This window comes from Rhizobium brockwellii, assembly GCF_000769405.2.
Lineage (GTDB): Bacteria > Pseudomonadota > Alphaproteobacteria > Rhizobiales > Rhizobiaceae > Rhizobium > Rhizobium brockwellii.
Map to the genome: position 1 here is coordinate 999125 of NZ_CP053439.1, position 54563 is coordinate 1053687.

At 61.9% G+C, this 54563-nt stretch carries 64 protein-coding genes (2 of these 64 running past the window's edge); 38 read left to right on the forward strand and 26 right to left on the reverse strand.

Annotated features, from left to right (window positions below; all coding sequences use genetic code 11):
- The 5 genes from RLCC275e_RS05095 to RLCC275e_RS05115 form a co-directional block, all read left to right on the forward strand.
- Nucleotides 1-868: the 3' portion of a sensor histidine kinase gene (locus RLCC275e_RS05095; RefSeq protein WP_245483457.1), read on the forward strand. It extends 713 nt beyond the left edge of the window; the window shows 868 of its 1581 coding nt (coding positions 714-1581); its start codon lies off the left edge, out of view; its stop codon occupies nt 866-868.
- Nucleotides 840-1793 (forward strand): peptidoglycan-binding domain-containing protein, encoded by a 954-nt coding sequence (locus RLCC275e_RS05100; RefSeq protein ID WP_033180559.1) that lies wholly within the window; start codon nt 840-842, stop codon nt 1791-1793. The genes RLCC275e_RS05095 and RLCC275e_RS05100 overlap by 29 nt, the downstream gene beginning before the upstream one ends.
- A 411-nt stretch (nt 1794-2204) precedes the next feature.
- Complete coding sequence (locus RLCC275e_RS05105) at nt 2205-2552, forward strand: hypothetical protein (protein ID WP_033180558.1); 348 nt, start codon at nt 2205-2207, stop codon at nt 2550-2552.
- Between the two features lie 171 nt (nt 2553-2723).
- A complete protein-coding gene (locus tag RLCC275e_RS05110; RefSeq protein ID WP_033180557.1) occupies nt 2724-3491 on the forward strand; it encodes a Crp/Fnr family transcriptional regulator in 768 nt (255 codons plus the stop codon).
- Between the two features lie 91 nt (nt 3492-3582).
- On the forward strand, nt 3583-3744 hold the full coding sequence (locus RLCC275e_RS05115) for a hypothetical protein (protein ID WP_165404954.1): 162 nt from the start codon (nt 3583-3585) through the stop codon (nt 3742-3744).
- 37 nt (nt 3745-3781) lie between these two features.
- Here the strand turns inward: RLCC275e_RS05115 and RLCC275e_RS05120 are convergent, their stop codons facing one another.
- Nucleotides 3782-3961, reverse strand: coding sequence for a hypothetical protein (locus RLCC275e_RS05120; RefSeq protein ID WP_033180556.1), 180 nt, complete (start codon nt 3959-3961; stop codon nt 3782-3784).
- 153 nt (nt 3962-4114) lie between these two features.
- Nucleotides 4115-5152, reverse strand: a complete 1038-nt coding sequence (locus RLCC275e_RS05125; RefSeq protein ID WP_033180555.1) for an AraC family transcriptional regulator — start codon at nt 5150-5152, stop codon at nt 4115-4117.
- A 58-nt stretch (nt 5153-5210) separates the two neighbouring features.
- Between RLCC275e_RS05125 and RLCC275e_RS05130 the strand changes: the two genes are divergently transcribed.
- The 3 genes from RLCC275e_RS05130 (at nt 5211) to RLCC275e_RS05140 (ending at nt 8302) form a co-directional block, all read left to right on the forward strand.
- Complete coding sequence (locus RLCC275e_RS05130; RefSeq protein WP_130707410.1) at nt 5211-6185, forward strand: oxidoreductase; 975 nt, start codon at nt 5211-5213, stop codon at nt 6183-6185.
- Between the two features lie 135 nt (nt 6186-6320).
- Complete coding sequence (locus RLCC275e_RS05135; protein WP_033180554.1) at nt 6321-7772, forward strand: methyl-accepting chemotaxis protein; 1452 nt, start codon at nt 6321-6323, stop codon at nt 7770-7772.
- A gap of 185 nt (nt 7773-7957) precedes the next feature.
- Nucleotides 7958-8302 carry a DUF1491 family protein gene (locus RLCC275e_RS05140; protein ID WP_033180703.1) on the forward strand — a complete coding sequence of 115 codons (345 nt, stop codon included), beginning with the start codon at nt 7958-7960 and terminating at the stop codon, nt 8300-8302.
- A gap of 20 nt (nt 8303-8322) precedes the next feature.
- On the opposite strand, the gene RLCC275e_RS05145 is transcribed toward RLCC275e_RS05140, so the two are convergent.
- Nucleotides 8323-9372, reverse strand: a complete 1050-nt coding sequence (locus RLCC275e_RS05145; RefSeq protein WP_033180553.1) for a DUF2336 domain-containing protein — start codon at nt 9370-9372, stop codon at nt 8323-8325.
- 247 nt (nt 9373-9619) lie between these two features.
- Nucleotides 9620-9826: a hypothetical protein gene (locus RLCC275e_RS05150; protein WP_033180552.1), complete on the reverse strand. Its 207-nt coding sequence runs from the start codon at nt 9824-9826 to the stop codon at nt 9620-9622.
- A 541-nt stretch (nt 9827-10367) separates the two neighbouring features.
- Here RLCC275e_RS05150 and RLCC275e_RS05155 point away from each other — a divergent pair.
- Nucleotides 10368-10535 (forward strand): hypothetical protein, encoded by a 168-nt coding sequence (locus RLCC275e_RS05155; RefSeq protein ID WP_165405045.1) that lies wholly within the window; start codon nt 10368-10370, stop codon nt 10533-10535.
- Between the two features lie 14 nt (nt 10536-10549).
- Here RLCC275e_RS05155 and RLCC275e_RS05160 read toward each other — a convergent pair whose 3' ends face one another.
- The 3 genes from RLCC275e_RS05160 to RLCC275e_RS05170 form a co-directional block, all read right to left on the reverse strand.
- Complete coding sequence (locus tag RLCC275e_RS05160) at nt 10550-11098, reverse strand: DUF1254 domain-containing protein (RefSeq protein WP_033180551.1); 549 nt, start codon at nt 11096-11098, stop codon at nt 10550-10552.
- Entirely contained in the window at nt 11091-11678 is a 588-nt protein-coding gene (locus RLCC275e_RS05165) for a DUF1214 domain-containing protein (RefSeq protein WP_003557846.1), read from the reverse strand. Before RLCC275e_RS05165 ends, RLCC275e_RS05160 begins: the two co-directional genes overlap by 8 nt.
- 190 nt (nt 11679-11868) lie before the next feature.
- Complete coding sequence (locus RLCC275e_RS05170) at nt 11869-14079, reverse strand: transglycosylase domain-containing protein (protein ID WP_033180550.1); 2211 nt, start codon at nt 14077-14079, stop codon at nt 11869-11871.
- A 204-nt stretch (nt 14080-14283) separates the two neighbouring features.
- On the opposite strand from RLCC275e_RS05170, the gene RLCC275e_RS05175 reads away from it, so the two are divergent.
- The 4 genes from RLCC275e_RS05175 to RLCC275e_RS05190 all read left to right on the forward strand — a co-directional run bounded on the left by RLCC275e_RS05175 (nt 14284) and on the right by RLCC275e_RS05190 (nt 16973).
- Complete coding sequence (locus tag RLCC275e_RS05175; RefSeq protein ID WP_033180549.1) at nt 14284-14760, forward strand: YcgN family cysteine cluster protein; 477 nt, start codon at nt 14284-14286, stop codon at nt 14758-14760.
- Nucleotides 14761-14987: 227 nt separating this feature from the next.
- Nucleotides 14988-15971: a TerC family protein gene (locus tag RLCC275e_RS05180; protein ID WP_033180548.1), complete on the forward strand. Its 984-nt coding sequence runs from the start codon at nt 14988-14990 to the stop codon at nt 15969-15971.
- 44 nt (nt 15972-16015) lie between these two features.
- Nucleotides 16016-16318 (forward strand): hypothetical protein, encoded by a 303-nt coding sequence (locus RLCC275e_RS05185; protein WP_033180547.1) that lies wholly within the window; start codon nt 16016-16018, stop codon nt 16316-16318.
- Nucleotides 16319-16346: 28 nt separating this feature from the next.
- Complete coding sequence (locus RLCC275e_RS05190; protein ID WP_033180702.1) at nt 16347-16973, forward strand: exopolysaccharide biosynthesis protein; 627 nt, start codon at nt 16347-16349, stop codon at nt 16971-16973.
- On the opposite strand, the gene RLCC275e_RS05195 is transcribed toward RLCC275e_RS05190, so the two are convergent.
- Complete coding sequence (locus RLCC275e_RS05195; RefSeq protein ID WP_033180701.1) at nt 16970-17539, reverse strand: TetR family transcriptional regulator; 570 nt, start codon at nt 17537-17539, stop codon at nt 16970-16972. The two genes, RLCC275e_RS05190 and RLCC275e_RS05195, sit on opposite strands and share 4 nt — an antisense overlap.
- A gap of 204 nt (nt 17540-17743) precedes the next feature.
- Here RLCC275e_RS05195 and RLCC275e_RS05200 point away from each other — a divergent pair, with 204 nt between their 5' ends.
- Nucleotides 17744-18658, forward strand: coding sequence for an SDR family oxidoreductase (locus RLCC275e_RS05200; protein ID WP_033180546.1), 915 nt, complete (start codon nt 17744-17746; stop codon nt 18656-18658).
- A 104-nt stretch (nt 18659-18762) separates the two neighbouring features.
- Here the strand turns inward: RLCC275e_RS05200 and RLCC275e_RS05205 are convergent, their stop codons facing one another.
- From RLCC275e_RS05205 to RLCC275e_RS05225, 5 genes are all read right to left on the reverse strand, one after another.
- Entirely contained in the window at nt 18763-19812 is a 1050-nt protein-coding gene (locus tag RLCC275e_RS05205) for a fatty acid desaturase (protein WP_033180545.1), read from the reverse strand.
- Nucleotides 19813-20109: 297 nt separating this feature from the next.
- On the reverse strand, nt 20110-20253 hold the full coding sequence (locus tag RLCC275e_RS05210) for a hypothetical protein (RefSeq protein WP_165418911.1): 144 nt from the start codon (nt 20251-20253) through the stop codon (nt 20110-20112).
- A gap of 469 nt (nt 20254-20722) precedes the next feature.
- Nucleotides 20723-21058, reverse strand: a complete 336-nt coding sequence (locus RLCC275e_RS34645) for a hypothetical protein (protein WP_033180544.1) — start codon at nt 21056-21058, stop codon at nt 20723-20725.
- 199 nt (nt 21059-21257) lie between these two features.
- Nucleotides 21258-21635, reverse strand: coding sequence for a hypothetical protein (locus RLCC275e_RS05220; RefSeq protein ID WP_171816906.1), 378 nt, complete (start codon nt 21633-21635; stop codon nt 21258-21260).
- 94 nt (nt 21636-21729) lie between these two features.
- Nucleotides 21730-23130 (reverse strand): MFS transporter, encoded by a 1401-nt coding sequence (locus RLCC275e_RS05225; RefSeq protein ID WP_033180543.1) that lies wholly within the window; start codon nt 23128-23130, stop codon nt 21730-21732.
- A 123-nt stretch (nt 23131-23253) separates the two neighbouring features.
- Here RLCC275e_RS05225 and RLCC275e_RS05230 point away from each other — a divergent pair, with 123 nt between their 5' ends.
- On the forward strand, nt 23254-24216 hold the full coding sequence (locus RLCC275e_RS05230; RefSeq protein ID WP_003557875.1) for a LysR family transcriptional regulator: 963 nt from the start codon (nt 23254-23256) through the stop codon (nt 24214-24216).
- Nucleotides 24217-24223: 7 nt separating this feature from the next.
- Here RLCC275e_RS05230 and RLCC275e_RS05235 read toward each other — a convergent pair whose 3' ends face one another.
- From RLCC275e_RS05235 to RLCC275e_RS05260, 6 genes are all read right to left on the reverse strand, one after another.
- Nucleotides 24224-24604, reverse strand: coding sequence for a VOC family protein (locus RLCC275e_RS05235; protein WP_033180542.1), 381 nt, complete (start codon nt 24602-24604; stop codon nt 24224-24226).
- A gap of 173 nt (nt 24605-24777) precedes the next feature.
- Entirely contained in the window at nt 24778-25620 is an 843-nt protein-coding gene (locus tag RLCC275e_RS05240; protein ID WP_003557879.1) for a transglutaminase-like domain-containing protein, read from the reverse strand.
- A gap of 27 nt (nt 25621-25647) precedes the next feature.
- Nucleotides 25648-25923 carry a DUF1488 family protein gene (locus tag RLCC275e_RS05245; protein WP_003557881.1) on the reverse strand — a complete coding sequence of 92 codons (276 nt, stop codon included), beginning with the start codon at nt 25921-25923 and terminating at the stop codon, nt 25648-25650.
- Nucleotides 25914-26210 carry a hypothetical protein gene (locus RLCC275e_RS05250; protein ID WP_033180541.1) on the reverse strand — a complete coding sequence of 99 codons (297 nt, stop codon included), beginning with the start codon at nt 26208-26210 and terminating at the stop codon, nt 25914-25916. Before RLCC275e_RS05250 ends, RLCC275e_RS05245 begins: the two co-directional genes overlap by 10 nt.
- On the reverse strand, nt 26207-26542 hold the full coding sequence (locus RLCC275e_RS05255) for a hypothetical protein (RefSeq protein WP_003557884.1): 336 nt from the start codon (nt 26540-26542) through the stop codon (nt 26207-26209). Before RLCC275e_RS05255 ends, RLCC275e_RS05250 begins: the two co-directional genes overlap by 4 nt.
- Nucleotides 26539-26802, reverse strand: coding sequence for a hypothetical protein (locus RLCC275e_RS05260; RefSeq protein WP_012756688.1), 264 nt, complete (start codon nt 26800-26802; stop codon nt 26539-26541). The genes RLCC275e_RS05255 and RLCC275e_RS05260 overlap by 4 nt, the downstream gene beginning before the upstream one ends.
- A 512-nt stretch (nt 26803-27314) precedes the next feature.
- Here RLCC275e_RS05260 and RLCC275e_RS05265 point away from each other — a divergent pair.
- The 4 genes from RLCC275e_RS05265 to RLCC275e_RS05280 all read left to right on the forward strand — a co-directional run bounded on the left by RLCC275e_RS05265 (nt 27315) and on the right by RLCC275e_RS05280 (nt 30000).
- On the forward strand, nt 27315-27632 hold the full coding sequence (locus RLCC275e_RS05265; protein WP_003557889.1) for a co-chaperone GroES: 318 nt from the start codon (nt 27315-27317) through the stop codon (nt 27630-27632).
- Nucleotides 27633-27681: 49 nt separating this feature from the next.
- On the forward strand, nt 27682-29316 hold the full coding sequence (gene groL, locus RLCC275e_RS05270; protein WP_033180540.1) for a chaperonin GroEL: 1635 nt from the start codon (nt 27682-27684) through the stop codon (nt 29314-29316).
- Nucleotides 29317-29382: 66 nt separating this feature from the next.
- Nucleotides 29383-29775, forward strand: a complete 393-nt coding sequence (locus tag RLCC275e_RS05275; protein ID WP_033180539.1) for a hypothetical protein — start codon at nt 29383-29385, stop codon at nt 29773-29775.
- Nucleotides 29776-29838: 63 nt separating this feature from the next.
- Nucleotides 29839-30000 (forward strand): hypothetical protein, encoded by a 162-nt coding sequence (locus RLCC275e_RS05280; RefSeq protein WP_012756692.1) that lies wholly within the window; start codon nt 29839-29841, stop codon nt 29998-30000.
- A 102-nt stretch (nt 30001-30102) separates the two neighbouring features.
- Here RLCC275e_RS05280 and RLCC275e_RS05285 read toward each other — a convergent pair whose 3' ends face one another.
- Genes RLCC275e_RS05285 through RLCC275e_RS05295 form a run of 3 tightly spaced genes read right to left on the reverse strand, consistent with a single transcriptional unit; the run spans nt 30103 to nt 33157 of the window.
- On the reverse strand, nt 30103-31269 hold the full coding sequence (locus RLCC275e_RS05285) for a Gfo/Idh/MocA family protein (RefSeq protein ID WP_033180538.1): 1167 nt from the start codon (nt 31267-31269) through the stop codon (nt 30103-30105).
- A gap of 7 nt (nt 31270-31276) precedes the next feature.
- The gene (locus RLCC275e_RS05290; RefSeq protein WP_033180537.1) at nt 31277-32200 is read right to left on the reverse strand and encodes a TIM barrel protein; all 924 of its coding nucleotides are present in this window, start codon (nt 32198-32200) and stop codon (nt 31277-31279) included.
- 42 nt (nt 32201-32242) lie between these two features.
- Nucleotides 32243-33157 carry a sugar phosphate isomerase/epimerase family protein gene (locus RLCC275e_RS05295; RefSeq protein ID WP_033180536.1) on the reverse strand — a complete coding sequence of 305 codons (915 nt, stop codon included), beginning with the start codon at nt 33155-33157 and terminating at the stop codon, nt 32243-32245.
- Nucleotides 33158-33364: 207 nt separating this feature from the next.
- Between RLCC275e_RS05295 and RLCC275e_RS05300 the strand changes: the two genes are divergently transcribed.
- A complete protein-coding gene (locus RLCC275e_RS05300; protein ID WP_033180535.1) occupies nt 33365-34366 on the forward strand; it encodes a LacI family DNA-binding transcriptional regulator in 1002 nt (333 codons plus the stop codon).
- A 69-nt stretch (nt 34367-34435) separates the two neighbouring features.
- Here RLCC275e_RS05300 and RLCC275e_RS05305 read toward each other — a convergent pair whose 3' ends face one another.
- Nucleotides 34436-35341, reverse strand: a complete 906-nt coding sequence (locus RLCC275e_RS05305; RefSeq protein WP_033180534.1) for a S1C family serine protease — start codon at nt 35339-35341, stop codon at nt 34436-34438.
- Between the two features lie 447 nt (nt 35342-35788).
- Here RLCC275e_RS05305 and RLCC275e_RS05310 point away from each other — a divergent pair, with 447 nt between their 5' ends.
- The gene (locus RLCC275e_RS05310) at nt 35789-37192 is read left to right on the forward strand and encodes an aminotransferase-like domain-containing protein (protein ID WP_033180700.1); all 1404 of its coding nucleotides are present in this window, start codon (nt 35789-35791) and stop codon (nt 37190-37192) included.
- A gap of 319 nt (nt 37193-37511) precedes the next feature.
- Nucleotides 37512-37880 carry a DUF983 domain-containing protein gene (locus RLCC275e_RS05315; protein ID WP_033180699.1) on the forward strand — a complete coding sequence of 123 codons (369 nt, stop codon included), beginning with the start codon at nt 37512-37514 and terminating at the stop codon, nt 37878-37880.
- 18 nt (nt 37881-37898) lie between these two features.
- On the opposite strand, the gene RLCC275e_RS05320 is transcribed toward RLCC275e_RS05315, so the two are convergent.
- Complete coding sequence (locus RLCC275e_RS05320) at nt 37899-38792, reverse strand: LysR family transcriptional regulator (RefSeq protein WP_033180533.1); 894 nt, start codon at nt 38790-38792, stop codon at nt 37899-37901.
- A gap of 142 nt (nt 38793-38934) precedes the next feature.
- On the opposite strand from RLCC275e_RS05320, the gene RLCC275e_RS05325 reads away from it, so the two are divergent.
- From RLCC275e_RS05325 to RLCC275e_RS05340, 4 genes are all read left to right on the forward strand, one after another.
- A complete protein-coding gene (locus RLCC275e_RS05325; RefSeq protein WP_003557912.1) occupies nt 38935-39546 on the forward strand; it encodes a glutathione S-transferase family protein in 612 nt (203 codons plus the stop codon).
- Between the two features lie 59 nt (nt 39547-39605).
- Nucleotides 39606-40538 (forward strand): pyridoxamine 5'-phosphate oxidase family protein, encoded by a 933-nt coding sequence (locus RLCC275e_RS05330; protein ID WP_003557914.1) that lies wholly within the window; start codon nt 39606-39608, stop codon nt 40536-40538.
- A gap of 84 nt (nt 40539-40622) precedes the next feature.
- On the forward strand, nt 40623-41084 hold the full coding sequence (locus RLCC275e_RS05335) for a nuclear transport factor 2 family protein (protein ID WP_003557917.1): 462 nt from the start codon (nt 40623-40625) through the stop codon (nt 41082-41084).
- Between the two features lie 20 nt (nt 41085-41104).
- Nucleotides 41105-41665 carry a TetR/AcrR family transcriptional regulator gene (locus tag RLCC275e_RS05340; RefSeq protein WP_003557919.1) on the forward strand — a complete coding sequence of 187 codons (561 nt, stop codon included), beginning with the start codon at nt 41105-41107 and terminating at the stop codon, nt 41663-41665.
- A 142-nt stretch (nt 41666-41807) separates the two neighbouring features.
- On the opposite strand, the gene RLCC275e_RS34590 is transcribed toward RLCC275e_RS05340, so the two are convergent.
- Nucleotides 41808-41939 carry a hypothetical protein gene (locus RLCC275e_RS34590; protein WP_003557921.1) on the reverse strand — a complete coding sequence of 44 codons (132 nt, stop codon included), beginning with the start codon at nt 41937-41939 and terminating at the stop codon, nt 41808-41810.
- Nucleotides 41940-42095: 156 nt separating this feature from the next.
- Between RLCC275e_RS34590 and RLCC275e_RS05345 the strand changes: the two genes are divergently transcribed.
- Together RLCC275e_RS05345 and RLCC275e_RS05350 are read left to right on the forward strand one after the other, a co-directional pair.
- Nucleotides 42096-42800, forward strand: coding sequence for a chitinase (locus tag RLCC275e_RS05345; protein ID WP_003557924.1), 705 nt, complete (start codon nt 42096-42098; stop codon nt 42798-42800).
- 50 nt (nt 42801-42850) lie between these two features.
- Nucleotides 42851-43156, forward strand: a complete 306-nt coding sequence (locus tag RLCC275e_RS05350; protein WP_012756708.1) for a Dabb family protein — start codon at nt 42851-42853, stop codon at nt 43154-43156.
- 239 nt (nt 43157-43395) lie between these two features.
- On the opposite strand, the gene RLCC275e_RS05355 is transcribed toward RLCC275e_RS05350, so the two are convergent.
- Complete coding sequence (locus RLCC275e_RS05355; protein ID WP_033180531.1) at nt 43396-44622, reverse strand: MFS transporter; 1227 nt, start codon at nt 44620-44622, stop codon at nt 43396-43398.
- 373 nt (nt 44623-44995) lie between these two features.
- On the opposite strand from RLCC275e_RS05355, the gene RLCC275e_RS05360 reads away from it, so the two are divergent.
- From RLCC275e_RS05360 to RLCC275e_RS05405, 10 genes are all read left to right on the forward strand, one after another.
- Nucleotides 44996-45244, forward strand: coding sequence for a hypothetical protein (locus RLCC275e_RS05360; protein ID WP_003557930.1), 249 nt, complete (start codon nt 44996-44998; stop codon nt 45242-45244).
- A 55-nt stretch (nt 45245-45299) separates the two neighbouring features.
- Nucleotides 45300-45971, forward strand: coding sequence for a response regulator transcription factor (locus tag RLCC275e_RS05365; protein ID WP_003557932.1), 672 nt, complete (start codon nt 45300-45302; stop codon nt 45969-45971).
- Nucleotides 45961-47364 (forward strand): ATP-binding protein, encoded by a 1404-nt coding sequence (locus RLCC275e_RS05370; protein WP_003546769.1) that lies wholly within the window; start codon nt 45961-45963, stop codon nt 47362-47364. Before RLCC275e_RS05365 ends, RLCC275e_RS05370 begins: the two co-directional genes overlap by 11 nt.
- A 118-nt stretch (nt 47365-47482) precedes the next feature.
- A complete protein-coding gene (locus RLCC275e_RS05375) occupies nt 47483-47905 on the forward strand; it encodes an RT0821/Lpp0805 family surface protein (protein WP_003557935.1) in 423 nt (140 codons plus the stop codon).
- A gap of 154 nt (nt 47906-48059) precedes the next feature.
- Entirely contained in the window at nt 48060-49259 is a 1200-nt protein-coding gene (gene ccmI, locus RLCC275e_RS05380; protein ID WP_432444030.1) for a c-type cytochrome biogenesis protein CcmI, read from the forward strand.
- Nucleotides 49256-49768, forward strand: coding sequence for a cytochrome c maturation protein CcmE (gene ccmE, locus RLCC275e_RS05385; protein WP_003557939.1), 513 nt, complete (start codon nt 49256-49258; stop codon nt 49766-49768). Before ccmI ends, ccmE begins: the two co-directional genes overlap by 4 nt.
- A complete protein-coding gene (locus RLCC275e_RS05390; RefSeq protein WP_171891354.1) occupies nt 49765-51762 on the forward strand; it encodes a heme lyase CcmF/NrfE family subunit in 1998 nt (665 codons plus the stop codon). The genes ccmE and RLCC275e_RS05390 overlap by 4 nt, the downstream gene beginning before the upstream one ends.
- Nucleotides 51759-52214, forward strand: coding sequence for a cytochrome c-type biogenesis protein (locus tag RLCC275e_RS05395; RefSeq protein ID WP_130707419.1), 456 nt, complete (start codon nt 51759-51761; stop codon nt 52212-52214). The genes RLCC275e_RS05390 and RLCC275e_RS05395 overlap by 4 nt, the downstream gene beginning before the upstream one ends.
- A gap of 202 nt (nt 52215-52416) precedes the next feature.
- Complete coding sequence (locus RLCC275e_RS05400; protein ID WP_003557945.1) at nt 52417-54012, forward strand: Do family serine endopeptidase; 1596 nt, start codon at nt 52417-52419, stop codon at nt 54010-54012.
- 66 nt (nt 54013-54078) lie between these two features.
- On the forward strand, nt 54079-54563 hold the 5' portion of the coding sequence (locus tag RLCC275e_RS05405; protein ID WP_017993454.1) for a response regulator transcription factor. Its footprint extends 271 nt past the window's final position; the window shows 485 of its 756 coding nt (coding positions 1-485); the start codon lies at nt 54079-54081; the stop codon falls past the right edge of the window.

The window sequence follows — 54563 nt, forward strand, 5'->3', positions numbered from 1 at the left end:
TGACGAAGCCCAGAACCGCGCGGCCGATGCCGAATCGGCAAACGACGCCAAGTCGCGCTTCCTCGCCGCCGTCAGCCATGAGTTGCGCACGCCGCTGAACGCCATTCTCGGTTTTTCCGATATCCTGATCGGCGAATATTTCGGCAAGTTCGAAAACGACCGTCAGCGCGAATATGTCGGTCTGGTCCGCGAATCCGGCGCGCATCTGCTCTCCGTCGTCAACACCATGCTCGATATGAGCAAGATCGAAGCCGGCCGCTACGAGCTGATCCTTGAAGCCTTCGACATATCAAGCTCCGTCAAATCCTGCGAATCGATGCTGGGATTGCAGGCCAAGACCAAGGGCCTCACCCTGACGAGCCGTATTCAGCGCGGCCTCGGCGAGGTCGTCGCCGATCAGCGCGCCATCCAGCAGATCCTCATCAACCTCGTCGGCAATGCCATAAAGTTCACCGAGGCCGGCGGCGTCGTCTCGGTTGATGCGGCAGCCCGCGACGGCATCCTCAAGCTGACGGTCAGCGACACCGGTATCGGCATCCCGGCCGACAAGCTGGCATTGCTCGGCCAGCCCTTCGTCCAGATCCAAAACGACTATACCCGCCGCTTCGAAGGCTCCGGCCTCGGTCTCTCCCTGGTCAAAGGGTTGGTGGCGCTGCATGGCGGGTATTTCGCCATCGCCAGCCAGCCGGGCGAAGGCACGATTATCACCATCGAGATTGCGACGGACGGCTCGGGTGCACAGCACGCCGAAGACGCCGGTCATGGCGCGACTGTCGAGTTTCCGCCGCGGCTGAAGGGCGCGGTCAATAGTGGTGCAGGATTGGAAGAGGGGCGTTTCGATGGCCGCGCGCAAGCGAAAATCGCCTAAGGGAAAAAGAGGACGGCAGCAGCCGGGCCTTCTGATGTCAGGTGCTGCCGCTCTCGGCGGCCTCGGCCTGCAGGGCGCATCCGTGCTCGGCGGGGTCGGCCTGCAGGGCGCCTCCGTGCTCGGCGGCGTCATCGGCCGCAATCCGTCGGTCGCCGGCGGCATGATCACTTTCGCCGTCATCTTCTCCTTCGTCGCCGCCAATGCGCTCTGGTATCAGCCGGGCCTGCATCCACATCCGATCTTCCGCACCCGCGATCCGCAGTCTCCGACCGTGCTCGGCGCCCGCCGCCCAGCCGAGGAGCAACAGGGCGACGTCACGACCTTCCGGATCGAACGGCCGCAGGATACAGCCACCACCAACGCGACACCGGCGCCCGCCGCACCCGGCCAGCAGCCGAGCCAGCTCGTCATGGACATCCAGCAGCAGCTGGTGCGCCGCGGCCTCTATAACGGCATACCCGACGGCATCATTGGCCCGCGCACCAGTGCGGCCATTCTCTTCTTCGAGGAGACCGTCGGCATGGCCCAGACCGGCGATCCGACGCCGGAGGTGTTAGTGGCGCTGAAGACCGATGCCGCCGGCCCTTCGACCGTGCCCGCCGAAAAGCCGCCCGAGGATGTTAGCTCGAAGGCGGCGGCGGAAGACCCGGTGGCAGCGGCGATCCGCAGCGCTGAAAAGACCGTCAAAACGGCTCCATCAGCGGCAAAGCAGGTTCCATCAAGCGAAATCACCAATGTCGACTTGGTGCTGAAGATCCAGAAGGGTCTTTCCAACATGGCCTATGCCAATGTCGGCGTCGATGGCGTCGCCGGCGAGCAGACTCGCGCTGCCATCCGCCATTTTCAGAAGCACTACAACCTGCCCGAAGACGGCGAGCCGAACCAGGCGGTGCTGAAGAAACTCAAGGAAATCGGCGCGATATAGTGCATGTCGCCCAAAAGTGCGCGGCGGTTTGGGGACAACGACATGCATAAAAACAAAGATCTAACGCGCGTCGCATGAATCCGGTCGAACGCGATGTGCTTTAGCTTCTGCGCCTCGCACAACGGTGCCAGGTCAGTCATGGCAAGGCTTTCCTGCGCCGGGATCCATCGAGACTGCCGCGCCGGCTGCCCAAGCGCGCAAAGAGTCACTACACGCGGAACTATGACTGCAATGGCCCGTTGTGCCCCTCAGAATGTGCAAGCTGTGCCAAGCTGGCACGATAGCGTGAAGAATAGAGGGATTTTCCCGCTTTCTTCCTATGGCCAGCGAAAAACCGGACGAGCTTCTTACCCATCCGGTTTGCAGCTCACCGACTTCCCGACCATATCAAAAACGCGAGAGGAAATAGCGATGAAACGTCGACCGGTTTCGTCAAGCCGAGCGCAATGTGAGGGCGAGGAATTTGACGACGGGCCGCGGCTTGGCCTCGGCAACAGACAAAACAAGGCTATCAGATTTCTCGACCAATATTATCCTGAACCGCAGCCGACTTCCGTGATCCCGGGGGTATCGGATATAACCATGGAGGGGCTGATAGCGCGAGACGTTGTCGCCGAGGTTCAAGCTCCCGGTGGGAAAGAACGTGTTTTCATTCTCGCTGCGCGCGGGGAAGATGAAGTTCGCCGACTCAAACTTCAGGAGACATCGCTCCGAAACGGCATCGGCAAACGACGACCGGTCGCAGCATCACAAGCGTAACCAGCGTGGGCCAAATCCACCTTCAAAAACAACGTCCAGATGCGGATCTGTACGATTTCGTACAAAAGTTGTTGTGCAGTGCGGCTTTTAAGCGCAATCTTATATACGACGTCAGCCACGCAAGGGCGCTGACGTTTGGAAGATCGTCGTGCTTTCGCCCCGGAGAGCACGATGACCAACCAGAATATAAGCACGTTCAAGAACCATTTGTTGTTTGCCCTTGCCCCTGAAGATCGGCGCCTGCTTGCCCGCAGTCTGGAGAGAATGCAGCTCAACCTTCGTCAATCGCTCGAAAAGGCGCATCAGCCGATCAACTTCGTCTATTTTTTCGAGGCGGGTCTTGGTTCGGTGGTGGCAAGCAAAGAGGGCGGTTCAACCGTCGAGGTCGGCCTTTTCGGCCGGGATGGCATGACTGGCACGTCGCTGGTCCAGGGCGATACAGAAAGCCCGTTCGACTGCTTCGTCCAGATGGGCGGCTCGGCGCTTCGTATTTCTGCCAACAATCTTCAAGAAGCGATGTCTCAGAGCGCCGCGTTAACAGAACTTTTGATGCATTATGCCCGGACGCTCGGTATCCAAACCACCTACACCGCTCTTGCAAACGGTCAGATCAAACTGGAAGAGCGGCTGGCGCGATGGATCCTCATGGTTCACGACCGCGTCGATGGCGACAGCTTCTATGTGACCCATGAATTTCTTGCGATGATGCTTGGCGTGCGTAGGCCGGGTGTAACAGTGGCCCTGCAAATTCTCGAAGCGAAGCACTTCATCAAATCGCAACGCGGGGAAATTCTCGTGCAGGATCGCACTGGGCTGATGCACCTCTGCCAAGGCACCTATGGTCCGGCCGAGATAGAATACGAACGGCTGACCGGCATTCCTCTTGGTAAATCAAAACCGGTTCCGAATGATGCCGCGCCGTTGATACGGCCTGCCTGATCGACAACTGAACGCATTTGACGTCGGCAACCCTTAAGGATGATGCGTGACCTCATTTTACAATCACCATGTAGACGAGACCGCTTCGACAGTGCTCCTGATCGCCTTCCAGGAGGCCTGCGCCCGGCATGACATCTCGCCTGATAGCGAAGACGGTTCGGATCTCTTAACCGTTCTTTTGTATGCCTTTCAAAAGGGGACGACGACCAAGGATGCGCTGGTCGGCCTCGCGTTAAATCTCATTGGCAAATGAAAGGAAAAATCCCGCCCGTCTCGTTCCGGTCGGTAGATCATCTTTTAAGACGATGCGCGGCGCGGTCGGAGGCATCCCGATCAGATCGGTGCAGATTGAGAATCCGGATCGCGTCCATTCTGGCGATGGCGTGTTTCTGCACAAAATAGTCAAGCTCATAGGCATCGGACACTTTTTTCCGATCTTGTGCGGGTTTGATCACCGTGACAGTCATCATTTCTTCCTCCTATACCAAATCAGTTGATTCAACTTATCAGGGTCGTGACTCGACCGGTGGAATGGTACGGAATGAGACAATGTCATGGAGGGGGAGCTACGGTTCACCTTCCGCGGTCTCGATCGGGCCTAAAATCATGCGGATCTCGCGCCGCTACGATGCCGCCTTCAACAGCCGGTAATGCGTTGTCATCGCCTGGCCCTCGACATCCACCACCTCTTCGATCGGCCCGGCCTCGCGGGCCATCGCCGCGCGGTAGCGCTTCGGCGCCATGCCCGTCATCCGCTTGAAGGCGTTGCTGAAGGCGCTTTCGGATGTGTAGCCGAGCGAAAGCGCCAGCGTCGAAACCGGCATGCTGCCCTCCCGCAGCTCGCGTTCGGCAAGGCGCATGCGCCAGCCGGTGAGGTAGGTGAGCGGCGCAACCCCCGCCACGGTCTTGAACCGCAGTGCAAAGCTCGTGCGCGACATGCCGGCCGCCTTTGCCAGTTCGCCAAGCTGCCAGGACCGGCCGGGATCGCCATGCATCAGCCGCAGCGCCGGCGCAATGCGATCGTCGCCGAAAGCGCGGAGCCACCCGACCGTCAATGGCGCCGAGCTCATGATATGCGCCCTCAGCACCTGCACGAACATCAACTGCGCAAGCTGGGTCGAGGCGAGCAGGGCGCCTGGCCGCTTTGCCGCCATCTCCCGCACCAACTGGTCGAGCAGCCAGCGCAGCACGCCGGCTTCGGCAAGGGCGGCGCGCACATGAATAATCGGCGGCAACACGTCGGACAACAGCTCCATGCCCTGCGGCCCGAGCGCGATGTGGCCACCGAGATAATGGAAATCCTCGCCAACGCCGTGGCGCGCCATGCCGTCGACCTTCTCCTTGAACGCGCCGACCGCGTCAGTGGGCGCAACGGCAAGGTCGCTCGCCAGGATGAAGGAATGCCGGCCGTTCAGAAGCGCAACGTCGCCCGCCTCGAGCAGAATGGGTTCGCTGCCATTGTCGAGGCAAAGCCAGCAGCGCCCTTTGGCAACCGCGCTGATCTTGATCCGGTTCGGCCGGGGGAAGCGCAGCGCCCAGGCACCGCCGGCGATCAGCCCGCCCGACACCAGGCAGCGCGCATCGAGCAGATTGAGCATTTCGGAGAGCGGGTCACTGATCATTTTTGAACGATGAAGCAGGAAATCGGGATTTGCAAGCATTCAGAATCCCGTTTCCCGAGCGTACATAAGGCCATCTTGCAACAACGGAGGGCACGCCATGTCCACCCCACAAGCTCCCATCGGTTCCGCCTTCGGTGCGGCATCAACCGCCGCCGACGTCATTGCCGGGCACGATCTTTCAGGCAAGGTCGCGATCGTCACCGGCGGTTATTCCGGTCTTGGCCTCGAGACGGCTCGTGTGCTCGCCGAAGCCGGCGCCAGGGTTGTCGTCCCCGCCCGCAATCTCGGAAAAGCCAAGGCGGCCGTGGAAAGTATTCCCGGCCTTGCGCTGGAAAAGCTCGACCTGATGGACCCCGACTCGATCGACGACTTCGCCGACCGCTTCCTCGAAAGCGGCGAGCCCCTGCATCTGCTCATCAACAATGCTGCCGTCATGGCGAACCCGCTGACGCGTGATGCCCGCGGTTACGAATCACAGTTCTCCACCAATCATCTCGGCCATTTCCAGCTCACGGCCCGCCTCTGGCCGGCGCTGGTGAAGGCCGAGGGTGCGCGCATCGTCGCCGTCTCGTCGCGCGGTCACGTGTTCTCCGGCGTCGATTTCGACGATCCGAATTTCGAGAACCGCGAATACGCGCCCTATCTCGCCTACGGCCAGTCGAAGACGGCAAATGCTCTCTTTGCGATCTCACTGGACGCTTTGGGTGCGAAGCACGGTGTCAGGGCTTTCTCGCTGCATCCCGGCGGTATCGTCACCACCAATCTGGTCCGCCATCAGTCGAACGACTTCCTCAAGGCGAGCGGCTATGTCGATGTGCATGGCAAGCCGGTCATCGATCCGGAAAACAACAAGAAGACGATTGAGCAGGGGGCGTCGACCACCGTCTGGTGCGCCGTCAGCGAGGAGCTCAAGGGTCTCGGGGGCGTCTATTGCGAGAACTGCGATATCGCCGCCGCCGTCCCCGGCGATTCGACCGAGATGCTCGGTGTCCGTCCTTGGGCAACCGATCCGGAATTTGCCGAACGCCTCTGGCAGCTGAGCGAGCGGCTGACGGGTTTCATCGCTAGCTGATCGGGCGCCACACGGCCAGCCCACAGTCACGGAGGCCGGTTTCCCTACAGCCTAAGTCTAAGGTGTTGCCACTGTTTGCAACTTGTTAACCATGTTGCCTGAAGCTTTTCTGATTGGGGCGGGGGAGCGTCGGTCATGCATGCGCTGAAGGCGATAGACGATCTGGCCGGAGAAGCGGTGGTCAAAGTGGGGGCGGCCCCGGACCCCGAGGCGCTGCGCCACATTTTGCTGCGCCTTGCCGAAGAAGCCTCCACCCTTGGCATCGATCTCGTCGATATCGCCGGCGCCATCCAGGACATGGCGGGAATGTCGGCCCGGCATGCCTCCGCCTTCGATCATGTCACCCGCACCGCGCTGTCGATTGCCGAGACCAACCGCTCGGTCGCCGTGTCGCTGCGCGAGACCGACCGCACGGCGGCCGAGGCCCGTCACATGCTGAAGGAATCGGCCGAACGTCTGACGGGCTCCGTTGCCGAGATCGGCCACATGGTCCAGTCCTCCAACGAGATCGGCACTGAGATCGCCGGTTTCTCCAAGTCGCTTGCCGATGTCGACAATATCGCCGAGGAGATCAGCACCATCGCCCGCCAGACCAACCTGCTGGCGCTGAACGCCGCGATCGAGGCGGCGCGCGCCGGCGACGCGGGCAAGGGTTTCGCCGTCGTCGCCACCGAGGTCCGGGCGCTTTCGCTGCAGACCTCGAAGGCGACCGGCTCCATCCAGCAGACGCTGGACGAACTGCGCGTGAAGATCGACCGGCTGTCGGCCGTCGGCAGCGATGCGCGCGACAGTGCGGCCGGCGTGCGCGACAAGTCGGAGGCGATGCGCGGCGCATTTGAAAGCATGGAACATGTTATCACCCGCATCCTCGACAGTTCGACTGTCATGGCCAACACCACCGAGGCGGTCGACCAGCAATGCGCCGGCTTCGTCGAGAAACTCGGCGAGATGTCGGCCGAGGTCGCCGGCTCGAATATCAGGCTGCAGCAGGCGGCAAAACGCGTCGACAGCGTCGTCGGTCTCTCGGAAACCCTGATCCAGCTGACGGCGAGCGCCGGCGTCAAGACCGCCGACAGCCGTTGGATCGAGGAAGCGCAGTCGGTGGCAAGACAGATTTCCGGCGCCTTCGAACGCGCTGTCGCTGAAGGCCAGATCGGGCTCGATGCTCTCTTCGATCGACGCTATCGGCCGATAGCGGGCTCCGATCCGGCACAGGTGATGGCAGCCTTCACCGAACTCACCGATCGCCTGCTGCCGCCGATCCAGGAACCCGTCACAGCTCTGGACGAGCGCATCGCCTTCTGCGCGGCGATCGACGAGAACGGCTATCTGCCGACCCACAACCGAAAATTCTCGCAAGCCCAGCGGCCTGGCGACACCGTGTGGAACACCGCCAATTGCCGCAATCGCCGCATCTTTGCCGATCGCGTCGGCCTTGCCGCAGGCCGCAGCACCGCGCCTTTCCTCGTCCAGACCTACAGGCGCGACATGGGCGGCGGCAATTTCGTGATGATGAAGGATATCTCCGCTCCGATCACCGTGCGCGGACGGCATTGGGGAGGATTGCGGCTGGCAATCAAGGTCTGACCCCTGGGGATCAAGGTTTGACCCCGGGGTCAAACTCTGACCCTGCATTGCCGCCACCTGCGCGCCGGGGCTAGCGCATCGCAATCTTTCAGATTCGCTCCTTGCGCTCTAAGTCTTTATTTTTCCGCATGCCGTTATCGCAAAACCGCTACACACTTTTGCGCGACATGCTTTATACCGCACCGATGAGATTACGCGCCGACATCTTCATTTCAGCCCTCCTGCGCCGCGTCTTCGCCAGCGGCGATTTCGCCGCCGTCGAGAAGAAGGGCGCGGAGGAGGCGGGGGCGATCTTCATCCGCCAGCACTTCCGCGACGGCCTGGAAACGCTCTACGCGCCGGCGCCGCAGACCGCCTTTGACGAAGGTCAGGCCGGCGACCGCCTGTTCGAGGTCCGCCTGTCGCGCAGCGAACCGGAAGCGGTGCGTGCGATGCTGGAGCGCGAACGTAAATTCGACCCCGATCTCTGGATCGTCGAGCTGGAGGCGGAGGAACTGGGGGACATGATCCCGCTTGCGAAGGGCGGCTGACAGCCGAGGCGCCCGTCAGCTCAGCGAGACCGCCGTCCCATGACGCGCATGTCGCGCTGCGGCGGCGCCTGGCGGATGAAGCGATAGTCGGGCGTTGCCACCGGCGCGGGCATGGCTGGCGCTTCCGGCTTATAGGTATAGCGATCGGCACGCCGCCAGGCTTCGACGCGTTCGTGGCATTCTTCCGGGTCGAGCGCATCGAGCACCATCCAGCCGCGAGTGACGTTGTGCTGCTGTTCGGCAAGGTGCGGATAGAGCCTTTCGAGCACGAAGACGGCATCGAGAAAGCCCATGCCGAGGCTGGTCAGCGTCGTGGCGAGTTGCTGGCCGGAAAGATCGAGCATGATGCGCTCGGCAAGCCAGCGGCTGGCGGAAAGCGCATCGGCAAGCGCGGTTGCGAAATGCGTCGCCTCACGCGAACGGGCGAAGCGCACCAGCAGCGCCTCTTGAATGTCGGTGAGCGTGCGCAGACCGAGCCTGTCTTCGTCGGCCCGGCCGAGATGGCCGGCAAGCCCGAGGATACGCTCGCGCAACGCCTCTTCATTGGCAATCCGCTGTTCCTCCAGCGCATCTGCCTCGTTGGTCTCGGCAGGCGCTGGTGAAAGCGGGACTGCCGGCGATGCCATGATCGGCGCCGATGCGTCCGCGGAGCGCGGCTGGCTCTGGCGCAGCGCCACCAGCGCATCGATGACCTTCGGCGAGAGTGAATCGCGGCTGACGATCGCCTTGACATGCGCTGCACCCTGCATGCGCGCGATGGTGATCAGCGTATCGTCGGCAACTGCCTTTGAGGCGGCAAGAAAAGGCGCCGCGATCTCGATCGGCTGGTTGCCGATAAACAATGCTACGGCTGCCGGCATGTTCTCGCATTGGGAGAGTGCTGCGACCGCCTGGCGCTTGGCCTCGTCGGAGGAAGCCTGGAACAGCGGCATGAAAAGTTCGGCGAATTGGCGCAGTTCGGACCGTGTCGGATGAGACAGGTTCTCGAAACTGCTGACAGTCGCCATTAACACCACGTCCTTTTTCCTGACGGCCAAGGGGCCTTCTAGGTCTCGAAACCGGTCACGCACAAAAACACCCCGAAAACGCGGAACAAGGGGACCAAGGGCCGATATACGCTGGCGGAACGCATGTCAGGCCATACGGTTATGAACAAATCCTACACCGGTACGGTTAATGCATGCTGAAGATTTTATTAAAAAGCAACAGAAATATACACGTGAGGCGTGTGCAGGCATGGTTGGCCGGCAATATGAAAAGCGAAGTTTGAAGGGGCACTACGACGGTTGCTCATCGCGGCTGTGAAGGTGGAAAAGTTCAGGCGATCCTATGATCGCGCAGCGCATGCAGCAGCTTTTCGCGGCTGTCGTAACCGGCCTGATAAAGGTCGAGGGCTGCGGATGCCGCGAATTGCGCGTCGACGCTTTTGATGTCGATGCGCCGTTCCGAGCACCAGGCATCGAGCGCACTGCGCAACACGTCGAGATCGTCAGGCGAGAAGGATGAATTCACCAGCAAAGACACCGCTTACCCTCCGCATTCCGGCAAGAGCGGGGAAAATCTCCGATCGATCGGTGCCCGGAAACGTGTGATCGACATGAGCGAACATACGCGCATCTGCGCGCCTCGCAATTAAATATTTTCATGACGCATTTTTGCAACACCGTCTCTTTCTCGGCAGGGAGATTGCCGCGCCAGCGCCAACTATGTGAATTATTTCTAATTTTATGCGCCGATGCCGAGCCGCGCCTTTGCGCGGGCGGCGTGAAACCAAATCAACTCTTCGAGCGTTAAAGGGGAAGTGAGGTGAACTGTGTTTGGCATCCGCTGCACATTAGTAAACTGTTAACTGTCATGTGGCTCAATTCGGATAGGAACGACGCGATTTGAGTAGTTGGATCGTCGAAACTCCGCATCACGGTATTTCAATCAAGTGCCGTGGGAAAGGCGCGAATGCCCTCGGTCCGGTCATCCCGGTACTGCAGGACGCGCCGGCCCGCACATTGGTGGGCAGGGTGAAATCCATCGCAAGTTCATCCGTCTCGGGCAGTGCATGGAGACGAGAATGGCAATAGTAGTCGCATTGGCGGATCGGCGGCCGCGGGCGCCGCGTCGCCCGGACAAAGAGCCCCGCGAAGCCAAGATCCTTTGGTTCACCGGCGTCCGCTACGAGCGGTTGGTCGAGAGCCCGAAACATCGTCCGGCGCCCGCGCCGCGCGTCAACAAGAAGTAACCGCTTGTTCAACCTCAGCGGGCGACGAATTGCTCGCAGCCGGCTTCCGTGAGGAAGTTCCGCGCGGCCTCATCGAAGCTCGCCTGCGGCGCCAGCGTCCGCAGCACGGCATAACCGTCCGGCCGTGCCATCTCCACCAGGATCGCCTGCTGCAGCTCCTGGGGCAAGTTTTTGCGCAGGTCTGTCAGCTGGATCGGACTGCCGGCCAGCACATCGAGCGCCCCGCCGACCGACGTCCTGTCGTTCATGCTGAAGACCTCGTTGGAGGCGCTGTCGTAGATCGCGATCGACCAGAAGGGCACATTGCCCTTGGCGGTGAAATGCACAGGCGTATCCTCGACGTCGAAGGAGCAGACCGCGGTGCGCAGGAAGGGGTCGCCATTGGCAAGGCCGGCCTCGTCATACTGGTCGCCGAGCAGGTAGAAATTATTGAGGTCGCCTTCTGCCTCCACGCGGGTCGCCGCATCCCTGCCGGTGAAATGCGGCAGCGACAGGATGATGACGAGATGCAGCAGGGCTGCGCCGAAAAGGCCGGTCAGGACCGCGAAGAATATCCTAAGCATTGCCACATCCGGTCTTGGTGAGCTTCGGCATGGCGAGGTCGATCACGCCGGAACTGCCGGCGGTCGGGGTGTCGAACAGCGTCAGCACCAGTCGGAAGGTGCCGGCCTGTGGCAAGGCCAGCCAGTTGCCCGGCTGTGCGACGGCGGAGATCTCGATCGAGAAGCTGCTATCTTGCTGGCGCAGCACCGTCCAGGAATTCAGCGCTGAGGGATGGCCGGTCGTGACCGCCGCCGGATTGCCGCCATTGTCGGCGGTAAAGAGGGTCCAGAGCCGGGCAGGCGGCGTCTGACCGCTGATGCGGTAGCGGCAGCCGGCATTCAGCCGCGCGCCCTCGTCGTCGACGCTCGCCGTAAACGTTAGGCCCTCGGCGCTGCCATAGAGCAGCTTGCCGGCGCGCGCCCGGTGCGACTTGGCATAAGGATCGGCCTCGACCGTCTGCAGCGCTGGAAAGGCCTCCCAGGCACCGAGCTTGATCGCCCCAAACCCCTGTGTCGCATCCAGCGCATAAAGCGAAATCATGATCCCGCCGCCAAAGGCGACGATCAGCGTGATCGCGATAAAGAGGGGGAATCGAAACACGTCAGGACCTTGGAAACCATATCGGGTGAAAGGGTTACCACTGATTCTGGCGGGGTGGAATGCCGCGCCGTGACATGGGCGCCGATTGATTCACGGTTATGTCCATGCGGCAAAGCCGTCATGCCAAGTGCGGCAACGGCAATCCGTGCCGATATATCGAGGCTGATTTCGGTGCGCCAGGCGGAGCCTGCTACTCCGCGCTCGCCACCTTCGCCGGCGCGAGCGGGGCGGCATCCTTCAACTTTTCGCCAAGCTTCCTGAGGATGTCGGTCGATTGAACCGAGAGCATGCGCGGCCGGATAAGCTGCGGCAATCCGTCCTGCGGCTTGGCGGCGGCGGTCTTGGCGAGATCCTTTTCCGAGGGCAGGGGGTTTTCGACGCCGGGGATGGCGCGCAGCGTGACGCCCTGATGGGCGTAGTCCATGGCGCGCTTGAAGGTCATCGCCGGTAGCGAGCCGCCGGTCATCTCGTTGGTCGAGGTGTAGTCGTCATTGCCGAACCAGACGGCGCAGGTGTAATTGCCGGTGAAGCCGACGAACCAGGCGTCGCGATAGGCCTGGGTCGTGCCGGTTTTGCCGGCCGTCAGGATGCCGTTGTCGAGGGCCGCCTTGCGCGCCGTGCCGACATAGGGAACGCGCGATAGCATCTGGTTCATATAGGCGTCGGCCTGTTCGGAGAGCACACGCTTCGGCGCCGGCTCGTCGCGGTCGAAATCGTAGAGCACGTCGCCATCGTAGTCGAGGATCTGGGTGATGCCGTGGCGGCGCGACTGGTAGCCGCCGGCCGGGAAGGTGGCATAGGCGGTCGCCTGGTCGAGCACCGTCACCTCGGAAGTGCCGATCGGGATGGTGACGTCATCGCGGATCGGCGTTTCCACACCGAGGTTTTTCGCCATCGCCCGGATCGGCTGAATACCGAGTTTTTCCTTGGCAAGCCGCACCGGCACGGTGTTGATCGACTGGGCGATCGCGGTCTCGAGCGTGATGCGGCCGGCATAGCGGTTTGCGTAATTGTGCGGGCTCCAGTTGCCCCAGTAGATCGGCGCATCGACGATCGTCGTCTGCGGCGTCATGCCGCTCTCCATCGCCACCGCATAAGTGTAGACCTTGAAGGACGAGCCTGGCTGGCGCAGAGCCCTGCTGGCGCGGTTGAACTGGCTCTCGCCGTAATCCCGGCCGCCGACCATGGCGCGGACGGCGCCGCCATTTTCGATCATCACCATCGCGCCCTGCTTGGCGTGATAGGCCTCGCCATATTCGCGCAGCGACGTCTCGACCGAATCCTCCGCCGCCTGCTGGATGCCCATGTCGATCGTCGTGCGCACGATCAGCGAATGCTGGTGGAAGCGCGACGAAAGCCGCTGCACCTCGTCGAAAGCCCAATCGAGGAAGAAATCGGGCGATTCCACCTCGTTGCGGTCGACGACGGTGGCCGGATTGCGCCTGGCGGCGATCACCTGGCCCTCGGTCATCAACCCGCTCTGCACCAGATTGGTCAGCACTTCGTTGGCGCGGGCACGCGCCGCCGGCAGGTTGACATGCGGCGCGTATTTCGCCGGCGCCTTGAACAGGCCGGCGAGCATGGCGGATTCGGCAAGGTTCACATCGGTGATGTTCTTGCCGAAATAGAACTGCGCCGCCGCCGCTGCGCCAAAAGTGCCGCCGCCCATATAGGCGCGGTCAAGATAGGTGGAGAGGATTTCCTTCTTGGAAAGGTTCGCCTCGAGCCACAGTGCCAGGAACGCCTCGGTGACCTTGCGGTCGATCGAGCGTTCATTGGACAGGAACAGGTTCTTGGCGAGCTGCTGCGTCAGTGTCGAGCCGCCTTGGACGACTTCGCCGGCGCGCGCATTCTCGCTCATGGCGCGGAAGAGGCCGATGAAGTCGATGCCGAAATGGTCGAAAAAGCGCCGGTCCTCGGTGGCGATCACCGATTTGATCAGTGAATCCGGCAATTCGTCGATCGGCACGGAATTCTGGTGGATGACGCCGCGATGGCCGATGACGTTGCCGTAGCGGTCGGTGAAGGTGACGGCGAAATCGCCGCGGTTGCGCCAGTCTTCGTTGGTCGCCTCGAAGGCGGGCTGGGCAAGCAGCAGCATCAGCACCGAGCCGGCCGCCCCGAGCGTCAGCCCTTCGCCGGCAAGTTCGAAGACCATGCGCTTCCAGCCGCGCACACGGAAGCGGCGGAAGAAAATGGTAATGTCTTCCCAGATCTCGGCGGCGCGGAAGCCGGCGTTCCAGACGGTCGAATCGATCCAGGAATCGATGCGCAGCAGAATGTGACGGCTCTTTGCCGGCCGCTTTTCCGCTGCCTCGTTCGCCGCTTTTCCGGGCCTTTTTTCTGGCCCGTTTTCTGGCCCATTTCCTGGCCCATTTCCTGGGTTGTCCGGATCCTGCACGTCCTGTATTCCCGCCTGATCTCGCTTCGGTCATATCCGACGAAAGCGCGAGGCCCGCATATGGCCGCAAAGCTCTCCGATACCGGGAGAGAATTCTCCGAGTACCAGGAGTATACTGAAGGATTGATTGATTTTGCGGCTGATAACAAGAGAGATGCATCAGGGTCACGCGAATTTGCGGGCCGCTGTTGCAAGAAACGAACGATGAACGATCTGCCCTTCTGGAAGAGCAAGACGCTTGCCGAAATGACCGTCGTCGAGTGGGAAAGCCTCTGCGACGGCTGCGGCCTCTGTTGTCTCAACAAGATCGAGGAATGGGATAGTGGCGATATCTATTTCACCTCGGTCAGTTGCAAGCTTCTCGACGGCGAAAGCTGTCGCTGCTCCAGCTATGAGAACCGCTGGGATTTCGTGCCGGACTGCGTGCAGCTGACCAAGGAGAACGTGCCTGACATCGCCTGGCTGCCGCCCACCTGCGGCTACCGGCTGGTCAATGAAGGCCGCGACCTCTACTGGTGGCACCCGCTCGTCTCCGGCGACCCGGAGACCGTCCATGCCGCCGGCATTTCCGCGCGAGGCCGCGCGATCAATGAAAATGAGATCGATCTCGACGATCTCGAGGACTACGTCGTCGACTGGCCGCTGACCGTGGGCGAGGAGAAGGACGACGAGGACGCTTGAGACCGCTGGCGAAGGCTTTCTCTTGCACGGCGAATGACGCATTCGCACAGCGCACGCCTTACCTCCGGCGCGATACGCAAAATTGGCACTGGCCGCTGCTTGATTATTGAAAAGTGAGACCCTACTTGCGGTGCAACCCGCTGGTCCGGGCCCCTCTGGCGAGAGCTTCGGCACTCTTGCGATGTCGGGCCTCTTCTCCGACAACCAGTGCCGCCAGGGGACTATCCTTGAATCTCTCTTTTTTGTTCGTCGAGTGGCTGGGAACGCCGCTCTGGATGTGGTCGAGCTTTTTCGCCCTCGTCATCGCCATTCTGTCGTTCGACCTCGGTATTCTTCATAAGCAGAACAAGGAAATCGGCGTCGGCGAAAGCGTCAGGCTTTCCGCTCTCTATATCGCGCTCGGCCTTGCCTTCGGTGGTTGGGTATGGTGGTACCTCGGCTCCGAGGCCGGCCTTGCCTATATGACGGGCTTCGTCGTCGAAAAGACGCTGGCCCTCGACAACGTCTTCGTCATCGCCCTGATCTTCTCCTTCTTTGCCGTGCCGCGTATCTACCAGCACCGGGTGCTCTTCTGGGGCATTCTCGGCGTCATCGTGCTGCGCGCCATCATGATCGGCGTCGGCGCGACGCTGGTCGCCGAATTCGCCTGGCTTCTCTATATCTTCGCTGCTTTCCTGATCGTCACCGGCATCAAGATGCTGGTCATCAAGGAGGCAGAGCCTGATGTTTCGAAGAACATCCTCGTGCGCTTCATGCGCAGCCGCTTCAACGTTACCGAGGAACATCACGGCGAACGGTTCTTCGTCAGGAAGGCAAATCCCAGGACGGGCAGGATGACCTGGTTCATCACGCCGCTCTTCATGGCGCTGGTGATGGTCGAAGTGGCCGACGTTATCTTCGCCGTGGATTCGGTCCCCGCGATCTTCGCAATCACCACCGATCCGTTCATCGTCTACACCTCGAACATCTTCGCGATCCTCGGCCTTCGCGCCCTTTACTTCGCGCTTGCGGCGATGATCCACCGCTTCCGTTACCTGAAGCCGGCGCTTGCCATCGTGCTGATCTTCATCGGCTCGAAGATCTTCCTCGCCGATCTGCTGGGCCTTGAAAAATTCCCGGCCGCGCTCTCGCTCAGCATCACCTTCGCGATCATCGCTGCCGGCGTGGTCTGGAGCCTTCTCAAGACGCGGGATCCGCAGCAGCCCGCCTGAGCGGGCTCTGCACAGGGAATACGTCAACAAAGAAGGAAACAGATATGATTTCGAATTTCATCGGCTGGATTTTTGCCCTGCTCGTCGTCGATCCGTTGCAGGCTGAGATACAGCAACAGGCTGAGCGTGCCCGGCTTCCCGTGGAGATCGTCCGCCAGTCCCAGGCCTGCCTGACATCCCAAGGGCCGAAGCTCATAGAGCGCGCCGCCGGCGACTACGGCTGGGCGGCGGCCACGGTCGTCAGCATAGCGATCGGCCATACCGCGCCGGCCGAACTTCTCGACGGCAGCGACCCGCAATGCGCAGCCCTGGTCGACGCGCTGAAGGGAGCCGGCGCGGGTGCGTGACGGCGACCTGCTGAAAATGGACTGCGTGATGCCTGATCAAGACGAAAATAGACGGCCGCCGTGCGGTGTAGCCACCGCGCGGCTCCGGGAGATGCTGGAACTCGCCCGGATGAAGGGCGGCCTCTCCATCGGCGAGGCTCTGGAGGCGATGGGCTCGACCAGCATCGCCTTCACCATCCTGTTCCTGGCAATCCCGGCGCTGACTCCGATTCCCGGGCCGTTCGGAATGGTTTTCGGCACCGCGCTGGCGCTGGTTTCCCTCCAGATCGTTGCGGGCGGCCGGAAGGTCTGGCTGCCCGCCATCGTCAGGGATCGCCGGGTTTCGTCGACGACGCTCGATCTCGTCGTGGGTCACGCGGTTCCGGTGATCGCCCGGGTGGAGAAGGTCGTGCGCGCCGGCCGGCTGCAGGCCTTCACCGGCCCGACGGTGCAGGCGCTTCTCGGCATTCCTGTCTTCCTGCTCGCCGTGGTGATCGCGCTGCCGATTCCCTTCGGCAATATTCTGCCGGTGTTCTCGCTGGTGGTGCTCGCCGTCGCCCTGATGGAGCGGGATGGTCTCGTCACCCTGATCGGACTGCTGCTTACATTGGCGACCATCGTCGCGACCGCCGCCTTGCTTTATTTTATCAAGGCGATGATCTTCACAGCCTCTTAAGCTGAATGGACAGGTACCGCGGCGAGGAAATGCCGCAACTCCGTCTCGACATAGGCGGCCACCGGCCCTTCGGCGCCAAAACCCCACCAGATGAGCGAACCCTGCCATTGCGACAGCATCAGCCGGGCGATCATCTCCGGCGCCTTCGCCGATCCGAAACATCGAGCGATTGCCGCCGTAAGTGCCGCTCCCCAGGCGGCACCCCGGGCACGCAGCATCGGATCGCGAAAATCCTCGCGAAGCACCAGCAGTCCCTCGCCATAGGCGGCGGCATTATCGCCGTAATCCAGCGACAGGCCGACGAGCAGCGCGACGGCGCCTTCCGGCGTTTTCGGCACGGTCTCGGCAAGCCGCGCCGTTTCCGCATCAAGCCTGTCCCAGGCATAAAGCAGCGCGGCGCGCAGCATCGCCGCTTTCGTGGCAAAACGCTGCACCAGCGTCGAGCCGGAAAGGCCGCTGGCTTTCGCCACCGCCGCAAAGGTCGCCGCCTCCGGCCCCTCGGCTTGGATCACCGCCAGCACCATGGCGAGAAGCTGTTCATCTGACACTGTGCGGCGACGCGGCATGAAATTCCTCTTGCATCCGCCTCGAATATAAACGATCATTCGTTTATATACAAGGAGCGCCAGCTTCAGCAATTCTGGGAAAAGTGTGAAGCGGTTTTCCCAGGCAAAGCGCGAAACGGTTTTGCCGGGAATTGCGTGAAAACAAAGAGCTAATTCCTGGCGCTTCATTGCGGCATGAGGCGTTCTAGCGTGGAGGATGGAGAAGTGACAGCGAATTTGCGGGAGAAAGTTGCCTTGGTGGCGGGTGCCACGCGCGGCGCCGGCCGCGGCATCGCGGTGGAGCTCGGCGCCGCCGGCGCCACCGTCTACGTGACCGGGCGCACGACGCGCGCCCAGCAATCCGAATATATTAGGCCGGAGACGATCGAAGAGACGGCCGAGCTGGTAACCGCCGCAGGCGGTAAGGGTATCGCCGTGCAGGTGGACCATCTCGTCAAGCAACAGGTCGAGGCGCTGGTCGCCCGCATCCGCGGCGAAGCCGGCCGGCTCGATATTCTCGTCAACGACATCTGGGGTTGCGAGAAACTGTTCGAATGGGACAAGGCCGTCTGGGAGCATTCGCTGGACAAGGGCCTGCGCATGCTGCAGCTGGGCATCGAGACGCATTTGATTACCGCCCATTACGCCCTGCCGCTGATGATCGAGCGGCCGGGCGGATTGCTGGTGGAGATGACCGACGGCACGGCCGAATACAATGCCACCCATTACCGGCTGTCGCCGTTTTACGACCTCGTCAAGACGGGCGTCACCCGCATGGCCTGGGCGCATGCGCAAGATTTGGCGAAACACGGCGCCACCGCCGTTTCGATCACGCCGGGCTGGCTGCGCTCCGAAATGATGCTGGATGCTTATGGTGTTCGTGAGGAGAACTGGTGCGAGGCGACGAAAGTGCAGCCGCATTTCGCCATTTCCGAAACGCCGCATTTCGTCGGCCGGGCCGTTGCGGCCATCGCCGCCGATCCCGACCGCGCCCGCTGGAACGGCCAGTCGCTGTCGAGCGGCGAAGTGGCCAAGACCTACGGCTTCGACGATATCGACGGTTCGCGGCCGGATTGCTGGCGCTACATGGTGGAAGTGCAGGAGCCGGGCAGACCGGCTGACGTGACGGGTTATCGCTAAACAATTCCAGGGAAAGAGGCGGCTTTCCCTGGAATTGAATGCAGGCAAAAGGTCAGAGCAGCTCTGCGCTTCCGTGAAAGCTAAACTGCTCTAACGCCCCGTCATCATGCTGTGGCAAGCCGCGCCGCCTCGCGAAACGAGACCAGTCGTTTCGTCTGTTCGTCCCACAGGACCAGCTTGACGCAACGCAGGCTTTCCATGAGCGTGATGCGGCCCAGATCGGCAAGCTCAGGATGATCTCGCAGCACCTCCGGCAGCCGGTAGTAAGGCACCCGGCTAGACAGATGATGTACGTGGTGGATGCCGATATTGCCGGTGATCCAGCGCAGCACCGGCGGCAGGTCGTAATGCGAGGCACCGTGCAGGGCCGCATGCTGGAACTGCCACTCCGGCTCCTTCGACCAATGTGTTTCCTCGAATTGATGCTGGACGTAGAACAACCAGACGCCGGCAGCACCTGCCAGAAGAACGGTCGGCAGATGCACCAGTAAGAAGGGGACGATCCCGACCGCCCAGATCAGCAGCGCGGCGACCACTGCGATGGCAAGATTGGTCGCCATGGTCGAGATCCAGGGCAGGGCGCCGGAGCGCATCATGCCAAAAGGCAGGCGCTGCTTGAAGAGGAACAGCCATGCCGGTCCGATCCCGAACATCACGATCGGGTGCCGGTAGAGCCGGTAGCCGAGCCGGCCCCAGCGCGACAGCGCGTTGTATTCGGCGATCGTCAGCGTTTCGATGTCGCCAACGCCGCGTTCGTCCAGGTTTCCGGCCGAGGCGTGGTGTTCTGCATGCGCCCGGCGCCAATAGTCGTAGGGCGTCAGCGTCAGGATGCCGATCGTGCGTCCAACCCAGTCGTCGACGCGACGACGGGCGAAAAACGAGCCGTGGCCGCAATCATGCTGGATCATGAACAGCCGGAGCAGGAAGGCGGCGGCGGGAAGGACGAGGATCAGGCCGGGCCAGAAGCTGTAGTGAACCGCTGCCCAGGCGGCAGCCCAGAACAGCGCGAAGGGGACAACGGTGACGGCAAGCTCGAAAGCGCTGCGTCCGGCTCGCGGCTGGCGATATCCGGCAAGGATCTTCAACCAGCGCTTTTCAGCGAAAAGCTCGGCATTCCCCCGGGATCGCTCCGGGTTTTCGTCGGGCTCGCCCAAAGGGGCCACTTTGATTTCCTCGCACTCGCTGCGGCGCGCAGATTCGATCACAGAGTGACGCCGTGAAAGGCCGCGATGGCCGAAAGGCCGAGTGCAATCACTACGGCCGAGCGGATGAGGAAGAGCGGATAGTCGAAGTGGTACATTGTAAGAAGTGTGGTCATGGTCGCAGCAATTCCTGTTTTTCTGAAGACATGTCAATAGGCGATGATGTCACGCCCGCGCGTCCGGCAAGACGCGTTATCACTTGCGCTGTTAGACGCAGCGAGGGCGAGAGCGGCGGCTCGATAGGAAGTTCTATTTCTTTGGAGCACTGCCCTGCGGGGCGGTTTTGGTCGCCGTCTTCATCTGGTTGGCGAATGTGCTTTCCACCTTCGCTTCCTGCTTGTCCTTCTTCGGCTTCCGGACCTCGCGATTGCTTCTTGCCTGTCCTTTTGCCATCGATGAAATCTCCCTTTAGATCGAAATTGAAAGCCGCAGCCTGCGTGGTATTCGCCCCGTTTGTCGGTCGCGATCGGAGATCGCGGGATCGTCATGACGGGCAACCCGACAACACCGGGCCGCAGGGATGGAATGAAAATGATGCCTGCTGAAACCGCATCGCTGTCTGGAGGCGGATGACCGGAGAGGTCACCGAAAGCCAAACCCGACGTTGAGACGGGACGTCACCATGCTTTCGCGATCGGGAAAATGGCGGGGCCGGAAACCCGGTCACCGCTAATGCCGCATCGGCCAAATCAGCGAGCTTTTGTTATAGACTAAAATTGAGGTGCCATTAAGGCCGCCGCCGCAGGAAAGCCATATTTCCACAGGGCATGAAGCGCGCCGCGCAAAACTATGCAGCGATTTTGCGATAACGACACACGTAAAAACAGGACGTAAAGCGCGAGCAACGAATCTTGCGACCGCCTTAGTCATTCACGGAAAACAGGCGGATCAACTTCGTTCTTTCCATCTCCGCTCGGCCTGATGTCGACATGATGCCGCGATCCAAACAGAGTTCTATATCCCGTCCGATATCGAGCGGCACCAGCATGCCGCCGGCCTTGAGCAGGCGGTCTGTCATCGACAGAAGCATATCCACTTTCGCCTGGCAGCCATCGATTTCCAGGAGCGCCACCCGGCGCTCCCTGTCGATGTCGGCAAGATCCCTAGCCTGTTGCCGTTGTTGGTAAGCCCCGAATTGCACCCATCCGAAATAACCGGCCGCTACTACGCAGATACAAAGCAAAAGGGTTTTTCGCACAATATTCCTTCGGAGCCGGGCGGCTCGCTTGCCGCTAAAGCATGTCGCGCAAAAGTGTGCAGCGGTTTTGCGCTAATGGCATGCGTAAAACAAAGACCTAAAGCGCGAGGAGTGAATCTGAAAGATCGCGACGCGCTTTAGAACATCAGCGAGAGCGCGATGTCGTCCGAAAACCGCTCACACTTTTCGGCATCATGCTCTAGCCGGCGGCGCGTCTTTCGCGGGGCAATCCCTGTATCGCATATCGATTAAAGACGGGGGTTACCGGTTTCGGCGGCGTCTTCAGCTTGCCGAAATGGTGTTCGAGCGCTTGTGAGAGCATGGCCGGCGAGGTGACGCCCTCTTCGAACAGCCTGATCAACAGTATGGCCGCGACGTTGAAGACACGTTCTTTGCCGATCAGGATTTTGGCGTCGTAGCCGGCGTCGTCGAGCACGCCTTGCAGCATGTCGAGATCGGACGAAGTCAGATGCGACTTTTCGAAAGTGGAAGACATCGGTCCTCCTTTCATCGGGGCAAGGGTATAAAAACCCTCAGTCGGCAGCGCCCTTACACTGGCTGCCGAAGTTGAGACCATGCGCCTTTCACCCAGGCAACGCAACGGGATTCTTTGCAGCAACCGCTCCGGTTCACGAGCAGCCCGCACCGGTCAGGGTGCGGGCTGCTGACAGTCATTCCGCCGCCTGATAGCTGGGTCTCCGGGTGATCGATGTCCGCGGACCGGCGGCGGCAAGCAAGGTAATCGCCACCGCAAGCAGGGCCACGAAGGCGATGCCGGCGACATAGGGGTCCCAGCCGAAATGCGGCGCGGCTCCGAAGACTGCCGAGGCCGCCGCAAGTACGATGCCGCCGCCGATCTGGAAGGAGGCGAAGAGCAGTCCGGAGGCGAGCCCTGCCTTGTCATCCTCCACATCGGAAAGGGCCGCAACCTGCACCGAGGGGTAGGTCAGGGCGTAACCGAGGCCGAGCGGGATCTGCGAGAACAGCACGAGCAGGATCGGATCGACATGTCCAAGTGCGGTCACCCAGAAGATATAGCTGAACGCCTGCAGACCGACACCCGCCGCCATCAGCCCGGTGGCGCCGCGATTTTGCGCCAACGTCGCAAAACGTGGCGCCAGGAACATCACGAAGACGCCGCCAAGCGCAAAGCAGAAGCCGGTCGTGAAGGCCGACCAGCCGAGGACGTTCTGATAATAGAGCGTCGCCAGGAACTGGAAGCCGACATAGGCGCCCTGGAAGAGGGCGGCAATCGCATTGGCATGCCGGAGCTTGGCCCGCCGGAACATGCCGAGCGGCACCATCGGATCGGCATGCCGCGCTTCGACCACGAGAAAGAGCAGGATCAGCGCCAGCGACGCGACGAGCGAACCCCAGGTCGCAAAAGCCTGCCAGCCAGCGGCCGCAGCATTGGTGATGCCGAAGACGAAGAGCAGCAGCCCAGGGGTGATCGTCAGCGCGCCGGCCCAGTCGAAGGCCGGCCGCGGTCCCGTCCTTTTCGGGTCGGCGGGCAGCACCAGTGGCGCAACAAAAAGCGTCAGGATGGCGACGGGCGCGCCCATGACCAGTGTCGCCCGCCAGCTGATAATCGTCGCAGCACCACCGAGCACCATGCCGAGCACAAAGCCGGCGGCGCCGGTGGAGGAGAAGACCCCGAGCGCCTTTGCCCGTGCCGTTCCCTCGCCGAAGACGGAGAGCAGCAGCGCAAGCGCCGCAGGCGCGGTGAAGGCGGCGGCAATGCCCTTGACCAATCGGGCGGCGATCAGCGTCGTCCCGCTGTTGACGAAGCCGCCGGCGATGCTGGCGGCGGCAAAGATCGCCAGCGACCAGAGGAAGACGCGGCGGTGGCCGAAAACGTCGGCGACTCGGCCACCGAGCAGCAGGAAGCCGCCATAGCCGAGCACATAGGCGCTGACCGCCCATTGCAGCGATGTCGCCTCCATGCCGAGTTCGGCCTGGATGGCGGGGAGCGCAACGCCAATGGTGGAGACGTCCATGGCGTCGAGGAAATTGGCGGCGCAGAGCAGCAGCAATGCCAGCCCCGCTCCGCTTGGCGATTTGGAAAGAGTCATCGAAATCGTTCCTTCTTTGCTGCCGCCTCATCGGGGGAGGTTGCCGGGCGGCAGGGAACGAGAAAATGTACAGCTTCCATTCCTATTGCAAATTGATAGTAGCCATGCCAGGTATTACTAACGATGATGAATGATGTCACCCTTCGTAAGATCGACCTCAACCTCCTGCTGGCCTTTTCGGTGCTGATGCAGGAGCGCAATGTCAGTCGCGCCGCCGAGCGCCTGCTGCTCGGTCAGCCAGGTCTGTCGGCCGCTTTGCGGCGCTTGCGCGAAGCCCTGGACGATGAACTGTTCGTGCGTGTCGGCCGCGGCCTGCAGCCGACGCCGCGCGCCCTTTCCATCGCTCCGGCGATCGAGGATGCGCTGTCGGGCATCGAGCGCGCCATCCGCCCGCAGGCTGAGTTCGATCCGGCGAGCTGGCAGGGCGAGTTCCGCATCGGCATGTGCGACAATCTCGAATCGGCCTTCTTCGGCCCGCTTGCCGCCCGTCTTCTCCAGCTTTCACCCGGCGCCCGGCTGATCGGCATCGCTTCCGAAAAGCGCGATGCCGCACGCCGGCTGGATGAAGGCGTCTTCGATTTCAGCGTCGCGATGCATGACGAACCCGCCTCCTGGCACATTCGCGCGCCGCTGTTCGACCAAGTCTCGATCTGCATCTACGATGCAGCTCAGCTCGGGCTGAAGGCGCCGTTGAGCCTCAAGGATTTCGCCAATGTCGCCCATGTCACCGTCTCGTTCGAAGGCAACACCTCGACCGGTATCGACATGGCGCTGAACCGCACCGGCGATGTGAGACAGGTGGTGGCGACCGTGCCGCGCTTTTCCGCTCTGCCGATGGTGCTGAAGGCGATGCCCGCCATTGCCACCGTGCCGGAATCGATCGGTCGCTGCATGGCGCAGTTACATGGGCTGATGCTTTGCGAGCCGCCGCTTTCGCTGCCGGCCGATCCCGTGACGATGCTTTATCGCCGAGTCGACCAGACGGACGGCCGGGCGCGCTGGTTCCGTCGCCTGTTCATCGATGTAGCCAATAAAGCGCTCGAAGCCTCCGGCTGCTGCGTATCCATTCCGAGAGCCGCTGCCTGACGGTCCGTTATAGCTCGCCTTTGTGGAAATAAGCTTCGAGGCGATAGCCGTCCGGGTCGATTATGAAAGCGGCGTAATAGAATTGCCCATAATCCGGCCGCACACCTGGTTCGCCATTATCCGTGCCGCCGGATGCAACGGCCGCCGCGTGAAAGGCATCGACCGCGGCCTCATCGGGCGCGACGAAGCAGAAGTGCAGCCCGGATCGCATGTCGGCAACAACAGGCTGTTCGACCTGCATCAACCAGAGCCCGACCCTTTCCGGGCCGTAGCCGATTATGTTGTCGGAATTGGAAAGGCGCTCATATCCGAGCGGCGCCAGCGCCGCATCGTAGAAACGGCGGGCTCTTGCGAGGTCTTTTACGCCGATGGAAATGTGATCGAACATGGACTGCGAAACTCCCTATCTTCCGCTAATGATTGACCACACCCAAGATGGCTCGACGCCAACATCTTTCAACCGCTATTCTAAAGCATGTCGCGCAAAAGTATGTGGGACAGGCAGTCCTACGACAGATGCCGCCTGAGGCCGGACATTGCCGCATCCGCCCAGGTCTCGTTCTAAACAGCTCGCTCGGCGACGCTTTGCATCTGCTGCAGCTCCGTTACCTCATAGGTCCACACTCGAAATGCCTTCAGCACATGCGGTCCGAAGGAATTGATGAGCGGTATGTCGGCGGCGTCGCGCCCGCGTGCGACGATGATACGACCGATCCGCGGCGTGTTGTTGCGCGGATCGAATGTATGCCATGCACCGTCGAGGAAGACCTCGATCCAGGCGCTGAAGTCCATCGGATCGACGACGGGAATACCGATGTCACCGAGATGGCCATTGATATATCGGGCAGGAATGTTGAGGCAACGGCACAGCGCCACCGCGAGATGCGCAAAGTCGCGACAGACGCCGACACGTTCGTGGAACGCCTCGAAAGCTGTCCGCGTCGATCGCGCCTGCATGTAGTCGAATTGGATATGGCCGTGAACGAAGTCGCAGATCGCCTGAACGCGGCCCCAGCCGGGTGAGACGGTGCCGAACATATCCCATGCAATCTGGCTGAGACGATCCGTCTCGCAATAGCGGCTGCCCATCAGGTAGACGAGGCAATCATCCGGCAACTCCGAAACCGGGAGTTCCCTGGCTCCTGGCAGCGACCTGTCCAGTTTGCCGTCGTCTTCGATCGTCGCATCGCCCCATATGGTCAGGTCGCCCGCTGGGGCAACCAACCGAAGACAGCGGTTGCCGAAGAGATCGCGATAGGTCGAAGTGGGAACATCGGGCGTGGTGAAGACCGTTTCCGGAATTCTGATGTCGGCCGCGCGATCGTCATGAACCGACAACAGACAGACCAATGCTGTCGGCTGCGGGCAGGTCAACGTTATTTCATAGCCGTAACGGATTAACATGGAGCGTTCTCGCGCGTCCGGATCCGTCTAGCGGAAATCCGCCGCAGTTAGAGTATAGAAGGCGCGGCGGCGGTAGGAATAGGCTTTGTGTGCCACGTTCTGAATGGAGTTGCGCAGGGCGTCGAAAGACGAAAGCCACCTCGTTTCCGAAGGCTCGGTTCTTTGCAATGCGGCGTCGGATTTCGCCAGCGCGCCAACCTCGATGAAGAACAACACCTGGAACATGCCGTCATGGCCGACGAAGCGCACAGCATTTCTCGCTGCATCGAAGCTACGGCTTTGGTTTAGGAAAGCTAGCGCCATGGTTGGACCGGCGGGCTCTTACGAGCACTCCGAGCGGCGCCCGACAGCCTGAGCCATTCCTTCCGGTATCCTATGTTGAGGAGATTGAAGGACATCATGTCTTCCCCGGCTTCCGCATGGTCGACGTGCACGGGAACGCTTGCAGAAACACGATAGACGGTCCACGAACGGGCGGATTCGATCCGGCGGTCGTGTTCGATCTCCATGGAGTAGCGGCCGGGCGCTTCCCAGGTGTGGACGGCAAAGGCATTCCGTCTTCGTTCGGCTTCGTCTTCATGGCTGTTCACGATGTCAACCTTTCGTCGTTCGGGCCGTGGCCATGGCCAAACGTCCTCTCGATCAGTGTTGCGCCGCTGCCGGCGGGCGATAGGTTTACCAGTTCCAGGCTATCTTCCGTCGCGACCCGCTCATGACGTTCATCGTCACTGCGAATGCGGTATTGCAGCACATTTCCTCTGAGAGGCAGCGTGGCGGTAATGCGGTATGTGTCGGGAAGCTTGGAGGGAACGACCAAGAACCCGTCCTTCACTCGGACAGTCTGCCCCACCTTGAAGATATGCGTTGCTGCCTCGCGCCGGATTGAGCGTCCATTGCGTTGCGGGATGCGCGTAGCGGTCATGACGGTTTGTGGTCCTTTTCGATCGCGGTTTCGAGATCTGACAGGTGGATAGGCATCATCTGCTGCGTCGAACTCTGCGCGGCGATCGCCGGCAGGTGGATGAAGGCGCCGACCCGTCGCCAGGCAAGCCTGGAAACGCTGTCGATCAATTCCTCGTCATAGTCGACGCGGTATTCTCCGGCTGGCTGCGCCCCGTCGAAGCCGGGCAGGCGGAATGGGGATGAAAAGCGGACGACGGTTTGTGTGGTGCGACTTGTCACGGCTGAGGCCTCCGCAGGAACACACCGATGCGTTTCCTGTATCGTTGAGATCCGAACCGGACGAACTCGAGGCTGCCGGTACATCCGCGGTCAGCGCCAAGCTCATTCCGGATCAGAACAGGCGAAATCAACGCCGGAACGACGTCATGGATCGCTATCGAGAATTCAGTGGTGATGGCGGGTCGTAGGTCTCTGACACCGCGAAGCCAGGTCGGCCAAATCGACGAGGCCTATCATTGCGCCTCGATTGAGCTTAAATCAAGATAAATTCTGATTTATATATGAAAAACGCCAAATTAACTCTTCGTTCACGCAAATAAAATGGGACGCGACGGCGCAAAAAATTCTATTCATTTCCTGATTATTACAAAATATCAGGTCGGTTTGATTTCCTGAATATCTTAAAAAAATTCCTGCGTGAATAATATTTCTTGGCACTCCTATCAATCGAGTGCCACGAGTGCTATTTATGAGTTGCAGCCGCCCTACGCGCCGGCAGCAGAAAGACCTCTATGAAATTCCGTTCACTTCACGACCGCGTCGTCATTCGACGTGCGGAAGGCGATGTCAAATCCAAGGGCGGGATCATCATTCCAGACACCGCCAAGGAGAAGCCGCAGCAAGGCGAAGTGGTCGCAGTCGGCCCGGGCCTGCGCGACAAAAGCGGCAATCTGGTCCCGCTTGATGTCGAGGTCGGTGATCTCATTCTGTTTGGAAAATGGTCGGGGACAGAGGTCACGATCGATGGCGAAACCCTTCTGATCATGAAGGAGACCGACATCATGGGCATCGTCGAAAAGACCGAAGCGGCTGCCGACAAAGCCGCCTGAGCGTCGAATTTGTGACCAGCATCTCAAGACCGAACTGGGAAGAAATATCATGTCTGCCAAGGAAATCAGGTTCTCCACCGACGCGCGCGACCGCCTGCTACGAGGCGTCGAATTGCTCAACAACGCCGTCAAGGTGACGCTTGGCCCGAAGGGTCGCAACGTCGTCATCGACAAGGCCTATGGCGCACCGCGCATTACCAAGGACGGCGTTAGCGTCGCCAAGGAGATCGAGCTCGCCGACAAGTTCGAGAACATGGGCGCGCAAATGGTGCGCGAGGTGGCTTCGAAGACCAATGATCTTGCCGGCGACGGCACGACGACGGCAACGGTGCTCGCCGCCTCCATCTTCCGCGAAGGCGCAAAGCTCGTCGCTGCCGGCATGAACCCGATGGATCTCAGGCGCGGCATCGATCTCGGCGTCACCGCCGTCGTCAAGGAAATCAAGGCGCGGGCGATGAAGGTCAAATCATCAGGCGAGATCGCCCAGGTCGGCACCATTGCCGCCAATGGCGACGCCGCCATCGGTGAGATGATCGCCAAGGCGATGGACAAGGTCGGCAATGAGGGCGTCATAACGGTCGAAGAGGCGCGAACCGCCGAGACCGAACTCGACGTCGTCGAGGGTATGCAGTTCGACCGCGGCTATCTCTCACCCTATTTCGTCACCAATGCCGAGAAGATGCGCGTGGAACTGGAGGATCCCTATATCCTCGTTCACGAGAAGAAACTTGGCAGCCTGCAGGCGATGCTGCCGATCCTGGAAGCTGTCGTACAGACTGGCAAACCGCTGCTGCTCATCTCGGAGGACGTCGAAGGCGAGGCGCTGGCGACGCTTGTTGTCAACAAGCTGCGCGGCGGCCTGAAGGTCGCAGCCGTCAAGGCGCCGGGTTTCGGTGATCGCCGCAAGGCCATGCTGGAAGACATTGCCGTGCTTACATCAGGCCAGATGATTTCCGAGGATCTCGGCATCAAGCTCGACAACGTCACGCTCGATATGCTCGGCCACGCCAAGCGCGTGCTGATCGACAAGGAGAGCACCACGATCATCGACGGCGCCGGCGACAAAGCAGCCATCCAGGCGCGCATCCAGCAGATCAAGGCGCAGATCGAGGAGACCACCTCCGATTACGACAAGGAAAAGCTGCAGGAACGCCTGGCGAAACTCGCCGGCGGCGTCGCAGTCATCCGCGTCGGCGGCGCCACCGAGACGGAAGTCAAGGAAAAGAAGGACCGCATCGATGACGCGCTGAACGCCACCCGTGCGGCGGTCGAGGAGGGCATCGTGCCCGGCGGCGGCGTGGCACTGTTGCGCGCCAAGTCGGCGCTGACGGGCCTGACCGGGGAGAACGCCGACGTAACGGCGGGCATCTCGATCGTGCTCAGGGCACTCGAAGCCCCGATCCGGCAGATCGCCGACAATGCCGGGTTCGAGGGCTCCATCGTCGTTGGAAAACTCGCCGGCAGCAATAATCACAATCAGGGCTTCGACGCACAGACGGAGACCTATGTCGATATGATCGAGGCCGGCATCGTCGATCCCGCCAAGGTCGTGCGCACCGCTCTGCAGGACGCCGGCTCGATTGCGGCGCTGCTGATCACCGCCGAGGTGATGATCGCCGACATTCCTGCAAGAGACGCCGCCCCTGCAGCCGGAAATGGCGGCATGGGCGATATGGGATACTGAGAACAGCCTGAACTGTTCCGGCGTGGCCGGACGGCGCAACCCGAACAATAGACAGGGAGAATTCCAATGTCCGTGCAGAGCAGCAGCAAGACATCGATCACCCAGCGTTTCGAGAGTTACCAGCCATCCAAGACGCTTCTCGTCTGGGCCTGCGTCGTCACGGCGATCGCCACGATGATTATCGGCTTCAGCTGGGGAGGTTGGGTAACAGGCGGCACGTCAAGCAAAACGGCAGCCGCCGCCGGCGACACCGCACGCGGAGAGCTGGCGTCGGCCATTTGTGTCGAGCGGTTCAATGCGGCGCCGGACGCGAGCGCTAAACTGATCGAGTTCAAGGCGATTACCGAAGGCTACAAGCAGCGGCAGTTCGTCGAGGCCGGCGGTTGGGCGACCATGCCTGGGCAGACTTCACCCGACAGCCGAAGTGTTCAGGCCTGCGCCACCGCGCTTGCCGTCTGACACCATTCAGAGCGCTCCGATATGTGTGCGGAGCGCCTCCACTCTCAAAGCAGGAAATGACCAATGATCCGTTTCGTGAAAAAGAGCGACCCGCAGCCACCCGCAGACGACAACCGCTTCCAGAAAATCCGCGAGGCAGCTGCCGACGAGCATAAGAAAGCCGCCAATGACAGCACGCCCCGCCGCGCGCCGCGGGCGCCGGAAGATGAAGACCCGCTTATCTGAGAGGGTATGGAAAGGCGTCCTTGAACAGGTCTCCAGCGCAGCTGTGTAAAGCCGGCATACGGCGCGATCTGAGGACAGGGACGCACAGGGCTCCTTGAACACCTAGCGATAATCCAGCCAGATCCCGCCGGCATCGGCGGACCGCACGCAGTTTTCTACCCAGCGCACTCCTTCCAGTCCCGCATCGACATCGGGAAAGACCAGTTTTTCGATCCCCGCAGGAGCGAGGCCGCGTTCTCTGTTGATGGCAAAGCCGAAGCGGCGATAGAGGTTCGCCCAGGCTTCGAAGAGACCTTCCGGGTGGCCGCCGCCGATCCGGTCGTCGATCCTGGCCTCGGGATAGAGATAGTCCATGCCACGCTCGAGAATACGGGCCGGTTCGCCTTGGATCTCGTAGGAGAGCTGGTTCGGCCGCTCGTCCCACCATTCGATACTGGCCTTCGAGCCGACGATGCGGATCTTCTGGCCGTGCATGGAGCCGGCATTGACGGCGCTCGACCAGATGGTGGCGATCGCGCCATTATCATATTCCATCAGGGTCACCGCATTGTCTTCGAGCGGCGCTCGGCTTTTGACGAAGCTCTGGCGGGTGCAGAGGAGACGTCTGATCTTGAGGTGCGGCAGGATGACCTTGGCGATATAAAGTGGGTGGGTCCCGACATCGCCGAGGACATAGCTGGGACCTGCGAATTTCGGATCGACGCGCCACCGCGTCGAGGGGTTCAGCTCCTCCACCGCAGCACTATGGAAACCATGGGCGAACTGCAGGCTGACGATGCGGATTTCGCCGAGATCGCCATTCCTGACCATGGCGCGCGCCTGCTCGATCATCTGATGGCCGGCATAACCATAGGTCACGCCGACGATACGGCCGCGCGCCTGGGAAAGTGCCTTCAGCTCTTCGGCTTCGGTGGTCGTGAAGCAGAGCGGCTTTTCGCAGATCACATGCAGATCATGTTCGAGTGCTGCCTTGCAGATCGCAAAATGGGTATTGTTGGGTGTTGCGATCGACACGGCCTCGATGCCGTCGGCCCGCCCGGCCTCGGCTGCAAACATCGTCGCAAAGTCCCGGTAGCTCCGCTCTTCGTCGAGCCCCAGATCGGCGCCGAAGGCGCGACCGCGTTCCGGATCGATATCGAAGGCGCCCGCTGCGAGTTCGAAAACACCGTCGCGATGGGCTGCCGAGCGATGAATATAGCCGATCTGGCTGCCTCTGCCGCCGCCGACCATTCCCCAACGGATCGGCTTTCGCCTGTCATTCGTCATCATCTTTTCCCTAAAAACCAACCGACCGCAGGTAATCGCGGCTTTGCTTCACATCTTCGAGGCTGCCGGCAACATTCCTCGGATCGCGTTCCTGCTCGACGGTGATGAAGCCGTGATAACCGATCTCCTCGAGCGTCCGCTTGACGGCAGGATAATCGATGACGCCGCGACCGATCGGGCACATCACGCCCTGTCCGCAGGCATCGAAGAAGCGGATCTTCTCGCCAAGCACGCGGTCGAAGACGGTCTGGTCGATGTCCTTGAAGTGGACATAGTCGAGCCTGTCGGCATAGCGGCGAAGCATCTCCACGGGATCCATGCCGGCATAATAGCTATGGCCGGTATCGAGGCAGAAGCCGGCGATCTCCTGCGGAATGTCACCTGCCACCCGCTCGATTTCATCGGCGAATTCGATATAGCCGCCCGCATGCGGGTGGATGACGGCGCGCACGCCGTATTTGCGGTGAGCGCGTTCGGCAATCGCCGTGATATTGGCGATCATCCCGGCCCAAGCCTTGTCGTCGAGACGCGGCGCACGATCGGAATGGCCTGCGGCATAGTCCCGCTCGTCGTGCCCCCAATCCATGACCGTGAGATAGGGGGTCCTGAACCGCTGGCCCGCCACCTGTTCCGGCTGCGGCAGCCTGGTGATGACGGCGCAGATTTCATCCGTCTGCCGCAGCAATACCTCCCGGTTTTCAGGAGAGACCAGATCGTCGAAGATCGTGCCGGCGACGATGAAGAGATTGCGCTCGGTGAGCGCCTTGGTGACGAGCGCATCATCGAGCGGCACGTAGCCATAGGGTCCGAGTTCGAGGCCGCCATAGCCGGCCGCCGCCGCCTCGTCGAAGACGCGTTCCCAGGCGGGAAGGTTTGGATTGTTGACGTCGTCTACGCCCCAGCAGCAGGGGGCTGTCGTAATCGTGATGGTCACGGTTTTATTCCTGATAGTGGGTGCCGGGGCGGATGTGGGCGATCAGCCAAGTTTCCCGGGCCAGTATTTGTCGACATATTTCTGGATTTCGGAGCGCATGAAGCGGCCGGAATCGTCGGCGCGCTCCTCCCAGCCGAAGACGCAGGCGGTGATGATGCCGTCGAACCCGACCGCGGCGAGCGAGGAGAAGAAGACATCCCAATTGATCTCGCCCTGGTACATATCCATGTGCTGATGGATTGTGACCTTCGCCCCCGGCGGATTGATGATATAGCGCAGCCCGGACGACGCCTTGTGATTATAGGTATCGGCCACATGCACATGGGCGATCAGCGGGCCGGCATCGCGGATCATCCGCGCCATGTCGTCACCGAAATAGAAGGTATGCGGCGCGCAATAGAGGAATTTGACGTTCGTCGAGCCGATGGTCTTCAGCATGTCGATCGCCGGATGCAGCGTTTCGCACCAGTCTTCGGGATGCGGTTCCATGTTGAGCGTGACGCCCTCGCGCTCGAACACCGGAATGAGCTCTTCTATCGAGCGCCACCAGGCAGCCTCGCTGTGCTCGTGGGTATGCATGCCGCCGCAGCAGCTGGCGCGGTGGCTGCGATCCGGCGACGGCCCGCGGCCGAATTCCGAGTTCATCGTATCGCAGCCCATTTCGGCCGAAATGGCGATCGCTTCCTTCCAGTAACGCACTGCTGCCTGCCGCTCGTCCTCATGCGGGCTCGCCCAACGGTACATCGGCAGGATCGAGGCGAGCTGGACGCCGTGATCCTTGAGGGCCGCCTTGAATTCCGCGATGCGTTCCTTGTGCGCCCGCGGGCGCACCCACCAGGGCAGAAAATCGTCACGCGGTGAAAGCTCGATATGCTCATAGCCGAGCTCCGCTGCCTTGCGGCAGAGGTCGCGCAGATTGAGGTGACGGTGCATATACGGGTCGAGTGCGATCTTCATCTGGTTCCTCCGTCATCCCCGGCCGCGTCGTGCCGGCGGATGATCCTTGATCTCGGTTGTTTTGGACCGTCCAGTGCTCCTCCCGGATTGCTGGCACGATACGGCTGCGGCGCCCCCATGTTCCAATGCTTCCTTGATCAAATTTGATCATTGACCTCACAGCAGGCCGATGCTTTGCTGTGTCAGCTTTGGAAGTGGGTGAGCCTGATGAAGGTGACTTTGAAGGATGTCGCAAGCCAAGCCGGCGTTGGCACAGCGACCGTCGAGCGCGTCCTCAACGGCCGCGGCGGCGTGCGGCCAGAGACGGTGGAGAAAGTCTTCCTGGCGGCAAGACAGCTTGAATACCGGTCAAGCCTGCCGGTCGCCCATCGCGGTCTGATCCGCATAGAGGTGATCCTCGTTCGCCCGGAGACCAGCTTCTATTCGCGTCTGAACCGGGCATTCGAACGCATCGCCGCCTCGCTCGACGACAGCATCACCGTTCACCGCACCTTCGTTCGCGAGAATGAGCCGGCGCAATTCGCCCGCTACATCGCCAACCCGACGGCACGCCGGTCGGCGCTGATCGTGGTCGCGCCCGACCATGCCGATGTCGTCACCAGCGTGCGCAAGGCGGCCGGTCTCGGTATTCCCGTCGTTCAGATCATGACCCGTCCGGCCCCGGAACTGCCCTATGTCGGCATCGACAACTATGCTGCCGGACGCACAGCAGCTCACTACATGTCGGGCATGCTGGCGCAGCGCCCAGGTTCGTTCGTTGCTCTCTGTCACAGCGGCGCCTATGAGAACCATAAGGAGCGGATCCGCGGATTCTCCAGCTATCTCTCGGAGAAGGGTTCAAACGAGCATCGTTTCATCGAGGTCATGTTCGACCTCGATGACGAGCACAATGCCATCGAGCTCCTGCAAGCGGCACTCCGGCGGGAGCCCGGCATCATCGGTGTCTATAGTGCGGGCGGTGACAACAAGGGTGTTGCCAGGGTGCTCGAGGCCAACAAGGCTAGGCGGCCGTTTTGGGTCGGCCACGAATTGACGCGAGAGACGCAGGACTATCTCAGCCGTGGCATCATGTCGATCGTGCTCGACCAAGCGCCTGAGGTCCAGGCGAGGCGATCGATAGACCTTGCCCTCAACAGGCTTGGTCTCATCGAGGTGGAGGTCAGCGACGAGCCGGTGCGCTTCCTGACGATCACATCGGAAAATCTCTGAGGCGGGATAAGGATGCCCGGATAATCCGCTCGAATGAGAGCCAGCGGCTTTCACGACGCCGGCGCGGAGTTACTGCAGCTGTGGTTTCTTGAGAAAGCTGTTGCGGTCGGCGGACTTGATGCGCAGCCAGGCTTCCCGGCCGTTCCTGAGAATGCGCATGGGGATCTCGGCGCCGGCCGGGCCGCTGCTCCAGACCTTGCGGTAGAAATCGGCCAGGCCATCGACCTCTTCGTCGCGGATTTCCGAAATGATATCGCCCTGACGCAGGCCCGCCTGAGCAGCCGGACCGCCTTCGGCCACGCTCATGACCACCACGCCGCCATTGCTTTCGGCGGAGAAGGCGCCTAGCCAAGGTCGCGGCGGCCTATTGACTTGGCCCCGGTTCAAGAGATCGTCGAGGATCGGCGACAAAAGGTCGATCGGCACGACCATGTTGATATCCGCAACCTCGTCGCCATGGCTCATCTGCAGGCGAAGTGATCCGATACCGAGAAGCTTGCCGTCCGAACCGATCAGTGCCGCACCACCCCATGAGGGATGGGCTGGTGCTGTGAAAATCGCCTCGTCCAGCAAATATTCCCAATAGCCGGCAAATTCCTGCCGGGCTACGATATTTGCCTCGACGAACTCACCAATACCATCGGCCAGTACGACGGGGTCGCCGGCCTTGGCCGTGGCCGCGTCGCCGAGATCCACCGCCGGGGCATTCAGAGGGCCAAGCGCCTGCACCAGGCCGAAGCCGCTTTCCTGATCATAGGCAAGCGCATGCGCTGGAACCACGCGCCCGTCATGGGTCGTGAGCCACACCTCTTCGGCTTCGGTGATGAGATAACCGATGGTCAGCACCAGCCCGTTGTCGCGAATGACCACGCCGCTGCCTTCCCGGACAGTGCCCAGCGTCTCCGCCGTGAAGGCATCTTCCGGAATGGAGGAACGGACGGCCACGACTGACCGCAAAATCGGATCGATATTCATGCTTTCATCCCAATGGGCGCCGGCGCGAAAGGCCGAAATCCGGCGCACTCTACCTTGAATAAGTAAGAAGATGGACGGGCGGAGGCAAGGCTGCGGCGGAGGGAATTTCCGCTCCCGCATTTGATGATGCGCCGGCATTGTGGAAATATCCAAGGGGCTACAGCGCCGCCCATCTTTCAGACGCGCAAAGGACGCTTAGCACTTTGAATCGCTGGGGAATGCGGCAAGGGAATCGCCAATTCCGTGGGAGCCTGCGCAATGCATTCAATCCGGGATCAAATCGGTTGGAAAATTGCGATTTCCGTAAAATCTCATAGAGCGCAACATTACGCCATTCCATCGACCAGCCTCTCCAATCTTGTCGGCATAATATTTTTTGATGACATCGGCACTGTGCAACAATATACGGTCAATCCTATCAGGAATCAGACTGACACGGATCACGACATGAAAGACTGGCATCCCGATCTCAGCCGCAGTAGCAGCCCCCGCTATATGGCGATCGCCGATGTGATCGAAATGGATCTGCGGAGCGGGCATCTGGTGGTTGGGGACCGGCTGCCGCCGCAACGCGAACTCGCCAAGCGGCTGAATGTCGATTTCACGACGGTGGCGAGAGGTTATGTCGAGGCGCAGAAGCGCGGGCTTGTGGATTCGCATGTCGGCCGAGGCACTTTCGTTACCGGTGGTGCCGACAAGGAGCGCCAGGGATTCGCGCCCGACGCCGCGCCCGATCCCCGCCGCGCCTCCATCGTCGATTTCTCGATGAACATGCCCCCGGAGACGCACGACCCCGAGCTAATCGCCCGCATGCGCGAGGGCATGTCGGCGGTGGCGGCGAACCTCATTCCGCTGCTGCGCTACCAGGGTTTCGGCGGCTCCAGCATGGACAAGGAGGCCGCTGCCTCCTGGCTCAGCCGTCGCGGGCTGGTGCCCTCGCAGGAGCGCATCTTCGTCACACCAGGCGCCCATCCGGCCCTGCTGGCGATCTTCGGCCTGCTGGCAAAACCAGGCGAAACCGTGCTTTCGGAAATCATCACCTATCCCGGCATGCGCTCGATCGCCGCCCAGCTGCGGCTCAATCTGACCGGTCTGCCGATGGACGAGGACGGTATCCTGCCGGACGCCTTTGCTGAAGCCTGCGAGAGATTGAAGCCGAAGGCGCTCTATCTCAATCCGACGCTGCAGAATCCGACGACGCTGACCATCCCGGCCAGGCGCCGCGAGGAGATTTGCGCGGTTGCCCGCAAATATCACGTGCCGATCGTCGAGGACGATGCCTACGGCTTCATTCCGCAGCACGGCCCGGCGCCGCTCGCGGCAACAGCGCCCGATCTGACCTGGCATATCGGCGGGCTGGCGAAATGCATCGGCGCGGGTCTGCGCCTTGCCTATGTCGTGGCGCCGGACAGCAAGGCCGTGTGGCCCTTCGTCAGCGCCATGCGCGCCAACAATGTCATGGCCTCGCCGCTGACCGTGGCGCTCGCCACCCGCTGGATCGAGGACGGCACCGCCGATACGATCCTGCGTTTCATCCGCGCCGAAGCCGCTGCCCGCCAGCAGATGGTCGCTGCCATCCTGCCAGCCGGCAGCTACCGCGCCGACCCGATCAGCTTCAACATCTGGCTGCCGCTCTCCAACGGCTGGACCCGTTCCACCTTCGGCAGCCATACCCGCTCTTCCGGCATCGGCGTCGTCGCAAGCGATGCCTTCACGGTCGATGGCGTCGCACCCGAGGCCGTGCGCGTCTGCCTTGGCGGGCCGATCACCCGGGAGAAACTGCAGGGCGCACTGGAATTCATGGCCCACGCGCTGGAAGGCCCGCCGGAAATGGCGGCTTCGTTTTTCTGACGCAGAAATCCGCCTTGAGCTGATCAGGCATGGACGAAATCCGGAAGCGGTCGGGAATCAGATCGGTCGCGCCCTAAGCTGTCCGGGCATGGCGAAGCATAGCCGTCACGTTTACGTCGTACCCGTCCATGCTGCCAGGCCTGGCTGCGGCCCCAAATTCTTTTTCAGAAATCTGCAGTCAGCTTGCCGCCAGCGCCGGGAGATCTGCGTCATTCTGACGAATTGACTGGTAATTTCTCCATAATGTAATTATATTGCATGCATACATATAAGGATATTGATTGCATCAATGTCCGCGGTACAGGAAAGCGAGATCGTCATGGATACGGAATATCCCCCACTTCCTCCGATACAGACCGGCATTAGGGGACGCTGCCCGCGTTGCGGCCAGGGTCATATGTTCAAGGGCTTCCTGACGCTGCAGCCGGAATGCGAGGTCTGCGGTCTGGATTATTCCTTCGCCGATCCGGCCGACGGTCCGGCCTTCTTCGTCATCTGCTTCGCCTGCGTCCCGAGCGTGCTGCTCGGCGTCTGGCTGGAAGTGGCATTTTCGGCGCCGATCTGGGTGCAGCTTCTGGTCACCGGTCCCTTCATGCTCGCCACCTGCATTCCGCCACTGCGGCCGCTGAAGGGCTGGCTGGTCGCCAGTCAGTATTTCTACAAGGCGGAAGAGGGCAAGCTCGCCTAGATCCCGGTTCTATGGGGCCTATTTCAGCGTCGCGCGCAGGCGCGGCGTCGCGAAATCGAGCAGCGCCCGCAGTTTCAGGGGCACCAGTCCCTGCGCGGGATAGACGAGATGCACCGGCGCCGGCGGCGGTTCGAAATCTTGGAGCAGCGGCACCAGCAGGCCGGCCATCTCGGCGCGTGCGGCCTGGTAGGAGAGCACGCGGGTGACGCCGAGGCCGGCGACAGCCGCATCGACCGCGGCCTCGGCGGTGTTGACGGCAAGCCGCGAGCGGATCGGCACCGCGAGATCATGTCTCCCTTCAATGAATGTCCAGCTCAGCATCGAGGTCATACCCTCGAAGGTGACGCAGTCGTGCCCGGCGAGATCGCCTGGATGCCGGGGGAGGGCGTGCCGTGTGAGATAGTCCGGGCTGGCATAGACTGTGCGGCGGATCGCGCCGAGCCTTGTGGCGATCAGGTTACTATCAGGCAGGTTGCCGATCCTCAGCGCCACGTCGATATGATCCTCGACGAGGTTCGACAGCCGGTCGCCAAGCATCAGCCGCAGATTGATATCGGGATAGGCTTTCAGGAAATCCACGACGACCGGCAAGACATGCAGCCGCCCGAAGACGATCGGCGCGGTCATCGTCAGCTCGCCCTTCGGGGCGCTGTATTCGCCGGCCGCCGTCCGTTCCGCCTCTTCCACCCGATCGAGAATTTCCCGTGCCGCCTCGACATAGGAGCGGCCGGCCTCTGTCAGCATGACCTTCCGGTTGCTCCGTTGCAGCAGCTGGGCGTTGAGATGTGCTTCCAGCTCCGAAACCTTGCGGCTGACGGTTGCGAGCGGGGATCGTAGATGCCGTGAGGCGGCCGAGAGGCTGCCCTGTTCCACAACGGCAAGAAGCACGGTCATAGCGTCGAGGCGGTCCATTCTATCCTTCCATGAATCGGTAAGATGCCTTCCAGATTAGCATTCTACTGCTGCTGGATGGAAGGCAGTAAATAGACCGCAGATGGTTCGAAGCGGCCATCGCCAACCGCGTCCCGTCGATCGAAAGACCAAAGGAACCATCATGAAACTCTACCATCACCCGCTTTCCGGCCATGCCCACCGGGCTCACCTGTTCCTGTCGCTGCTTGGCGTGCCCTATGAACTGGTCGAGGTCGACCTGGCGGCTGGCGCCCACAAGGCGCCGGACTTTCTGAAGCTCAATCCCTTTGGCCAGGTGCCGGTGCTCGACGACAATGGCACGGTCATTGCCGATTCTTCTGCCATCCTTGTCTATCTCGCGCGCAAATATGGCCGCACCGACTGGTTGCCGGAAGAGGCGGTGGCCGCGGCGCGGATACAAAAATGGCTCTCCGTTGCAGCAGGCGAGATCGCTTACGGACCCTGTGCTGCGCGCCTGGTCACGGTCTTCGGCGCCGATTTTCGCACCGACGAGGTGATTGCCCGGGCGCACCGCATTCTTGCGCTGATCGAGGCGGAGCTCCATAGCCGCAGCTTCCTGCTCGGCGACAATCCTGTGATCGCCGACGTGGCGCTATACAGCTACATCGCCAATGCGCCGGAAGGCAATGTCGATATCTCGGCCTATCCAAGTGTTCGTGCCTGGCTTGCCCGCATCGAGGCCCTGCCGGGTTTCGTCGGTTTTCGCAAGACGAAGATTGGCCTTGCCGCGTGACAAGCCGCCGGGGCAGGTCGCTGTCCCGGTTCCCAAATGCTGCCCAAAAGGAGGCCGTGATGCAGGAACAGACAAGACAGGACGCCACATCGCCCTGGCATGCGGGCGAACTCGCCATGCAGCGCAGTGTCGGTGTCGCCGAACGCATGGACGGGCCGGGCCGGAATTTCGTCCGCAAGGCCATGCCGGAGCAGCATCGCGCCTTCTTTCCGATGCTGCCTTTCGTCGTGCTTGGCGCGGTCGATGCCAAGGGCGATGTCTGGGCAACGGTCAGGGCCGAGCGCCCGGGTTTCATGGCCTCGCCGGAGCCGGAAATTCTCGAGGTCCGGCTGCCGCGCGACGCAGCCGATCCTGCCGATGCCGGCATGGAGGATGGTGACGCGATTGGAATGCTCGGCATCCAGCTCGAGACCCGGCGGCGCAACCGGCTGAACGGCGTGATCCGCAGGACGGAAGCTGGAGCTTTCCAGGTAGGTGTCGGCCAGAGCTTCGGCAATTGCCCGCAATATATCCAGCTTCGCTCTTCCGCCTTCGTCCGCGATCCGGATCTGCCGACGGCGATGCCGACGCTTCATTCCGGCCAACTCGACGATCGGGCGCTAGGGATGATCGAGGGCGCCGATACGTTTTTCGTCGCCTCTTATGTCGACCGCGACAATGGCGAGCGGCAGGTGGACGTATCCCATCGCGGCGGCAATGCCGGCTTCGTGCGTGTCGGCCCCGACGGCGTGCTGACCGTTCCCGATTTCCCCGGCAATCGGTTCTTCAACACGCTGGGTAATTTCCTCGTCAACCCGAAGGCAGGGCTGGTCTTCATCGATTTCGAAACCGGCGACATGCTGCAGATGTCGGGCAGGGCCGAGGTGCTGCTGGATTCGCCGGAGATCGCCACCTTTCAACGGGCGGAAAGGTTGTGGCGTTTCACGCCGCAAAAGATCGTGCTTCGCCCGGATGCCCTGCCGCTGCGGTGGCGCCTGCCTCCCGGCCTTTGAGAAACGCAGCCTCGAACCGACTTGCCAATCATTGTACCGATCAGTACAACGATAACCGTCAGTACAGGAGCGCCCGGAGAACCTATGTCCAGCCTCGTCCCGCCTTTCACCCTTGAGACCGCCACCCAGAAAGTCCGTCTTGCCGAGGATGGCTGGAACAGCCGTGATCCCGAGCGCGTCTCGCTCGTCTATACGCCGGACAGCCGCTGGCGCAACCGCGCCGAATTCGTCACCGGCCGCGCCGAGATCGTCGCTTTCCTCACCCGCAAATGGGTAAAGGAGCTGGATTACCGGCTGATCAAGGAGATCTGGGCCTTCACCGATCATCGCATCGCCGTGCGCTTCGCCTATGAATGGCACGATGACAGCGGCAATTGGTTCCGCTCCTATGGCAACGAGAACTGGGAATTTGACGCCGGCGGCTTGATGCAGCGCCGCTTCGCCTGCATCAACGACCTGCCGATCCGGGAATCGGAGCGCAAGTACCATTGGCCGCTCGGCAGGCGGCCGGACGACCATCCCGGTCTGACTGAACTCGGCCTCTAAACACGCCAGGGAAGCCACGGGTGAAGACCGTCTACGAACGCGCCGACATCGTACCGCTGCTCGCCGAAATCTTCCGCGAGCTCGGCTATGAGGGCACGTCGCTCAGCCGCATCACCGAACGCACCGGCATCGGCAAGGGCAGCCTCTACCACTTCTTTCCGGGCGGCAAGGAGGAGATGGCAAGATCGGTGCTCGCCGATGTCGATGCCTGGTTCGAACATGCGATCTATCGGCCGCTGAGAAAAGACGACGCCCATCGGGCGATCGCGGCGATGTGGACAAATGTGAATGACTACTTCCGCTCCGGCCGCCGCATCTGCCTCGTCGGTGCCTTCGCGCTTGACGATACCCGCGAGCGGTTTTCGGCAGCGATCGGCGACTATTTCATCCGCTGGATCGACGCCTTGCGTTCGGCGCTGATGCGGGCAGGCTGCCCGGAGGAGGAGGCGCAAACGCTCGCCGAGGAGGGCGTCTCCGGTATTCAGGGCGCACTGGTGCTGTCGCGTGCGCTTGATGACAGGATGGTTTTCACCCGATCGTTGGACACGCTGGCGAAACGGCTCGATGCTGTGATGCGATGAGGGGCGGTAATGTGATGAGGGGCAAACCGCTGGGGCGTCTATTGCCCTGTGAAAAATTCACCCGGCCACGATCGACTGGCCGGGGCATTGATCGGACGCTGGGCGGCGCTCGATCTTACATTGGTAGCGCTTTGCGTATATTTCAGCGTTGCTGTTGAGGCTGCTGGGCCGGGCGCGTATTTTCCCGTTCAGGGCGAATCTGGCGCCATTCGTTTTCCATCTGGTCGACGACATGCTGGGGAATGGTGGTTTGGGTACTGGCGGGCGTCTGCATCGGAAGTCTCCTCTGTTCGTGGTAAGGCTTCGGGGCAGGAAGATGCATTGCACAAGACAAAAGGCGTGTAAATCAGTGGCTTAAACACTTTAAACGATTAAATAGAATTTAATCGATTAAGACGGTTTTAACCATGACATTCGAGGGAAGCGCGGAATGGTTGTCCACATGGACCGGGCATTCTTTTTCGATACGGTACGGCACGGACTCTTCAAGGGAAACCTGACTCAGCCTCAGGTAGTGGGCATCACCGCGATTCTCGACGCCTGGGAACAACGGTTTGCCGATGCCGACCGGCGGTGGCTCGCCTATATCCTCGCAACCGCTTATCACGAGACCGCCTATACGATGCAGCCGGTGCGTGAGACGTTGGCGGAAAGCGATGCGCGCGCGGTCGAGATCCTCGAGACGGCCTTTGTCGCAGGCCGGCTCTCCTGGGTAAAGACGCCCTACTGGCGGCCGGACGAGGATGGCCGCAGTTGGCTCGGACGCGGCCTGGTGCAGCTCACCCATAAGCGGAACTACGAGGCGATGAGTGGGCTGACGGGGATCGACCTCGTTGCCGACCCCGACCGGGCGATGGAGATGGATGCGGCGGTGACGATCCTGATCGAGGGCATGCTGCAGGGAAGTTTTACCGGCCACAAGCTCGCCGATCACCTGAACGCGACGACCGCGGATTGGGTGAATGCGCGCCGCATCGTCAATGGCACCGACCGGGCGGAAAAGCTCGCCGCCTATGCCATGGTCTTCGATGCGGCGATACGTCCCGATGCGGCCCGTGGCATGCTCGCGCGGTTGAAGGCCTGGGGCGCGCGTGTTATCGCCCGGCTGACAGCTGGAGCGCCGCGCCTCCGATAGGTGCGCCAAGGTCGCTTCATCATTTTGATAAATCTGACAGGAGCTTCCGCGTGATCCGTCATATCGTATTCTTCACCGTGCAGGAGGAACATCTGCAGGAGGTGAGGGCCGGGCTTTCTATACTGACCGGCATTCCGCATGCGCGGCTGCTGGAAATCGGCACCAATGTGAAGACCGATCAGCTGGGCACCGAGATCGATCTCGTAGTCTATGGCGAATTCGACGACGAGGCGGCCCTTGCCGCCTACAAGGCGCATCCCGATTATCAGCTCTCGATCGATCGCGTGCGGCCGCTCCGGGAAAAGCGCATCGCCGCCGACTACGATAACCGCACGGCTGTGACGCGGCCGCTCTGACCTGCGAGAGCGTTTGGCCACGCTGTATTCCATTGAAATTTCAACTGGATGAATGATTTTCCGGATTCGGGTCGCCCGGAAGCTGACTCAACTTCCGAAGCACCGGACTCAACTTTCGAAAAAGCGGCGGCAAGCGATTCAAAAGATTCGTCAAAAGCGGCTTCTGGTTCATGATCTGGTTGCCGCAGCGGTTGCGGCGTATGGACGGAAAGCCGCGCTCGTCCATGCTTGGATGATAATCAAGAGACATTAAGAATGGCTGACTCTGATGCGCGGGCACCGCGCACCAGCGCCATCAGCATCAGCACGAAGGCCAGCGACAAGGCCGCGAGAACGGCGCAGGCAAAGAGCGCTGGGCCGGTGCCGGCGCGGTCGAGGATGGCGGTGAAGATGACCGGGGCGATGGCGTTGGCGAGATTTTGCGGCAGCGACAGCCTGGCCGATTGCAGTCCGAATTCGCGCGGTGAAAACAGCGCCAGCGGCAGCAGCGCGCGGGCGACGGTCATGACGCCGGTGCCGAAGCCATAGAACAGGGTGAAGGTGACGAGCAGCGGTGTCGACGGGCTGGCGACCAGCATCATCAGGAAACTGATCATCATCAGGCTGATGCCCATGACCGCGCTGAGCATGGGGTTGCCGTGCCGGCCGAGCAGCATGTCGAGGAAGCGCGCCGAGATGCCAAGGAAGCCGCGCGCCGAGCCGAGCTGCAGCGCGAAGGCTGGCGAGGCGCCGGACTGGCGGAAGATTTCGAGCAGCGACGGGGAGATGCCGAAGGTGACGAAGGTCGAGATCGTCGTCGTCGCGGCAATCAGCAGGAAGGCTTTGCGCTGCTTGGCCTTTGACAGCGGCACCGGGGCGATTTCGGCTGTGCCGCCTTCGACATGTGTTGCGATCGGCTTCGGCAGGGCGAAAAGATGCAGCGGCAGACAGATGAAGAATTGCAGCGCTGCGCAGACCAGGAAGGTGAGGCGCCAGCCGACCGCCTCGTTGAGCAGGCTGAGGATCGGCCAGAAGATGGCGCTCGAAAGCCCGGTGAACAGCATCAGGATGGCGATGACGCGTTTGCCGTTCGCCCCTTCGCGCTCGACGACGGCGGTATAGGCCGGCGCCGAAAGACCAAATGCGCCGCCGATGCCGATGATGACCCAGGCGCTGGCATAAAGCACGATGCCGTTTGCGGCGGCAAGCAGAAGCAGCCCGAGCGCAAAGGTCAGCGAGGCGGCCGAAAGCACACGGGCAGCACCATAGCGGCCGAGCCATCGGCCGGTCGCCGGACCGACAATGGCGCTGACCACCATCATGATCGTCAGGCCGGCAAACGCCACTTCGTTCGCCAGGCCGAGATCCGGCGCGACGACGCGGCCCATGACCCCGAGCATGTCGAACGTCGTGCCCCAGCCGATCAGCTGGGTAACGGCAAGGACGGTGACCGTCTGCGCCGAGCGGAAGCGGGAGGATTTTGGCATTGGTGCTGAAACGGTCTGAAATGTGGGGGCGGCAAGGACATAACAGTTTCAACCGGCCCGTGAAAGCTGCGGTCGGCAGGAATCGGAACGGCGCGGCCGATTCGCAGACAAAGACTGTGGTGTCGGTCCCGCCGGCTCCCCGCCTTTACGGGAGCTGATAAAGAACGCGTGGATAAGGCTGGAGGCCATCGTTTTTGGATGGAATGGCGGTGGCCGTAGTTTGCTGCCGCGGCGTTTTCCAGGCCCTGAAACCGGCTGCCTCGAACAGTCGAGAACAGTTCTAAACACCCTGCATTACAGCGCATTCATTTGCCATTCAGGTCGCGTGAGTACATATTCGGGGCAAGTTGGCATTACCTTGAAAGCATAACACATGGCCTTTCCTCTGAGCGTCGCAGCATTGGCCGCCGGACTGGTGGTATCGGCGCCCTCACCGGACGCCACGAGCACTTTTGTCGTGCGTATCGGAGGCGATTGCAGCGCTGCCGCTGCCCAGGTCGTCGAGCAGACCGGCGGCCAGCTGCTGTCGGTGCAACCGGTGGGCGACACCTGCATCATCACCGTTCTTGTGCAGGGCAATGGACAGCGCCCACGCAAAGTCACGGTAAAGGTTCCGATGTAGGCGGAATCGGCTTATTCAGGACATTGATTGATTTGAAGCGGACAAAGGCGGACCGATGCGCATCCTGGTAGTCGAAGACGACGTTAATCTGAACCGGCAGCTGGCCGACACGCTGAAGGAGGCGGGCTATGTCGTCGACCAGGCGTTCGATGGCGAGGAAGGCCATTTCCTCGGCGACACCGAACCCTATGACGCCATCATCCTCGATATCGGCCTGCCGGAGTTGGACGGGGTCACCGTTCTAGAAAAATGGCGTGGCGCCGGCCGCGGTGTGCCGGTGCTGATCCTGACGGCGCGCGACCGCTGGAGCGACAAGGTCGCCGGCATCGATGCCGGTGCCGACGACTACGTCACCAAGCCCTTCCATGTCGAGGAAGTGCTGGCCCGCCTTCGGGCGCTGATCCGGCGTGCGGCCGGGCATTCCTCATCCGAGATCATCTGCGGGCCGGTGCGGCTCGATACCAAATCCTCGAAGGCGACGGTCAACGGCGCGACGCTGAAGCTGACCTCGCACGAATATCGCCTGCTTTCCTATCTCATGCATCACATGGGCGAGGTCGTCTCGCGCACCGAACTGGTCGAGCATATGTACGACCAGGATTTCGACCGTGATTCCAACACGATCGAGGTCTTCGTCGGCCGCCTGCGCAAGAAAATGGGAGTCGACCTGATCGAAACGGTGCGCGGTCTCGGTTACCGCATCCAAGCGCCGAAACATGCGAATTAAGTCGCTCACCGCACGTGTGTTGCTGCTGACCACGGTCTGGTCGACGGTGGCGCTGGTGGTGATCGGCCTCTTGATCTCCACCCTCTACCGCAAGAGCGCCGAACGCGGTTTCCAGGATCTGTTGCGGGCGCAGCTCTACAACGTCATCAATTCGGTGACGATCGGCGATCAGGGCGCTCTCAGCGGCAGTCCGCAGCTTGGCGACCTGCGTTTTGCCCAGCCGAAGACCGGTTGGTACTGGGTGGTGGAGCCGCTCGGCACCTATACGACCGCGCCGCTGGTGTCGCCTTCGCTCGGCTCGGCGCTCATCCCGGTTCCCTCCGTCGTAGAGGCGCCCTTCGACAAGAATTACGAGCGCTACTATCAGGTGACGGATGCCTCCGGGAACCGCGTGCAGGTGGCCGAAACCGAAGTGGTGCTCGATACCGACGGCCGCGCGGCGCGCGTCCGCGTCACCGGCAATGTCGATGTCGTCGAGGACGACGTGCGCACCTTTTCGCACAGCCTCTATCTGGCGCTCGCCGGTTTCGGTGTCGGCAGCCTGATCGTCAACGCGCTGGCGATTCTCTACGGCCTGAAGCCGCTCGACAAGGCACGTGCCGCATTGGAGCGCATCCGCGCCGGCGAGAGCGAACAGCTGAAAGGCGACTTTCCGCGCGAAATCCTGCCGCTCGCCAACGAGGTGAACGCGTTGATCGACAGCAACCGGCGCATCGTCGAGCGGGCCCGCATGCAGGTCGGCAATCTGGCGCATTCGCTGAAAACGCCGATCGCCGTGCTTCTCAACGAGGCGCGCGTCCTGGAGAAATCCCATGGTGAGCTGGTGCGCAGCCAGGCGGAAGCGATGCAGGGGCAGGTGCAGTCCTATCTCAATCGGGCGCGCATCGCCGCGCAGCGCGAATCCGTGCTCGCCCGCACCGATGCCGAGCCGGCGCTCGAGCGGCTGGTGCGCGTCATGCGCCGGCTGAACGTCGATACCGAATTCGATCTCGTCGTCTCGCCGCCGCATCTGGCCGTTGCCATGGAGCAGCAGGATCTCGAGGAGACCGTCGGCAATCTCCTGGAAAATGCGGCGCGTTTTGCCAAAAGCCGGGTGCGGCTTTCGGCCGTCGAGGCCGGCGAGGATGTGAAGGGAGTTGAGGCGAGCGCTCGCCGCCACTGGGTGGAACTCGCCGTCGAGGATGACGGGCCGGGCCTGGAACCGGACCAGATCCGCGAGGCGCTGAAGCGCGGCCGCCGGCTTGACGAAAGCAAGCCTGGAACCGGGCTCGGCCTTTCGATCGTCACCGAGATTTCCAACGAATACCAGGGACGGCTCGAGCTTTCCCGCGGTGAATGGGGTGGGCTGAAGGCGAAGCTTATCCTGCCTGGCGTCACAAAGGATGTTGCATGAGCAACTGCTTGATGTCACAAAGATACTGGCAAATGTATAGCATGCTTTGCCTTAATGCTGACACGGGGACGCTGCACTTCGATCGGCTGAAATTGACCCCTGATCGTGGTTCGACGCAATGATTTTACGCTCGCAAGGCATGATCGCTTCCGCTCTTCTCGTCGCCGTCGCGCTGTCCGGCTGCACGACGACGAAGAGTGCCGCTTCGCGCGGCATTTTTTCGAGCAAGCCCTCCGCATCGGCCGCCTTCATCACCGCGCTGCAGGGCGGCATTGTCGGCCGCAGCGGCGTGAGCTTGACCGACAGCGATAAGCAGCGGGCGCTCGAGGCGGAATATCGGGCGCTGGAAGGGGCCGCCGTCGGCCAGCCGGTGCTCTGGACCGGCAAGGACGTCACCGGTAAGGTCGTCGCGGCCGCACCCTATCAGGTCGGCTCGCAGAACTGCCGGCAATATACCCATACGCTGACCGTCGACGGTAAGGACACGGTGGTGCGCGGCGCTGCCTGCCGCAATGACGACGGAAGCTGGTCGCCGCTCTGAATTGCGGCCAATAGAGCGCCGCGCGTCCGACAGGACGCGCCAAGGACGCTCTGTAGCTTTAAACCAGCGCACAGGGATTATGTGCTAACCTCAAATCTTCGTCATTCCGGCTTTGGCAGTTGGAATGAAGACGCGCTTCACGTATTTGGGCGACATGCTGTTCTGGATTCTCGTTGCCGCTTTGACGGCAGCCCTCGCCGTCATCCTGCTCTACCCCCTTCTGCGCGGAGCGAAGGCGGCGGATAATATCCGTGCGGGCGAGGCGGCGGTCTATCGCGATCAGTTGCGCGAACTCGACCGCGATCTCGATGGCGGGCTGATCACCCCGGAGGAGGCCGATTACGCCAGGGCGGAAATCGGCCGGCGGCTGATCGCCGTCTCTGCCGACGAGCCGGCTCAGACGCCGAAACCCGCCCGGCATCATCGTTTCACCGAAGCCTTCGTTCTCCTGGTCCTGCCGGTTCTCGGGCTCTGTCTTTATTTGACGACGGGCAGGCCGGACCTGCCCTCGCAGCCGCTGGAAGCGCGGCTGGAAAACCCTGGCAACGACGTGGCGGTGCTGATCACCAAGGCGGAACGGCACCTGGCGGTGAACCCCGATGACGGCAAGGGCTGGGACGTGCTGGCGCCGATCTATTTCCGCACGATGCGCGTCAACGACGCGCAACTGGCCTATCGTAATGCCATCCGGCTTCTCGGCCCGAGCCCCGTCCGGCTCGATGGCCTTGCCGAGACGCTGATGGCGGTCTCCGACGGCGTGGTGACGGAGGAGGCGCGGCAAGTGCTGGAACAATCGCTGACGCTGGAGCCTGACAATCCGCGTGCCCGCTTCTACATCGCCCTCAGCATGGAGCAGGCGGGACGGCCAAACGAGGCGCGCCAGGCTTTCGAGACGCTGGCAAAACAATCACCCGCCGATGCGCCCTGGCTGCCGTTGGTCAACGAGCATATCGCCATGAACGGCGGCGCTAAGGCAGGCGCCGATCCGGCTGCCCCGGGCGCCAATCTGGCTGCCCCGGGCGCCAATCTGGCTGCCCCGGGCGCCAATCCGGCTGCCCCGGGCAATCCCACGCAGCAAGATGTGGCAGCGGCCGAGACGATGAACGCCGGCGACCGGCAGCAGATGATCCGCGGCATGGTCGAGAGCCTCGATGCCAAGCTCAGCGAGGATCCGAACAATTTCGAGGGATGGATGCGGCTCGTCCGCTCTTACGCCGTATTGAACGACAAGGATCGCGCCGCCGGCGCCCTGAAACGCGGGCTTGCGGCCTTTCCGCCGCCTGGCGAACAGGGCAGGCAATTGCTGGCGCTTGCCAGGGAACTCGGCATAGCCACGGAGGAAGCGACGCAATGACGCGCAAGCAGAAGCGCCTGGCGGTGATTGCCGGCGGCATGGGCTTCATCCTCGCCGCCGTGCTGCTGGTGATGTTCGCCTTCAGCCAGTCAGTCGCCTATTTCTACATGCCGGCGGATCTCGCCAAGACGCCGGTGGCGCCGGAAACCCGCATCCGGCTCGGCGGCCTGGTCGGTGAGGGCAGTGTCGTGCGCGGCACCGGCTCAACGGTGGAATTTGCCGTCACCGACGGCAGCACCAATGCCGTGAAGGTCAAATATACCGGCATCCTTCCCGATCTCTTCCGCGAGGGCCAGGGCGTCGTCACCGAAGGCATGTTTGCCGCCGGGACCAACGTCTTCGTCGCCGACACCGTGCTTGCCAAGCACGACGAGACCTATATGCCGAAGGACGTCGCCGACAGGCTGAAATCCCAAGGGCTGTGGAAGGAAGGCCAAGGCCAGGAGAACCCTGGGAAGGAAGCTCAGGGAAAGCAAGCTCAGGGACAGGAAGTGAAGGCGACGCCATGATCATCGAGATCGGCCATTACGCGCTGGTGCTGGCGCTGGCAACGGCGCTCATTCTCTCCATCGTTCCAGTGATCGGAGCCCGCCGTCATGACCGGGCGATGATGGATGTGGCGACGATCGGCTCGCTGGCGATGTTTGCGCTGGTGGCTTTCTCCTTCGGTGTGTTGACTTATGCCCATGTCGTCTCGGATTTCTCGGTCGAGAACGTCTGGGAGAATTCGCATTCGCTGGTGCCGCTGCTCTATAAATATTCCGGCGTCTGGGGCAATCACGAGGGATCGATGCTGCTCTGGCTGTTGATCCTGACGCTGTTCAGCGCGCTGGTCGCCGTCTTCGGCCGCAATCTGCCGGAGACGCTGAAGGCCAACGTATTGGCCGTGCAGGCCTGGATTTCGGTCGCCTTCACGCTGTTCATCCTGCTGACCTCCAATCCCTTCCTCCGTCTCGATCCGGCGCCGGCCGAGGGCCGCGATCTCAACCCGGTTCTTCAGGATGTCGGCCTCGCGATCCATCCGCCGCTGCTCTATCTCGGTTATGTCGGCTTCTCCGTCTGCTTTTCCTTTGCCGTTGCGGCCCTTCTGGAAGGGCGCATCGACGCCGCCTGGGCACGCTGGGTGCGGCCCTGGACGCTGGCTGCCTGGACCTTTCTGACGCTTGGCATCGCCATGGGCTCCTACTGGGCCTATTATGAGCTCGGCTGGGGCGGCTGGTGGTTCTGGGACCCGGTGGAAAACGCCTCCTTCATGCCGTGGCTCGCCGGCACCGCCTTGCTGCATTCGGCGCTTGTCATGGAAAAGCGCGAGGCGCTGAAGATCTGGACGGTGCTGCTCGCCATCCTCACCTTCTCGCTGTCGCTGATGGGCACCTTCCTGGTGCGCTCCGGCGTGCTGACCTCGGTGCATGCCTTTGCCAGCGATCCCTCCCGCGGCGTCTTCATTCTCTGCATTCTGCTGATCTTCATCGGCGGGGCGCTGTCGCTCTTCGCCTTCCGCGCGCCGAAGCTGTCGGCCGGCGGGCTGTTTGCGCCGATTTCGCGCGAGGGCGCGCTCGTCGTCAACAATCTGATCCTGACGGTCGCCTGCGGCACGGTGCTCACAGGCACGCTCTATCCGCTGCTGCTGGAAACGCTGACCGGCGACAAGATTTCCGTCGGAGCGCCCTTCTTCAACCTGACCTTCGGCCTGCTGATGGCGCCGCTGGTCGTCATCGTGCCCTTCGGGCCGATGCTCGCCTGGAAGCGCGGCGATCTGCTGGGTGCCCTGCAGCGGCTCTATGTCGTCGCGGGTCTGGCCTTCCTTGCCGCAGTGGTCTTCTTCTACGTCCAACATGGCGGGCCGGTGCTTTCGGTGCTCGGCCTCGCTGCCGGGCTGTTCCTGATCCTCGGTGCGGTAGCCGATCTCTGGTACCGCGCCGGCATCGGCAAGGTGGCGGGCAGTCTCGCCTGGCGCCGGCTTTCCGGCCTGCCGCGTTCGGCCTTTGGCACGGCGCTCGCCCATGCCGGGCTCGGCGTCACCGTGCTCGGCATCGTTGCGGTGACGACCTTCCAAAGCGAGCATGTCATCGAGATGAAGCCGGGTGAGGTGACCGAGGCCGGCGGTTACAGTCTGCATTTCGACGGCATGCAGCCGGCGACCGGGCCGAACTATACCGAGGACCGCGGCCACTTCACCATCCGGCGCGCCGGTGTCGTGGTTGCCGATACTTGGTCGGCCAAGCGCCTCTACACTGCCCGGCAGATGCCGACGACGGAGGCGGGTATCCTGACCTTCGGGCTTAGCCAGCTCTATGTCTCCCTGGGTGACGCCACCAAGGATGGCGGCATCGTCGTGCGCATCTGGTGGAAGCCGTTCATTCTCTGCATCTGGGGTGGAGCGGTGATCATGGCCTTTGGCGGCCTTGTCTCGCTCAGCGACCGGCGCCTGCGTGTCGGCGCCCCGCGCCGCAAGGCGAAGTCGGCAAAGCCGGCAGCTCCTGCAATGGAGCCGGCCGAATGATGCGGCGTCTGCTCCTGGCTGTCGCTTTGCTGCTGATGGCGGCCCCCGCCTTTGCCGTCAATCCGGACGAGGTGCTGGCCGATCCGGCGCTCGAGGCGCGGGCCCGCACCCTTTCGGCGGAACTGCGCTGCATGGTCTGCCAGAACCAGTCGATCGACGATTCCAATGCCGATCTGGCCAAGGACCTGCGCCTGCTGGTGCGCGAGCGCATCACCGATGGCGACAGCGACGAGGCGGTGCTGAACTATATCGTCTCGCGCTACGGCGAGTTCGTGCTGTTGAAGCCGCGTGTCAGCATGAAGACGGTGCTGCTCTGGGGCGCGCCGGTGCTGCTGGTGCTGGCCGGCGGGCTGTCGCTGCTGGTCTTTGCGCGCAAGAGAGCGGGCAAGCCGACCGGCAGCAAGCTGACGGCAGGCGAGCAAGCGCGGCTGAGCGAGCTTCTGAAGAAATAATCGACCCAGGCTGAGCCTGCAGGCGGGCATTTCTGGCCGCCAGCGAAGCCGGCGGCACGTTTGGCCAAAAGCAACATTACAAACATTACCAACTTTTCATTGGCCGGACAGTTCGCAGTAAGGTGCGGCGTCCTATATCTCTATTCATCGACTGATCCGGCGTCGCCGGTCTGAAGATTTAAGAACAAGAGAAGGTGCTCCAATGCTCAAGAATTTCAACGGACGTCCGTCCCTCGCCACTGTGCTCAAGGCTTCTACCGTTGCCGGTATCGCAGCCGCTGTGCTCGCAACCGGCGTTCCGCTCGAAATCACCCGGTCTTATGCTGAAGCTGTCAAGGTTCAGGCGCCCGCCGTTCCGAGCTTTGCCAATGTCGTCGACGCCGTTTCACCGGCTGTCGTTTCCGTCCGGGTCGAAAATCGCGTCAATCCCGTCTCCGACAACAACAATGACGGCTTCTCCTTCGATTTCAACGGCCGCGGCTTCGACGACCTTCCCGACGATCATCCCCTGAAGCGGTTCTTCAAGCAGTTCGGCCAGGATCCGAATGATCAGCAGGGCCATCAGCGGCGCTTCGGCCAGAACGGACCGAATGGTGGCCCGAATGGTCCGGGCGGCAAGGGTCGCCTCCGCCCCGTCGCCCAGGGCTCCGGCTTCTTCATCTCTGAGGACGGCTACATCGTCACCAACAATCACGTCGTTTCCGATGGTCAGGCTTTCGTCGCCGTCATGAAAGACGGTACCGAACTCGATGCCAAGCTGATCGGCAAGGATCCGCGCACCGATCTCGCCGTGCTGAAGGTCGACGGCAAGGGCAAGAAGTTCACCTACGTCAACTGGGCCGACGACAACAATGTGCGCGTCGGCGACTGGGTCGTTGCCGTCGGCAATCCCTTCGGCCTCGGCGGCACGGTCACGGCCGGCATCGTCTCGGCTCGCGGCCGCGATATCGGTTCCGGTCCTTATGACGATTATCTGCAGGTAGATGCCGCCGTGAACCGCGGCAACTCCGGCGGTCCGACCTTCAACCTCAGCGGCGAAGTCGTCGGCATCAACACCGCGATCTTCTCGCCGTCGGGCGGCAGCGTCGGCATCGCCTTCGCCATTCCCGCCTCGACCGCCAAGGACGTCGTCGCAGATCTGATGAAGGACGGCCAGGTCTCGCGCGGCTGGCTGGGTGTCCAGATCCAGCCGGTAACCAAGGACATCGCCGAATCCATCGGCCTTTCCGAGCCGAGCGGCGCCCTGGTCGTTGCCCCGCAGGCCGGTTCACCGGGTGACAAGGCCGGCATGAAGGCCGGCGACGTCGTCACCGCGCTGAACGGTGAGACGATCAAGGATGCTCGTGACCTCAGCCGCCGCATCGGCGCGATGCAGCCGGGCAGCAAGGTCGAGCTTTCGGTCTGGCGCGCCGGCAAGGCCCAGCCTCTCACCGTCGAACTCGGCACGCTGCCGGTCGACCAGAAGGATGCGTCCGCCGATGACAACAGCCAGCCGCAGCAGCCTGAGGCACCGGCTTCCGAGAAGGCGCTTGCCGATCTCGGCCTGACGGTCGGTCCTTCCGATGACGGCAAGGGCCTGGCGATCACCGCCATCGATCCGGACTCCGACGCCGCCGACAAGGGCATCAAGGAAGGCGAAAAGATCACTTCGGTCAACAACCAGGAGGTCTCCAGCCCCGACGAGGTCGTCAAGGTTCTGAACCAGGCCAAGAAGGACGGCCGCACCCGCGCGCTATTCCAGATCCAGTCCAGTGAGGGGAGCCGCTTCGTGGCGCTTCCGATCAACGGCCAGGGCTGATTCTCAAGAAAACAGGAGCCGTGCGGACGAGGGTCCGCGCGGCTCGATTCTTCTGACCTTTGAAGGATGATCGCGATGAGCGCCGCCCCGCAGGAAGATGCTTTGAGCCTTGCCGAAACTCAGCCGGTGGGTAATGTCGGCCGCATGAAGATTCTCATCATCGAAGATGATCTCGAAGCCGCGGTCTACCTCACGAAAGCCTTTCGCGAGGCGGGCATCGTCGCCGATCACGCCAGCGACGGTGAGAGCGGCCTGTTCATGGGGTCGGAAAATACCTACGACGTCATCGTCATCGACCGCATGCTGCCGCGCCGCGACGGGCTTTCCGTCATCAGCGAGTTGCGCCGCAAGGCGATCCATACGCCGGTCCTCATCCTCTCCGCGCTCGGCCAGGTCGATGACCGCGTGACCGGTCTTCGTGCCGGCGGCGACGACTACCTGCCGAAGCCCTATGCCTTCAGCGAGTTGCTGGCGCGCGTCGAAGTGCTCGGCCGCCGCAAGGGCACGCCGGATCAGGACGTCGTCTATCGCGTCGGCGATCTCGAACTCGA

Bases quoted from the DNA above. Each gene is read 5' to 3' on its own strand.
- ccmE (WP_003557939.1), top strand. From the start codon at position 49,256: ATGACGCGCAAGCAGAAGCGCCTGGCGGTGATTGCCGGCGGCATGGGC.
- RLCC275e_RS05255 (WP_003557884.1), bottom strand. From the start codon at position 26,542: ATGACCGCTACGCGCATCCCGCAACGCAATGGACGCTCAATCCGGCGC.
- RLCC275e_RS05225 (WP_033180543.1), bottom strand. From the start codon at position 23,130: ATGACTCTTTCCAAATCGCCAAGCGGAGCGGGGCTGGCATTGCTGCTG.
- RLCC275e_RS34590 (WP_003557921.1), bottom strand. From the start codon at position 41,939: ATGCAGACGCCCGCCAGTACCCAAACCACCATTCCCCAGCATGTCGTC.
- RLCC275e_RS05330 (WP_003557914.1), top strand. From the start codon at position 39,606: ATGCAGGAACAGACAAGACAGGACGCCACATCGCCCTGGCATGCGGGC.
- RLCC275e_RS05135 (WP_033180554.1), top strand. From the start codon at position 6,321: ATGCATGCGCTGAAGGCGATAGACGATCTGGCCGGAGAAGCGGTGGTC.
- RLCC275e_RS05390 (WP_171891354.1), top strand. From the start codon at position 49,765: ATGATCATCGAGATCGGCCATTACGCGCTGGTGCTGGCGCTGGCAACG.
- RLCC275e_RS05335 (WP_003557917.1), top strand. From the start codon at position 40,623: ATGTCCAGCCTCGTCCCGCCTTTCACCCTTGAGACCGCCACCCAGAAA.
- RLCC275e_RS05315 (WP_033180699.1), top strand. From the start codon at position 37,512: ATGGATACGGAATATCCCCCACTTCCTCCGATACAGACCGGCATTAGG.
- RLCC275e_RS05245 (WP_003557881.1), bottom strand. From the start codon at position 25,923: ATGGCGCTAGCTTTCCTAAACCAAAGCCGTAGCTTCGATGCAGCGAGA.
- RLCC275e_RS05300 (WP_033180535.1), top strand. From the start codon at position 33,365: ATGAAGGTGACTTTGAAGGATGTCGCAAGCCAAGCCGGCGTTGGCACA.
- RLCC275e_RS05105 (WP_033180558.1), top strand. From the start codon at position 2,205: ATGAAACGTCGACCGGTTTCGTCAAGCCGAGCGCAATGTGAGGGCGAG.
- RLCC275e_RS05160 (WP_033180551.1), bottom strand. From the start codon at position 11,098: ATGCTTAGGATATTCTTCGCGGTCCTGACCGGCCTTTTCGGCGCAGCC.
- RLCC275e_RS05355 (WP_033180531.1), bottom strand. From the start codon at position 44,622: ATGCCAAAATCCTCCCGCTTCCGCTCGGCGCAGACGGTCACCGTCCTT.
- RLCC275e_RS05210 (WP_165418911.1), bottom strand. From the start codon at position 20,253: ATGGCAAAAGGACAGGCAAGAAGCAATCGCGAGGTCCGGAAGCCGAAG.
- RLCC275e_RS05185 (WP_033180547.1), top strand. From the start codon at position 16,016: ATGATTTCGAATTTCATCGGCTGGATTTTTGCCCTGCTCGTCGTCGAT.
- RLCC275e_RS05220 (WP_171816906.1), bottom strand. From the start codon at position 21,635: ATGGTCTCAACTTCGGCAGCCAGTGTAAGGGCGCTGCCGACTGAGGGT.
- RLCC275e_RS05125 (WP_033180555.1), bottom strand. From the start codon at position 5,152: ATGCTTGCAAATCCCGATTTCCTGCTTCATCGTTCAAAAATGATCAGT.
- RLCC275e_RS05305 (WP_033180534.1), bottom strand. From the start codon at position 35,341: ATGAATATCGATCCGATTTTGCGGTCAGTCGTGGCCGTCCGTTCCTCC.
- RLCC275e_RS05240 (WP_003557879.1), bottom strand. From the start codon at position 25,620: ATGTTAATCCGTTACGGCTATGAAATAACGTTGACCTGCCCGCAGCCG.
- RLCC275e_RS05265 (WP_003557889.1), top strand. From the start codon at position 27,315: ATGAAATTCCGTTCACTTCACGACCGCGTCGTCATTCGACGTGCGGAA.
- RLCC275e_RS05275 (WP_033180539.1), top strand. From the start codon at position 29,383: ATGTCCGTGCAGAGCAGCAGCAAGACATCGATCACCCAGCGTTTCGAG.
- RLCC275e_RS05395 (WP_130707419.1), top strand. From the start codon at position 51,759: ATGATGCGGCGTCTGCTCCTGGCTGTCGCTTTGCTGCTGATGGCGGCC.
- RLCC275e_RS05365 (WP_003557932.1), top strand. From the start codon at position 45,300: ATGCGCATCCTGGTAGTCGAAGACGACGTTAATCTGAACCGGCAGCTG.
- RLCC275e_RS05175 (WP_033180549.1), top strand. From the start codon at position 14,284: ATGAACGATCTGCCCTTCTGGAAGAGCAAGACGCTTGCCGAAATGACC.
- RLCC275e_RS05295 (WP_033180536.1), bottom strand. From the start codon at position 33,157: ATGAAGATCGCACTCGACCCGTATATGCACCGTCACCTCAATCTGCGC.
- ccmI (WP_432444030.1), top strand. From the start codon at position 48,060: ATGCTGTTCTGGATTCTCGTTGCCGCTTTGACGGCAGCCCTCGCCGTC.
- groL (WP_033180540.1), top strand. From the start codon at position 27,682: ATGTCTGCCAAGGAAATCAGGTTCTCCACCGACGCGCGCGACCGCCTG.
- RLCC275e_RS05370 (WP_003546769.1), top strand. From the start codon at position 45,961: ATGCGAATTAAGTCGCTCACCGCACGTGTGTTGCTGCTGACCACGGTC.
- RLCC275e_RS05100 (WP_033180559.1), top strand. From the start codon at position 840: ATGGCCGCGCGCAAGCGAAAATCGCCTAAGGGAAAAAGAGGACGGCAG.
- RLCC275e_RS05190 (WP_033180702.1), top strand. From the start codon at position 16,347: ATGCCTGATCAAGACGAAAATAGACGGCCGCCGTGCGGTGTAGCCACC.
- RLCC275e_RS05360 (WP_003557930.1), top strand. From the start codon at position 44,996: ATGGCCTTTCCTCTGAGCGTCGCAGCATTGGCCGCCGGACTGGTGGTA.
- RLCC275e_RS05155 (WP_165405045.1), top strand. From the start codon at position 10,368: ATGGCAATAGTAGTCGCATTGGCGGATCGGCGGCCGCGGGCGCCGCGT.
- RLCC275e_RS05120 (WP_033180556.1), bottom strand. From the start codon at position 3,961: ATGATGACTGTCACGGTGATCAAACCCGCACAAGATCGGAAAAAAGTG.
- RLCC275e_RS05280 (WP_012756692.1), top strand. From the start codon at position 29,839: ATGATCCGTTTCGTGAAAAAGAGCGACCCGCAGCCACCCGCAGACGAC.
- RLCC275e_RS05285 (WP_033180538.1), bottom strand. From the start codon at position 31,269: ATGATGACGAATGACAGGCGAAAGCCGATCCGTTGGGGAATGGTCGGC.
- RLCC275e_RS05310 (WP_033180700.1), top strand. From the start codon at position 35,789: ATGAAAGACTGGCATCCCGATCTCAGCCGCAGTAGCAGCCCCCGCTAT.
- RLCC275e_RS05140 (WP_033180703.1), top strand. From the start codon at position 7,958: ATGAGATTACGCGCCGACATCTTCATTTCAGCCCTCCTGCGCCGCGTC.
- RLCC275e_RS05130 (WP_130707410.1), top strand. From the start codon at position 5,211: ATGTCCACCCCACAAGCTCCCATCGGTTCCGCCTTCGGTGCGGCATCA.
- RLCC275e_RS05110 (WP_033180557.1), top strand. From the start codon at position 2,724: ATGACCAACCAGAATATAAGCACGTTCAAGAACCATTTGTTGTTTGCC.
- RLCC275e_RS05195 (WP_033180701.1), bottom strand. From the start codon at position 17,539: ATGCCGCGTCGCCGCACAGTGTCAGATGAACAGCTTCTCGCCATGGTG.
- RLCC275e_RS05230 (WP_003557875.1), top strand. From the start codon at position 23,254: ATGATGAATGATGTCACCCTTCGTAAGATCGACCTCAACCTCCTGCTG.
- RLCC275e_RS05320 (WP_033180533.1), bottom strand. From the start codon at position 38,792: ATGGACCGCCTCGACGCTATGACCGTGCTTCTTGCCGTTGTGGAACAG.
- RLCC275e_RS05375 (WP_003557935.1), top strand. From the start codon at position 47,483: ATGATTTTACGCTCGCAAGGCATGATCGCTTCCGCTCTTCTCGTCGCC.
- RLCC275e_RS05235 (WP_033180542.1), bottom strand. From the start codon at position 24,604: ATGTTCGATCACATTTCCATCGGCGTAAAAGACCTCGCAAGAGCCCGC.
- RLCC275e_RS05400 (WP_003557945.1), top strand. From the start codon at position 52,417: ATGCTCAAGAATTTCAACGGACGTCCGTCCCTCGCCACTGTGCTCAAG.
- RLCC275e_RS05325 (WP_003557912.1), top strand. From the start codon at position 38,935: ATGAAACTCTACCATCACCCGCTTTCCGGCCATGCCCACCGGGCTCAC.
- RLCC275e_RS05345 (WP_003557924.1), top strand. From the start codon at position 42,096: ATGGTTGTCCACATGGACCGGGCATTCTTTTTCGATACGGTACGGCAC.